Raw genomic sequence first — 57,671 nt, forward strand, 5'->3', positions numbered from 1 at the left:
ACTTGAATGTTTCTACGATCAGCTTTTTGATTTAGTCGAATAATTTATTCCACCACTAATGGAAAAATTATGAGGGATAAATCGCCTTCAAAAGGATTGTTCTATAATTTCGTCAAAAAATAAGAATTTCCTTCTTTTTTCGAGTGAATAGACGTAATTTTTAAAACTTTTAGTAAGCTATATATTATGTTTGTCGAATCTATAGAGTTTTGACATGAATTGTGAGAGTATTGTGGATTTTAGTGACTTTAGAGGATTAAAAAACAAACCTAAATTGATAAAAAAGTTTAGTATGTAAATTGGATTTCTAACTGTTTATTGAGAGTGCGTTGGAATAATGTCGCTATTATAGATTTACTGTCTCAATTACGAAAATACTGCCACTATTTGAAAAATACTGTCACTATTCCAGATTTACTGCCGCTACCAAAAAATGCACCCAGTCTGGATGCATTATAATTGGTTTACAAACATTTGTAAGTAGTTTTGCGATTAGACAGGAATCCTGTTTACTTCCCCTTCAACTGCTCAAACAACCTCCCCACATTCACAACTCCAACATTCTTATATTTTCCTAATATCACTAACTCTTTCGGAAGCTGCCCAACAGTTTGAATCCCGTCTTCATTTAATTGTTTAATGAGGCTTGGTATGCCTGTGAATTCTTCTTTGGTAAGTGGGATATTTTTAAGTGCATCTGTTAAGATGATGTAATCCGCTTTATAAAATAAGAAGAGTTCTCCTGGGCGTTCTAAGATTACTTTTCTACGAATCTTTTCTTCTTCAATAAAGATTTTCAGTTCGCCAAAAAATTGTTTGTCATTGTTTTCGTTAAACCGTTTCACATGCTTATGCAAGTCTTCGAGATTACTGGGTAATTCGCTCATGATTCGAGCTTGCTGCTCTGCGCCTAGTCTGATTAAAAAGGTCTCGGATTTATCAAATCTTTGTGGTAATAAAAAGGCATCCCGGAGAAAATACGGAACTTCAAGCGAGTCTCTTTTATATTCAATATTTCGAATTGTTGTGTAACCTGGTTCAGCCATTTTTGCAGGTACAGCAGATGTTGTAATGGCAACCTCATCTTTTGCTTCGTTACCTGAAGTCCCCTTTTTCATAGATGCAATTAATATATTCTCTAGTGATTTCAAACGGAGCTCCAATTCGGTAATATCATAACGTTCTTCCTTCGGAGTGGTTGGATCCTGATATTCCGGGACCTCAATTGATACTGAGGTATACACTTCAACAAACCATCTTACAATCTTGTAGATTGCTTCCCATGATAAAAGTGCTTCAGAATAACGAAATTTTCTTTTGTCATGTGAGGCCTGATTACCAAGTTGTCGAACTAAATGAAGTGCATCTCTTATTTCCGTTGTAAGAATCCCTTCACTCTCCAATATAGTTAGTCTTTCCTTTAATGTTATACGAGGCTCTTCTTTCATTTTTTCATATTCCATGACCTGTTGAAGAATATTTTCAACGAGTACCCTTGAATGAGTTAACATTGTACGTGGACTTGAAAAGATTGTATTCTCTAATTCACCCGCTAAAAACGCCAATTCTTTGGATACGGGTTCTAAAAATCTATAAAAATACTCAGATGAATTCATGTCTTGCTGTTCCTTTCTAGCATGCAAAATAGACCTGGATCCGTTTAGATAGACTCAGGCAGTCTGTAGATTATTTCATTTTAGGTGATAAGTAGAGTTCAATCAAGGGTTTTTGAATGGGATGAGTCATTTGGTTAAACATCTGTGGACAGTACATCCATCTCTCCCACTGAAGCATTTGTAAAAAATGGGACAAGGAACCTGTCCCTCTGACCCATTGGAAACATATACCTTTTCATTTTATCTTAATTGTGTTAATTTTATTATATAAGTTAATATTTCGTTTTTTCACTAGGGGAACCCTTGATAAGGGCTGAGAAAAAAGTAGTGTACTTTGAAACCCTCATTACCTGAACAGGCTTGTACCTGCGTAGGGATGTGGTTAAGGCAATTGCTTTTTTGTGTATAATACCCAACCACTTTCCTGCATTGGAGAGTGGTTTTTTGTTGTGCTTTAACCGCTCTATTCCCTTTTTACGCTACAAGTTGTTAGACGAAAAGGAGAAATCTGATGAAATTAATTGCTGTGACGGATGATCAACAAACTTTAGAAGCTGTCGCTGAAAAAATTATTGCTATCAAAGATGTAATTGATTTTGTACAAATTAGGGAAAAATCAAAGTCAGTCCGGGAGCTATTGACACTAATCGAATATTTACTCAATAACGGTGTGAAGAAAGAAAAGATTATGATTAATGACCGCTTAGACGTTGCGTTATGTATGGGCATCCCTACCGTTCACTTACCTGAGCATGGACTTCCTGTACAAATGGTGAAACAACGATACCCTCACCTAAGGGTTGGCTGCAGTGTTCATTCACTTAAAAGAGCACAAGAAGCCGAAGCAAATGGAGCAGATTATGTCATATATGGGCATTGCTTTCAAACGAATAGCAAACCAGGACTGCCTCCGAATGGGGTTGAACCGATTTTACATATAAAAAATGAACTTAACATACCTGTCTATGCAATTGGTGGCATTACGTTGAAAACAATACCGTCTATTCAAGCTGTTGATGCAGATGGAGTCGCGTTCATGTCCAGTATTTTTTCAGCTGCTGAGCCTTATTCGATAACAAAAAAATTCTTTGAGGCGATAAAATATGAAAAATAAATATGAAGTAATTGTTGTAGGTGGTGGAATTATTGGCTGCTCCATTGCTTTCTATTTAGCAAAGGCACAGATGGATGTTGCACTATTTGACAGAGGACTAATTGGAGAAAAAACAACGAAGGCCGCTGCTGGCATGCTGGGTGCCCATTCTGAAAGTGATGGAGATTTCTCTCTTCTCTTCCCATTTGCAAGATCAAGCCAACTTGAATACAACCTGCTGAAGGATGAACTGTATGAATTAAGTGGTGTTGACATTGGCTATAGGACGGGTGGAATTTTAAAGCTAGCATTCACAGAGAGAGATAAGCGCAACTTAGATTCACTCCTAAAACAACCAACCGTAAAATGGGTGAATCACGAAGAAGTTAAAATAATGGAACCTGAAATTAGCAATGATGTTTTAGGTGCAGCCTATATCGCAGACGATGTTAACGTGATTCCGACGAATACTTGTGAAGCCTTTGCAAATAGCGCACAGGTGCTAGGTGCATCGATTTTTGAAAACAGTAACGTCTATGGAATCGAGAAAAATGGAAACAGCTACATTGCGAAAACAGCAAATGGCGATATTCATACAAAACATATCGTTATTGCTACAGGGGTTTATAGTAATAGGCTTTTTCGGAATCTAGGAATCTCTGAAAAACTGTCACCTGTAAAGGGAGAAAGCATCATAGTTCAGCACGAGAAGCCGTTTCTACAACACACGTTGTTTCACGATAAATCCTACATCGTTCCAAGAAATAATGGCAAACTTGTAATTGGTGCATCGATGATTCAGGATGATTGGAGCGAATCAGTTAGCCTTCAAAGTGTTGAACAATTGATTAATATAGCAAAAGCTATGCTCCCTTCCTCTACCAATTGGAAAATTGACAGTTTTACATCAGGTTTAAGACCTACCACATTTGATGGGCTTCCATTTATCGGCAGACATCCAGAAGAGGAGCGGATTTTTATTGCTTGTGGCCATTTTCGGAATGGGATTCTCCTTGCACCTGCAACTGGGAAAATGATTCGTGATCTAATTCTGAATAACGAGGTAAATCAAGAATGGATTGATGCATTTCGTATCGATCGAAGGCAGACAGCCATGATTTAGGAGGTGAGAAAAATGAGAATTAGGCTTAACGGAGAGCAAGTAGAAATCCCTGAAGAAGTAAATTCAGTGGAAAAGCTTTTAGCTCATTATAAGTTGCAAAACCGGATTGCGATTGTAGAAATCAATGAGGATATTATTAAAAAAGACGACTATAAAACGATGAATCTTGCAAATGGTGATGTCATCGAAATCGTCCAATTTGTAGGAGGAGGATAATATGTTAACAATAGCAAATCGTACATTCAAATCTAGGCTTTTACTAGGAACAGGAAAATACCCGTCTTTTGAAATTCAAAAGCAAGCTGTAGAGGTATCGGATGCCGAAATTTTAACGTTTGCCGTAAGAAGAATGAATATTTTTGAAGAAAGTCAACCCAATTTTTTAGAGCAGTTAGACTTAACAAAATATACACTTCTACCAAATACAGCAGGAGCAAAAACGGCTGAAGAGGCTGTTCGAATTGCGAAACTGGCTAAGGCATCTGGCTTATGTGACATGATTAAAGTTGAGATCATTGGAGATGACAGATCCCTTTTACCAGACCCGATCGAAACGTTGAAGGCTTCGGAAATGCTTCTCGATGAAGGTTTCATTGTGTTACCGTACACCTCAGATGACGTGGTGCTTGCAAAGCGTTTAGAAGATCTGGGTGTTCATGCAATTATGCCAGGAGCAAGCCCGATTGGTTCGGGTAGAGGGATTATTAATCCATTAAACTTAAAATTTATAATCGAACAATCCCAGGTGCCTGTCATTATTGATGCAGGAATCGGTTCTCCAAAGGACGTCGCTTATGCGATGGAGCTTGGCGCAGATGGAGTACTATTAAATACGGCTGTGTCTGGTGCACAGGATCCTGTAAAAATGGCACGTGCTGTGAAACTTGCATTGGAAGCAGGCAGATTAGGATATGAAGCAGGACGGATTGAAGAAAAAGACTACGCGGTAGCGAGTAGCCCATTAACAGGTCTGGTAGGATCTTAAAATCCTAGGTAACACCTGGAGGTATTTACTTAAAAAATTCGAAGCCTAATTTTCTCGAAATTAGGCTTCTTAATTTTTGCAGTCTAGGTTCAATTACCGACTAGGGTATGAGTTGCATTTTCTCTTAGTAACCAGTCACAATTACTCCATCCATATTGTTCCCTGAAATCTCAAAGTATCGATCTTTTGGTAGGTCAATCGTCTTGATTTCAGGAATAGGGTAATATGTAATCGTGTATTTTTTATTATTCATTCTAACAGTAATGTGTTTTTCATCTTTCAAGAATGCTAAATATTCTTCTAAAACAAAATTCCTTTCCTTCATTATCGCACTATGTGGTAAACCGACATATCGAATATGCCACGGTTCAAATTGTATTCCAGTAATATCTACTTTATCCTCGGGATATCGTAAAACGAACCCGTATTTCCAAGCATTTTTTTCGATCCACTTTCCTTCAGGTGCCACAGCCATTTTATTTTGAGTGGAGCCAATATCTAGTGATAAACCTAGATTGTGTTCGCTATAACCGGCTGGCAAGGCATATGCAGAACCCTTCTCTTGATAAAGTGCACTTTGTTCAGCAAAATTCCGAAAACCACTAGTAATGATAAAATTACTCACACCTTCTTTTTCTGCAGCAGCAACCATCTTCGAAAATTTGCCTACTAAGTCTGTTGACAAATCTATGTCGCTATTTAATAATTCGTATCCATCTATTAACTCATTCTGTGTAAAAAGATTGATGACATCGGATGTAATACTCATTTGGTGTACCGGATAAACTTTGTTGACCAAAAGCAGATTTCCTTGATAAATATGGTCTTCTGTAATCTCTATAGTTTGAATCTTTTCAGAAGTCCCTCTTCCCCCTACTTTAATATCCTTATGTAGGTGTATTGCTACTTTGGGTTCAAAATACGATTCAATATTAATAAAAATTAAACCCAAGGACATTAATAAAACGAATAAAAAACCCCACTTCTTCATCCTTTAGCTTCCTCCTTATTCTCCATTACCCTTAAAGAATAGGGAAAACTGTTTAAAAAAAGAGTGGGGTAAATCTTAAATTTTTCTTAAATGTTTAAGTTTCACTTTCCATTGGTAATCGAACTTCAAAAACGGTCTGGATTAAACTACTTTTGGCTGTAATCAATCCACTATGTTGCTCAACGATATTCTTCGCAATAAACAAACCAAGACCTGTGCTATCTTCTCTATGAGTCCGAGCTTTATCTCCTGTGTAGAACATATCAAAAATATGCGGCAATTCATCAGGTGGAATACTATTTCCATAATTCACTACTTGAATAACCACATCATCTTCTTCTATAAAACCGTTAATATCAACGTACTGACCATCATAGCCATAACGAATTGCATTAGTTAAAAGATTTTCAAATACACGTGCTAGTAGATCCCCATCACCCATAATATATAAATGCGTCGCACAATTCATCCGAGACTTCAAATGATTTTTTTCAAAAACAGGATACAATTCTTCCATTAATTGATTAAGTAGGTCCGTTGCATTTATTCTCTTTTTGTCTACCGGAAGCATTCCATAGTTCATTCTAGTTATTTCGAATAACTCCTCAATTAACCTTTCTAAACGTTGAGACTTAGTAAAAGCAATCGTTAAAAAATGTCTAACTTGTTCTTGAGTCAAGCTCTCTTCCTTTAGGAGCAAATCCAAATATCCTAAAACAGAGGTAAGTGGAGTGCGCAAATCATGAGCTAAATTTACAACTAATTGATCTTTACTGCTTTCCGAAAAATCTCCTCGTTGAATCGCTTCTTGTAATTTTTCGCTTGCCAAGTTAATATCTCGTGCAATTTCTCCTAACTCATCTCTTGATTGTATACGTACCTGGTGGCTAAAATCGCCACGTGCGAGGTAGTGAATTCCGTTTGAAATCTCTTTAAAATAAGTAGAATAACGCTTAGTAAGGATAAAGAAAAATAGGAAAGAAAGCAAAATAAATATAATAAAAAAGAGAGTAAAGTCTCCAAACCTTCCTAGAGCATTACGAAACTGAGCCAAAGGGTCTCCGTATTGGGCATTCGTGTGATAATAGTATTGCAGACCTTTAAAGATTAGATAAGTTATAATGCCTGAGAGAAACATACTTAAACCAAATAACAACACCATTTTGGAACGAAAACTGGACATCATTTTAGCCATTGAATGTATACCCTACTCCCCATACTGTCTTAATCCATTTGTCCTTCCGTTTATCTTCTTCAAGTTTTTTCCTAAGTGTACGTATATGAACCATAACAGTATTACCAGCTTCATAGAATGCTTCACCCCATACTCTTTGAAAAATATGTTCTACACTAAAAACCTTCTTTGGATGACTCGCTAGTAAATACAAAATATCAAACTCTTTCGGAGTGAGATCGATGCTTTTTCCATATAGAGTAACTGTACGTTGATCAGGGGAAATAACTAATCCACTATATTCCACACTGGTTTTATTATATGTATCTACTTTTGGCTGATTTAGCTTCATGTAACGTCTTAGTTGGGCATTTACCCGAGCAACTAATTCGATCGGGGTGAATGGTTTGGTCATATAATCATCTGCTCCAATTACCAGACCCTGCACTTTATCAAAATCAGATGTTTTAGCACTCAAAAATATAATAGGCATATTATGCCGTTCGCGAATACGGGTTGTTACTTCATATCCATCCATTATCGGCATCATAATATCCAAAATAAGTAAATCTATCGATTGATTCTCAACAATCCGAACAGCCTCTTGTCCATCCGATACTTTAATAACATGGTATCCTTCTTTCTCTAAATGGATGGCGATTAATTCAGCAATTTCCTTCTCATCATCCGCAACTAATACCGAAATCTCTCTCATTTTCCCACTCCTATGTAAAATCAACATACATCAAAATTCCATTTTCTATTATTCTATTTAAATACGTATAAATCTGTAAAAAGTTCCTAAAAAAAACCATCAAATGATGGTCCCTTCTTTCATTTACGAATTAAGTATCCTTTAACCACTGTATCTATTCGTTCAAAAACCCTTACTCTATTTATCTTTGTGTTTTGCAAGCATTTCATTTAAGTATTCTTCGGATTTCCCTTTTGGAATGCTGAGACTCCTCCAATTACTATCCTTGACTTGCTTCCCAATATAAACAATTTGACCGACATGATAGGCGTAATGTGCCATTTGCCTTTCAATAGCCTCTAAAACCAAATGACTTTCTCCACGAATGTAAATATTTTTTAATAAATCTTGCTCACTTAAACTAGTTAATGTACTAAACAAGACATTCCATCCTTTTTCCCAAACGCTCATTAACTCTGATTTCGATGATATATCATCAAAAAATTCATCATCACGATTTCTATATTCTTTTTCCCCATCCGAAGTTAAAAAGTCAGTCCACCTTGAAATCATATTACCACTAACATGCTTTACGATGATTGCAACACTGTTGGACTCGTTATTATAAGACCAATGAATTTCTTCTTCCGAAAATTGTTCCATTGTCTTATCCCCAAGGTTTTTTACATTTTCAAATCTTTCTATGACAATTCTCAAATACTCGTTTCCAATATTCACAATCGTCCACTCCACAAGAAAAAATGTTTTCTTTTCATAAAATTTTACTATGTCTATAAAATGTCATTCCATTTTTTTCCTCTAAAAAACTTTTTCACTTCATTAAAAAGCCTAATTCCCTATTTGATAAAGAAAATTAGGCTTAAATTTATATTGACAGTATGAAACATGATTTTTTCTTTTCCTACTATAGAGAAAAAGAAAGCTTTCCCCCTACATCATCTGCTTTACTTTCACCAAGCTTTTTTCTTTCTCTAAAATTTGTCTGATCAATTGATCCACTTTTTCAAGCTCTGCGCTTGGATCTTTCCACCAGTTTCTACTCCAGATGCGATGGATGCTCCAGCCTTTGTTTTCGAGGAATTTTTGTCGATAGACATCTCTTTCTTTGGCGGATGGTGAGCTATGGTACATGGCACCATCACATTCAATTCCAAGTATATATCTAGACTCGTTGTCGGGATGAACAACAGCTAAGTCAATACGATAATTAGACATACCCACTTGAGTGTCTACTTTATAGCCCATTGCTATTAATTGTTCATATACTTGTGTTTCAAATGGTGAATCAAAATGAAGAGATTTTTCCTGGCGCTGTGTGTTCATCTCATCATTTAGCTCTAAAAGAACCGCTCCGATTCTCTCCTTCTGCAGATTCGAAACAGAATGGGCATACTCTAAATAGCTTTTGAAAAACTTTGGACCGACGTTTTTTGTTTTCGAAACGTCCAGTTCATTTGGTTCAATGCTAGAGACAACATAAATGGCTTCTTTTGATCGAGTTACTGCCACATTCAGGCGGTTTTCTCCACCCTGCTGCCCAAGGGGACCAAATCGGTTGTATACCCTGCCATTTTCTGCTTTTGCATACCCGACTGAAAAGATGATAATATCCCGCTCGTCACCTTGCACATTTTCAATATTTTTCACAAAGATTTGTTCGTCCAAATCTTTACCCATGACTTGATGATACAAGGTATTGAATTCTTCATCCTCTTCCGCCAACTTATCTATATAATCAAGAATTTTATCCTGTTGTTTCGCGTTAAATGTAATAATCCCAATCGATCTCGTCGCATCCTTTTGAAGAAGATCCTTCAATAATAGGACGACTTCTTTTGCTTCGACCTCATTACATTGATTTATCCACTTGCCATCGACTTTACGCCATTGGATGGCAGCTGGTTTCTTTAGATGTTCTACGTTTGGCGCGATTTGGATATTGCCATTATAATAGGCATGATTTGAAAAATTAATTAACTCCTCAGACTTGGAACGATAATGCCATTGCAGCATTTTACTAGGGAACACTCGTTTCGCTAAATTTAATAGACTCTCTGATACAACTAGATCGTCCTCATCGGTATCATCTTCATCGATTTGGATACTTCCCTTAAACAAATTACTTGGCGGTAATTGTTTTTCATCACCAGCAATAATCACTTTAGAAGCCCTGTAGACCGATGGGATTCCGTTTTCAACCGTTAACTGCGAGGCTTCATCAAAAATGACTAGGTCAAATAAATCCTTCCCTAATGGAAAAATCGCCGACGCCGTCTCAGGTGATACAAGCCAAACTGGTAACACGTCTAATAATCCTTCTCGGGCATATTTGTTAACAAGCTTACGAACCGGCCAAATTTGTCTTTTCTTTCCTGTTTGGTAAATGATGTCCTTAATGGCTTTTGAATGTTTCTCTTTTACTTCGCCTAACGCTTTTATTAAGCGATTTTGTAGGACTTTAGCTGAAAGCTCCTTCTTTGCTTCTAAAAGTTCCTTGAATCTTGTTCGCAATTGCTGAAAGCTTTCAGTTCCAATCTTTGTGAGTTCCGGATGCTTTCGTTCGATTTCATCAATCCAGTAAATATAGGTGGATTGTTTTGTATTCTCCACCCACTGTTTCGCTAAATCACGATGGATATGATCTTTACTTTTATCCTTTAATTCATCGATGAGTGACTTGATAAATGGCATGCTGTCATCATAGATTCTATCCATATTACGAAGGTCATCAAAATCTTGAATCACATATTCCTGCTGCTTTTGAAATTCAGATAGCGGAACATCCCCTTTTGAGATTTGGTCCTTATACTTCTGTAATTTCCCTTTCTTAAAATAAGGAAATAATTGTTTCATCTCGTTCGTCATTTCAGTTGAAACATGTGAAAGCCCATAGAGAATTCGTAAACTCTCCCTTAACTTAGGCCACTCAGTCGAAGACAAGCCTTTAAATTTGTCGCCTTCGATTAATTCTTCAACGATCGTTTTTCCTGTAAAAGAAGTCCACCACCAAAGTCTGAGCTTCTGCAGTGTTTTTTTCTCCTGGGGATTTAGATCCTCGTAGATTTTCTCGAGCTTTCCTCCGACCTCCCAGCTATACTCTGGCGTAATATCCTCCTGTTCAAAATGCTCAAGATATGTAATGCTTTTTTCAGCCTTCTCTATAACTTTCTTAAGAATTTCAACAATTGTCAACCTGTCCTTAATTTCAAGCTTCGCAAAGGATTTTCGGTCTTTTAGTGGATAATTATCCTGGCCGAACCGACTAAAATAATTCCCATATGAAAAAATCGTTGTTAACACATCATCTAAATTATTCTTGTTTAAATCATTAATAATAGCAGTTAAATTTAAAATCACTTCCTGTTGATTGACAGGTTTTCCAAGACCATAGAGGTCATAGGCCCGATATCCATGAGGCTGCGTTTCATACAAACCTTTGGCGATAGCGTTTAGTTCATCCTCGCATTTCTCGATTTTCTGGGATAATTGTTCGTATTCTATATCTAAATCTTGCGCATACTCATCTTTTACTAGACGGTTATGGAGCTTGCGATAAAGGCCAGTCCGGTCCGTTTTTTCATCATGTAAAAGACTTACACTTGCTGATAGTCCAAGGCTATCAATTCTTTGATAAACAACATCTAATGCTGCACGCTTTTGGCAGACTACTAAAACCTTCTTTTCAGCTGCAATTGCGTTTGCAATGATATTGACAATGACCTGTGACTTTCCGGTACCTGGAGGTCCATGGACGACTAAGCCTTCTGTATGTTCGATTGAATTGATGATTTCTTCTTGGGATGCATCTGTGTCGAGCACAAAGAACTTTTCTTTTTCCTTTTTAGGAGGAGCCTCAGAAGTCCTTTCACCTGTTCCGAGATTATCAGAAGTGAAGCTGGAATCCACTTCTCCAACATTCATTAATTCCCCAGCCAATCCAAATTCAAAATCGCCATCTTCCATTTGCTGAAGGAAGTCTTCATAGTCTTTTAAAATAGCAGAGTTCCCTTGAGGAAAATGCCCTAGAATCGCGTAATTGTCTAACTGAAATTCACCTTTTTTAAATTGCGGGATGAGATCAGCTGTTAGATTTTTAAATGTCTCTAACTCCGGAGACTTCGACCAATTGATGTTGATATTGTATTTTTTCAACCATGTTAACCATCCTAGGAAATCCATTTCAATAGATTGCCCTACAGCCTCATCATACATCTCATCTGGTACATAAAGATTGCTCATTTTTTGCATCGCTAAAAAAAGAGGACGATTTAACATCGGCTCGGAATCTTCCATTGGATGAAGCACCCACTTTGTTCCGAGTTCCTTTACTCTCTCTAATTTAACAGGATGTAGAAACAGAGGAGCTCGTATGTACGTTCCATCTAGCATGGCACCACTTATGAACGGATAACCGATATATAAATCATACAATCCGGTCTCGTCTTCGATTGACTTTAAATTACGGTATAAAGTTGTCAATCTCGCTGATAAATTCAGTGATTCATCGTCTCTCACATTCTGCTTCACTAGTTCAATTTTATTATTGTTTTTAATTATCGCATCCACGATATCCTGAGGGTTCTTATTGATTTTAGCTACTTCACCTAAGTCAAAATTCCATTTGTTATACACCTTTAGCATACGAATTGATCGATTTCGCCGACTAATGTCATTCAACCGATCCTTCAAGATCGTTAATTTTTCTTTCAATTTAAATCACCTTATTTTTCAGTCGTTCGAATACATAGTTTCATTATATACTTCTTTGTATATGAATATATCATAGGATGGGAAATTGTAGGTAATTGCAATAAAAAATGGGAACGCAAATAAAAATAAGGTCAACGCATAAAATTCTAAGCATTTTTTCTTTGAATTTTCTTGAGCACCAGTTCGTTTAAGAAGATATATTTGCTTCACGTGAAAAGTTTGCACATGCACATTTACCCTCTCTTTTAAATAACTCTAATAAAGCTTCATGGTCTGTATTTGGGTTCTCTATCCAATTTTGAAATGTACGAATTGGAGATTCTTTATCTGGAAAGTGGTGGATAATGACTTCCGCTTGCTCATGTAGTCGTGTTGTCCAAATTTGAGAGCGTACCATTACCATTGAATAGTATGTTCGGATGAGTTTACGAGCGAATCCTTGTGAAATTGTGATAAAGTCTTGATTAGAAGCTGTTTCTAACCTAATTAATGACCGAGTTAAAGCATCACAAATATCGCCATTGAACTGAATGGCGATCTCTGATGTTAGTTTATACGGACCAAATCGTTCTCCTATATCCTCTCCGTACACACAAACACATAGTTCTTTAAGAAAAGCATTTTCGTAGTAATTTAAAGGGTCAATCGTATAATCGTAATATGCAGTAGCAATACCAACATCACGAAAGAGGGAACGATACTTTTGAGACAATTCTACAGTAAGGTTCTTTAATTCAGTCGACTTAACTGAACCTTGTTTGCCTTTAAACAATGCAATAAGGTCTAAATCTGATTTAACAGCAACGGCTTCACCTCTAGCTACGCTGCCGTACACATATACACTGTGTAATTGTTGAGGAAATAAGTTTTTAAGACTCTCGATCGACTCACGAATACAAGGCACATAATCATTATCAATTTTATCAATACTAACGTCGCTTACTATAAATCCATTCGGATCAAGACCGTATCCTGCTATAAGACCTCCCATTTCTTTCTCCTCCCGCTTCTTCTTTATTTCTGCAAGTGATCATGTTTTTTAGATTTGTATTTGTTTAGACCATCGCAAATAATCGCAATTAATAAACCAACTGCGATTGGCAAGAGCGCGATCTCCGTATGTGAAGGTGTAAATTTAAATACAAGAATGTCAATATTAGCAATAAAGCCGATTAAATAAAGTAATACCATTGATCCAATTGATGCAATTAATGAAATTTTTTTCAATATTCCACCTCCCGTTAGGAATGCAGTAGTTTATTAATCCAGTATTTTGCGGCTTCCGAGTCTTTTTCTCTTACTGAGACCACATATTGTTTTTCATAATTATGGTTTATTCCGATACTGCCAATGTTTCCTCTAGTTGTACCTCGGCCTAACATTTTTCCCGAACTATTGATTACTTTATAACTATACTTAATTCCTTTGCTCTCTAATAGATCTCTAACCTTTGATAATTCTTCCATCCAATACCCAATATAAACATCCTCTTTATTTAAGAACAACAAGTCCATCCCCCTTTGAGTCTTATACCTACATCCGTTAGTGTAAGGATTCCTACATAATTCAGCAAGGCACTTGTTAATAGGTGATATTACACACGTTCACTTTTTTAAATTTTCCCAAAAACAATAAATACAATTATCCACCTCTTTTTACAGGATGAATTAACTTTTATTAATCGTCTTTCGTCGTTCAATTAGATTAGAAAAAGAGTAAGAAATAATTAAAACCACTCCTATTAGGAATGCGATAAAGAAACCAAGCATGCCTTGGGCACCAACCCATCCAATCGTAAATGTAAGAAAAATTAATACATAGCAAAAACCAACCAGTATGATAGCAATCGGTACGTTAAACGGAAATAAACGTTTCCAACCTATTTCTAAAAAAACGGAAATGATTAGTATCGCAATTGAGATGATAATATGCAGTGATCCCCATCGGAATCCAGCACGAGACTGCGCATCCTCACCAAAGGCAGGTGTATTGTTAAGGTCATATAGTGTGATGTATGCGGTAATCACCGCTATGAATACAACTAATATGAAAATAGTCCAGTTTATTGCTTTCAAGCTAGCTTTTTTGTTCATTTGATCCCTCCTATTTAACTTATTATTCATGCCAGTAAGATAGCGTTAATCTAAATTCTTTTTAGATAAGGTACTTAATAATACACTAATGGCAATCATTATAAGACCAAATCCAGAGGCATATTTATATTCAATACGAGTTGAAATACCTAATACATAAATCAATCCAAAGCAACACGTTATAATTCCAATGGATAATATCAAATTTTCCAATTTACGTAATAAGTTCATGCCTCTTCCCCCATTTAAGCTCTAAAACATTCCTTTAATTCACAATATTTAAAATATATAAGGAATAGTTCGACAATTGGTTTCATTTATTACTGAAGTGACCTGCCCTTCTATGTAAATAAAAGAATTGATTTTTATTAATCACATAATTAAAGCTGGAACCGGAAAGAAAAAGCTATATACTCCGATAAAAATTAGAAAAAAGATGATGACAGAAAAGATAACTAAAAAAGTTATGCCTGTTTTGTTTTCATTTCTTTTGAAAAATCTAAACAAGAAAAAAAATATCAAACCATAAACTAATAACGGCACAATTAGAGGTAAAGCTATTGGAATAAGACTTTGCAAGATTTCATCTCCTTATATACGAATAAGTATCTATTCAACAAAATGTTGTTATTTTCCTTTACTATCCATATCTTTTTCGTTTATTTATCAGCTTTTCTACTACTCTTGATATGCTAGTTCAATAGGTTATGTTAAAATTTACCTAAATACATTGGAGGGATAAACATGGATTTCCTTTCTGTCATATCTTTTTTAGGTGCAGCAATTGTTCTCACCATAATGCCAGGGCCAGATAATCTGTTTACTTTGGCGCAGAGTATTACTAAAGGAAAAAATGCAGGGATCTATACTACACTTGGGCTTTGCACAGGATTATTAGTACATATTACAGCTGCGACCATAGGAATTTCAGCAGTGATCTACAAGTCCGCTTTTGCTTTCACCGTCGTAAAATATATTGGAGCAGCATACTTGTTATTCTTAGCATTTAAGTCTTTCAGAGAAAAAGCTTCGAGTATTAACCTTAACACCGAGCGCACTTTAGACTACAAATTTTTATACAAAAAAGGGGTTATAATGAATCTATTAAACCCAAAAGTTTCTTTGTTTTTCCTCGCATTCTTTCCACAGTTTATAAACTATGAGAATGGACATGTTTCCATCCAAATGCTTGTCTTTGGAATCTTATTTTTAGTTCAAACGTTATTCATTTTTACTTTAATAAGTATCTTTGCCGGCAAAGTTGGATTTTACCTACAAAAAAATCCGACATTTTCAAAAAAAATCAATTATATTCAAGGGTCTCTGTTCACACTTATCGGATTAAAAATTGCCTTTAGCGAAAAATGATCGTTTATACCTTTAATGAGTAGCCTCGTACTACTCTTTCTTCTGTACAATTTCAAAATGGTTATAAGACAAAGCCTTTTAAAGTTACTACTTATTCAACTCTACTGATCATCGTAGTTGGATAGATTTTATCAACTCCTCACATATTAATTGGTGAGGGTGATTGATATGAAATTCGACTATTATATTTTAATTTTAATTTGGATAACTTTTCCGGTGGTACTTTGGAAAGTGATTCCTAGAGAGCGACTTCGCGAATCCATTGCTACTTTTTTGTTCTTTCAAATGTTAACCTGGCTATTTAGCATCGGTCTTACATATACAGGTTTACTAGAAGCACCTGTTAGATTATTTAAACATGCGACAAAAATTAATTTCACGATGGAATTCTTAATTTTTCCTACCATAGCAGTTTTGTTTCAATTGAACTTCCCGAAAAAGGCTTATTTTACGAAGCGATTGCTATATTACTTACTTTGGGTGGGGATTATTCTTTCTTTTATGCTTTTGTTAGGAACATTCACAAACATCATGGTTGTAAAATGGGATAATTTAATCAGAAGTTTCTTTAATTTCTTGATTGAGTTATGGTTATGTCGTAGGTATGTTATGTGGATGACCAAGCACCCAGAGGCTAAAGGGGTTATAACCTCATGAAGATGGAGCATATGATTTTATACATTTGCTATTCATGTACTATTATTTCGTTAGCATTTATTCCAAAGAATAAATTGAGGGAGGCTAGTATAGCCTTTTTGTTTCAACAATTTGTGTCTTGGTTTCTTGGATTGCTTGCTGTAGAACTTCATTTACTTGAATATCCCGTTAGAGAATTCCCTAACGTCAATGGCACTAGCTTTTTATTTGAATTCTTAGTATATCCCGTTATCAGTGTTTTCTTCTGTATCTATTACCCAAAAACGAGTACTAATTGGAAGAAGTTCATTTATATTAGCGCCTTTTGTACAGCAATGACCATTTCTGAAGTCATATACGAAAAGTACACTGATCTTATTAATTATGTACATTGGGATTGGTATGTTAGTTGGATATCGCTATATGCTACTTTATTATTATTATGGAAATTTTATAAATGGTATTTTAAATTGACCTAATTAGCATAATTCACAAAGTCCTGCCCTACTAGTGAAATGTGTTATTGCATATTACAGAAACGCATCCGATCGTATAAGTGAATATATTCACAATTTTATTTAATGATTACAATCTCTTATAATTTTGAGTTAATAAATAAATAACCCTATCCTAAAAATAGGACAGGGTTAGCTTTAAGATAACTCTCTACTGAACTTATGCTTAAAAGAAAATCGTTTAGAAACGAGGTTAGTTCTATTTCAGTCCTTAATTATTATGAGCAATTTGAATAAGGTTGCCACATGTATCGTCGAAAACAGCTATTGTGACTGCCCCTGCGTTTGTTGGCTCCATTTTAAACTTCACGCCAAGTTTCATTAATCGTTCATACTCTTTATGAACATCTGCAACCCCAAACATGGTTGCTGGTATGCCATCAGCAAATATCTTCTTTTGATACTCTTTGGCAGCCGGATGGTTATTTGGTTCAAGCAATAGCTCGGTACCTTCTTCTTCCTCTGGAGAAACAAGTGTTATCCATCTATATTCTCCCATCGGAACGTCATGTTTTTTTACAAAGCCTAGGGTTTTAGAATAAAACTCCAATGCCTTGTCTTGATTTTCTACGAATAAACTGGTAACAATGATTTTCATACTGTTTTGCCTCCTATGATATTTCCTCTGTATGGTGCGTTGTAATCTATCTAAAAGAAAACAACTCACATATTCGTAAGAAGTTCTGGTCCGGATTTATCATAACACTTTTATCAGTATTTCAAAATCAATCCTTCTTTAACCAGTTTTATTTATATAAATCTGTATAACTTTTTAATCATAAAGCCTTGCCCATAATAACATATGGAGAATCATTCTTATTTGGAATAAATGGCTCTTTTATTACCACCCAACCCAATCCTTGATACAAATTACGTGCAGATTTATTATTTACTTGAGTTGTTAATACAGCGGTTTTATTCGTTACTCCCTTTAGCAATTCATGAATAAGCTCTTTTCCGTAACCCTGTTTCCTATGATTTGGATGTACTGCTAATTCTACAAACTCAAAACAATCTTCAAGCCATTTTTCATACTTTATTGGACCAAGCTCTTTTGCAAGTAACTCATGATAATATTGACCTGATCTTGATGTATACCCATAAGAAAATCCTAGAATTTCCTCTCCATTTGACTTCATTATATATCCCCTAAAACCATCATAATTTAAGTGTTTTTTCAAACGTTCTTTAATTGATTGATTCCATACTTGTCTATAAAGACCATTAATGGTTTCTAGTAAGTTTTCATCCTTGTCTATTTTTTCCACCTTTACCACCCGATTCACCCCAATTATCTACCTTCTAAAAGTTTTTTAAATTTGTATTCTGTTATGTTAACTGTAGCAATCAGTTTGATTAATAAATATTAGAACAAATAATGTAGCCACTTTTTGTTCAGGTTGGCAGGTTAAATTGGTAGAATGGAATGATTTAGTTCAAGCCTCATTCTATAATGGTTCATAATTCTTAACTGTTCCTCAGTTAGCTTTTCTTTATCCAAGTACATATGCATTAAACTGTATTCAAATATTTCTTTTAATTTGATAAACAGTGGTAGTTTTTCTAACATTTCCGAGGAGAGTTCATTTTCCTCTTGGTATCCTTCGATGATTGCTTTGGTAATAGCTCTTCCATATTCAACTATGCTACCTCCACCTGCAAACGTATACTCCATCGCACTATATATTGGAACTGCTAAATCAAAAATATAAAAATGTTTCTCACAATCTTGAAAATCAACCATTGTCAAATTCGAATCATTATCAACCAATATATTTTCTAACCATAAATCGCCATGTAACAATCCATAATTTGAATTATTTTTTGGGATTTTTTTTATAGTTGTTAAAACCTCATTTGCAATCTCTCTAATAACACGTTCTTCCTTAGGAATATATTTGAGAAAGTCATATTCCTCGTTATCATGCCAATCATTGATATATCTAGTTGGATGCATCTCTTCATACTTTCTCGACAAACGATGTAATTTACCTGTTTGTCGACCCAATTCTTTTAATACATCTGCATTCCATTGATTTCTTGGGAGGTGTACTCCAGGAGCTGATTTATAAAGAACTGTTAAGATTTCATTGTTTTCAAGTGTTATCTTTTCTACTACCTTCCCATTTAAAGAAGGTATTGCTGGTGATACACCCAATCCTTCATTAAATAAAAAGTCCGTATAATTAACTTCTTCTAGCTGCTCATCGAAATTTTTATAGTTTGTAATTCTAGCAAAGTATTTACCATTTTCAGTAGTGCAACGAAACATCTGATTTGTAACTGATTCCACATTAATTATATTTACAGGATATATTTTGTTAAGTAGTTCAAGTATTGTTTGTACCAAAACTATTCATCCTTTCTATAATATTCACTATCTATCACTCTTTTTTATTTAATATGGATCTAGCAGGTAATCTTAATTTTGAACCAGTATCAAACAATTAGGCACGGAGCCCTCATAGAAAACTTCTAATTTCTCTAATGTTAGGTAATGCAAGCTTATAACAGTTTTGGGAATTAGTGAATCCTCTACGCTGTAGTCATCTTCCATTACTCGCCAAAGCTCAAGTTCCTTCCAAGTATTCGCATATTTCCCTATATAACCAGCAAGGTGCGAAACTGCTTTTTCTACACCCGTTACTCTATAAATAAACTTCTTTTCCGTTAAAAAACGAGCATAAGGATTCTTGAAGTCTTCCTCGATTTGCAACGGACTATTATGAAGTTCCTCTGGTAGTTTGATATAAAATACTTTAATATTACGGTCAATTTTACTTAAATTAATTCCACGAATTTGTATTTGTTCCGCAGTGAATCCCATTTTAAGTAATTCATTGTAAGATTTAATCTCTTCATCTGCCAATGCCTTCTCAAAAGATGATAGCTTCTGATTACAAGCGATAAATTCATAAACAGCCAATATTTTACCTCTTTCTGCAAATAATCTTTAAATCCCGTCGCTAGTTTAATATCTGAAACAAAGCTTGTACCCTACATTCTACTTTTCTGTACTATCACGATAAACAATTACGCTTTGTATACCACATGAGATTAACAATAGGAAGTAACCAAGTCATTAGACCAGGCACGAGACTACCAACATTAAGGAAACCAATCATTTCTAATCCTCCTTAGATCTTACCAATATAACATTAACATAATATTCCAAATGATTATATAAAAAATAAAAATCTTAAATTTGATGATCTTTTTTCATTCATGCACCCCTTAATTGCTTTTATTGAAAACACATCTAAATAATTTATAAAAAAAAAGTGAAGAATAAACTTGTCATGACACTATATTTTAAAAATAGCCTTGAAAGGCGGTTAAATATCATGGGTAAAAAAAAGGGTAAACTATGGACAAACCAATATGTAATTATTATTTTATTGTCTTTAGTAATGTTCGCTGCTTTTTATATGATTACAGCAGGTTTCCCAATTTTTGTATCAACTATTAGTGATAATCCTGCGATTGCAGGAATCATGACCACAACTTTAATGGTAGCATCACTAATTACACGCTTCTTTGCGAGTGTAATTATCCAAAAAGTTAATATGAAATTGCTTCTTATTATTTCCCTCCTTTATTTTTTGGGAACAATCGGTCTTACTTTTGTGAACGACTCTATCGGATTTTTAATATTCATTCGAGCACTACAAGGTATTGGATTTAGTATGCTTACGATTTTGGTCTTTACGATGTCAAGTAATATTGTTCCTAAATCTCGGTTAGGTGAGGGCATTGTTTTTTTTGCAATGTCTACTAGCGTTGGGACCACAATGGGGCCACTAATCGCCATTTCTTATCTTGCAAAGTATTCATTCAAGTCCATGATGATGTTAACTCTCGGTCTTATGGCTTTTTCATTTGTTTGCAGTTTTTTCACAAAAAATACAGTTATAGAAAAAAAGGAAAGTTCACAGGAGAAAAACAAAGAACCTTTCTATAAGTACATGTTCGATAAGCGAGTCCTTCTTCCATGTATTCTGGTAGCATTTAATTATATTACAATTGCAGGGACAGTTAACTTTATGGGGGCATTTGGAAAAGAAATTAATGTTGGCGGAAAGATTTCACAGTTTTTTATTGCACAAGGGATTGCTATGGTATTAGTTCGATCTTTCTCTGGGAAAATTTTCGATAAATTCGGCCACAAAATCCTTATTATTCCAGCTGCGATTTCAGGTGCTGGAGGTTTGATCTTATTAGGCTTTTCTACTAAAATGTGGATGATTTGGGTTTCAGGGGTATTATTTGGAATCGCATTTGCCATCATCCATCCAATTATCCAAGCTTGGGCATTAACTCTTGTTCCACCGGAGAAAAAAGCAACAGCTAATTCTATGCTCCTTATTTTTATAGATTCTGGTCTCGCTATTGGATCGGTAGGTCTTGGGTTCTTAGCTAAAAGTGTTGGGTACGGTATGACTTTTAGTTATTCTGCAGCTTTTATGATAATAATTTTGTTAGTGTATCTAATTGGGAGCAAGAAAACGGTGGCATTTGAAGCTAATTCGGAAAAAAAATCTTGAACGAACATACTAGCATATGATCGGAATAAACCATAAAAAACCGGGGCTGTACCAGTGTCAACATTGAATTTTGGGACAGCCTTTATTTGACTAAAACCCCGAAAGTTTAAGTGGAACCCTTCACATGCTTCATTTTAATCATTGATTTTAAATAGACCCAGAGTAGACTAATACTGTTTTTTCCCTTTTATTCATCGGTTTCCTCACTTGCAATTACCCCCTATATAAGGAAAAAATTATTGCAACGTTTTATCAATCGTATAAAGTTTAACTAAATAAATTGAGTTAATAACTGATTAAACTTGTCACGTTCTTCCCAGAAAGGACCATGGCCACTATATTCAAACGGGACTAGCTGAGAATTTCTTATTTTTTGGTTTACCTCGTGAGCTTGTGCAAATGGAATAACCTTGTCATGAATACCGTGAACGATTAAGGTAGGAACATTGATTTTCGGAAGATCCGCATGCAACTTCTCGTCTCTTAATGTCTTTATTATAGCAGCCGTCGACCAACTTGCTGCTTGCAACCCCATTTGAAAAAACCAGTCTGAGAAAGGCTTAGTTATATACTGAAAGAAAAAGCTATCTGTTATGTGCTGCATCATTTTAGGGCGGTCATTTAAGAGTTCTTTAAGAAAGGTATTCGCAGTTTCTGAGGTAAATCCGGTTGGAGCTGCCGCATCAACAAGAACAAGCTTTGATACCGCCATACCGTTGTAACGAGACATATAGCGTATGGCGATAGCCCCACCAGTGGAGTGGCCAACCAGAGTAAAATTGTTTAATTGAAGTGTACCAATCAGTGACCGAATATCATCTGCCAGTCTGTTAAAAGAATAACCACTCATTGGTTTATCTGACTTTCCGAACCCTCTCCAGTCAACTCCGATACAACGGTATCCCATTGCAGGAAGAACATTGAACTGATACTCAAACTGTTTATGACTTAACGGCCAACCATGTAAAAACAAAATGGTCTTACTTCCCCCAGGGTTAATATCTTCAACATATAAATTTACACCAGAATCTACCGTAATAAAATATCCCATGAATTTTCCTCCTTATTTAAAAAGGTTTCAACACTAAGATATTCATTTTTGAAAAATTAGGTGTATACCTATTTTTTTATCCTTCTAATGTGCCAAATAATGATATAGAAATTCAGCATATTATGTTATGGTGAGCGTGTGAAAAATAGCTTGTTCCTTTGGGATAATCGATTTTCGATTTCCTCGTGAGCTTTAAAATACTATTCAGTTGATTTGTAATCTAACCAGATACAAATTAAAGTTACCATGAAAAATAATAAAGCGAGAAAAACCTTTTAATGACAATTCCCTTTTTCATCTCCGTACCATTGCATTATCCTTCAATGTTTTTAACACGTAATTTTCACGTCTAATCCAACCATTCTGTTGTAGCTCTGCTATTAATTTATCGTTTTCTTCAATCGCTTCATCAAGCGTGATCCAAACAGGATTAAATTCCAAATCCAGCTCATATTCATCTAATACCTGATCTACCATCTTCGAAGTTCTAAGACTACATTCGAAGTAGTGAGATGTCATATGAAAAATAGCATTCGAATCAAATTCATCTAAACGACTTTCAACTACCAGCCCAATTTTCTCTCCAACTTTACAATCTACATATCCTGTTTCCTCAGCAATTTCTCTAACCAATGCTTCTATATGACTTTCATTCTTTTCCACTCCACCACCGGGAAACTTATAATCTCCTTTATTGTTCTGGATCAGTAATATTTTATCTTGTGAAATAATTACAGCCCGAACTGCTTCTCTATAATTTACTTTCTTTTGAGTTTGTATGTTGTACTCGTTCCCTATTACCTTGTGGAACATAAAAATTTCTCCCCCTATCAGTTACAATAATGGATCTAAACTATACTAGTTAAAGGTAGTTCCTTAAAATCCATTTCCTATCATACCTATAATAAAAATCAGAAAAGCTACAGGTAGAATGATCAAAATAGTCGCTGATGCCTTTCTCCAAAATCCGCTTGTACTATACCAAGAAGCGAATGCCGAAGCCAAATATCCAATAGCAATAATCAAGATCCATAATTGCCCAATGTCTTTCCCAACGATAGTTTGTAAAATTAAATAAGTCACAATTAAAATTAAGATTGATACAATCCCCAAGTATTTACGCAATCTTATCTCCCCCTTCACCAAGAAAATTTTACCATGAAATACAATTCCCTATAAAAGTTTTTTAATAAAGAGATGCAAAAAAGTCATCCTATATTTAAACAGGATGACTTACCCCATATAGATTAAATCTTTTTATGTGAAATCCTTTCACTTAGTCCTTGAACAGATGCATCCTTTAGTTGAAGAACATCACATAAATTACTTTCCCAGAATTCTTTTATAATCCTTCTCTAATTTGATTAAACTAAAGTCATTACTGTTTTTTAGCTTGCTCCAGCGTCTCAAATACTTGACGTAATTCAATCTCACCTTCCCCATGTCCTTGGGGGTCCGGCATCCTCATGGCCCACTCGATGGCTTCTTCTCTCGACTTCACATCAATCAAAATGAACCCGGCAATCAATTCTTTCGACTCCGTAAATGGGCCATCCGTAACCACTGGCTTTTCCCCTGGTTTCGGATACGAAATGCGAATCCCATTTGAACTTGGATGAAGTCCTTTAGCCGCAACCCGCACGCCTGCCTTAACTAATTCTTCATTGTACTTCGTCATGGCTTCCATGAGCTCAGTGCTCGGGAGTTTTCCGGCTTCCGAATTCTTCGAGGCTTTGACAATCAGCATAAACAGCATAAAAATTTCCTCCTTCTTTTTTAGGGGCAAAACCCCTAATTGACCTATTAATAAATACAACGAACCGGTATCGTGAACCTCTCCAGCTAATTTCCAACGCAATTTGATGGAGCATCCCTTATCTTAAATACAGTACAAAAACAAGCGATCAAGCCACCTTCGGTGTCTCTAGTGCCTGAATAAGACTAATGAATGAAGACAAGGTTTGAAATGCTCTTTTTGCCAACACAGGAACTTTTGCCTGCAAGGACAACCATGAATTTTCAGACATGGATTTTTGGTAGGCTCGAATAAAGTAGCGAGCTGCAATGTTATAACTAGCCGATAGGTCAGCATGATACACCTTGCTCGTCGCAAATGTGGCAAGGTCTTTTTTATTGTTTCTTTCTACTGCGCCGGAACCATCATATGCTAACGCACTGGTGTTACGCGCATTTACCCTAGAAATACGTATACCTACATAGTGAGCCATTTCCGTTACTTTATTTTGTATTGCCGTTTTTCGCCAGTAGCGCAATTTGAAACGAAGTTTCTTAGCGCCCCAAAAACCTTTCGGTATTTTCATTTTATCGAGATACTCAAACACAATTACATCACAATAATGTTCTTTTGCGAATTTCACAATCTCATGTGTTGTATGGTTTATAATGTGTTTTTGCAACCCATTTATTTGTCGCCAATAGTTCGGTGCTGATACCCAACCTGATACACGCTGCACTTTACGAAGTTTATTTGTTAATCGATACAACCGGTCTTTTTCTTTGGCTTGATTAATGAAATTCCGAGCCAAGACAGTTCCTTTTGCATCAACTATTGAACAAACCGCAGAGTTCGTGATCCCCAGGTCTACTGCACATACTTTTTGGTCCTTTAATTCTGTCATGCTCAACTCTACCTTGTTTGTATAGCAAAAATTTAAAAAGTATTTCTTCCCAACTTTAACAAGCTTCGGATTATGTTCTTTCCAATCCCAAACGTCACGCTTGTATAGATCCTGCTCTTTATATTCGATATCTACCCATACCCAGTCATTGTTGTGAAACACTTTGATTTGGGCAGTAGTATCCGATGTTCTTACGAACATGTTCCCGCGGTAGAATACCGGGAACTCCTTAAGAATCACCTGTAAACTAGGTGAATTCTTTTTGATTTTCTTACCCTCTGAAAGAGCTGTATCCCTTTCTTTTTCCCAATTCCGATAGCTAGAACGATAACTTTTTACTTTACCAAAAGCGGTAACAATAGCGCTTCTCCTGAAATAAGAGGGGAATTTATAAAAACAAGAGTTAAATTCTGTGTATTTTGGACTGGGGTTTGATTTAGTTGTATGTATTAGTTTTTCTACTGCCGGAACAATAGTTTTTGCAGAAAAAACAGTAAGATTATCAAACTCTTTATCTATAACCTCTATAATAAAAGTCAATGCCTCATTATAAACAGTTAACGTATCATCAAAGATATTTGAATGATTCACTATTTTGTGTCGTAGTGTTTTAGCAACCTTCATTATTATCAAACCCCCCTTACCGAAACATATGTTCTATGTTGTAGTATACTATGAAGTGATTTAGTTGTAAACGAAGAAAGGATGAAATTATAGCTGATTATAATAAAAATAGACACGCTTACTATAAGTTGACTTATCATTTAGTTGTTGTTACAAAATACAGACACAAATGTATATCGGAAGATATTATGACTAGGTTGATTGAAATAACAAAACAACTATTTGAACGTTGAAATTTCACGCTAATTGAAATGAACGGAGAAAAAGATCATATCCATATTTTATTTGATGCGCCGCCACAAATTAACTTGGCCAACATAATTAACAACTAAAAAACATTTACATCTCGATATATAAGAAAAGAGTTCCCGGAGAAACTCTCGAAGTATTATTGGCAACCTTATTTTTGGATCCGTAGCTATATGATATTATCGACGGGTGGAGCAACAATTGATGTAATTAAAAAGTATATAGAAAATCAGGGAGAATAAGACCTTAGCACCTAACCCCCACTAAATCAAAAGATTTTGAAGGGGAATGCGGCGCTAATTTTTGTTCAAAAGATATCCTTTTAAATATTCTATAAAATCAAAAGATATTCCTTCCAATACCCTTCTTATATATGCCTCCCTTTACTTGAATAAGAAAAAATGCGATACTCCCCTCTTGAAGCAACGCACACGTTCGTAAATAAGAAAATTAATTTTATTGATTAGGATTTATAACCAAATTTAACTATATAACTCTAACAAAGTTGAATTAGGAAAAAATAACTTGTAAACTTTAAACAGCCAATGCAATGTACCATCCCTGACAAAGTTTTTACCACTGAATGACAGGTTGTTTTCCACTTCAAACCTTCTAGTGATAAAGGAAAGAAAACATAGTTTTGAGAAACAAAAATGTTATAGTTGTTATCCAAATTTTTATTGATTTTCAATAAGATTAGTCTTCCTCAATCAGGCCAGATTGTTGAAGACCATTTGTTTAAGTTTTCGCTATTTACTTAAAAAAGGATTAACTGGGGGTCACAGCTTTTTAGAGTAAAGTGTACATCAATTAAAAAACATACGCGAAAAACCCCTGGAAATCTGTCTGTCAAGGTGGAGAAGATATCAGGGGTTTAGTATATATTATTAGGTAGAATCAGTAACCGTGTGACCGACCGCAATCTGTTCTTGAAATGACTTTCACATAATGCCAATGGGCAGGACTCTGAGGAGATCTCGTTTTTATTGATTGAAGCAACAATCAAGTCATTTAATTCCCATGGTGCTACCCCTTAGAAGGGCGTAACTACAGTGTTTACCTTTACCTTAAGGTCTACTCTTTTATAAAACAGGACGTTTAAAAAACGCTACTAGACGCCCCTCATAAGGAACAACTGTTGTTAGTTCCCAATTATTACGTCCCCAAAGAGAAAGAGCATGGTCTAGCATCCCCTCGCTCATTTCGGGGTTATCTATTTCAAGATAATCTCCCAATCCGACCTCAACACTGTATTCCCAACCGTGATCCTTTCGTTCGCCGTTGTCGATTTTTTCTGTTAAAAATGTACCAGTAAATTCGTTAAATTTCGTAATGCGGCTGGATGCACGTGAAAGTGCTTCGACAATCTCGCTTCTTTCCGTTTTTTCAAGTGCTATGATATCTGGTGATCGGGGTATACGAAACTGAGTATGATCGTGAAACACACGGGTGACCAGGCTTCCCATCAGAGTACCATCCGCTTTTTTGCAAATATGCCACATGCACCGTTCCCGTTCTTCCGGTGGCCCCCAATACTCTACGGAAGAAGCCAAATGGTCAGACTCCAGGACAAATCCTTCACTCTCAAGTTCTTTGATCAATGGTCCGAATAACTTACGTCCGAAGATACCGTAAGCAAATTCCCCTGACTTATCAAATGCATCCTTAAACTCCGATTGATGTTTTTGCAAAACGGATTTCCAATTTTTCCTAGTATATTGCTTCATGTAATATGCAAGCGTATGAATGGTAATTTCTTTTTCCTGCGTAAGAACTTCTTTTAGTGAATTCATGTTAACACCTCTTTCGAATATTTTTCCCACTCATATAAGACATTTCTGTGCCTATTACTATTAATTTATTTGCTTGCGTTGAACTGTAATTGTTTTTTGATATAATATGATAAATAAGAATCTTATCTCGCCTAACAAATATCTTATCTCGTGAGATAAAATAATTATATGTGGAGGTTTACTACAATGTCAACAAAAAATCTTTCGAGGGAACAATTATTAGAATTGTTCAATGAGGAATTGCGAAACTTCAGCACGGAAACCATCATGTTCCATCAAAACGTGGCTGAAAAACTAGGCTTGAATTCCACAGATCACAAATGCCTGGACATTATCTTAAGGAACTATCCGATGACTGCCGGCAAGCTAGCCGAAATGACCGGATTTACGACAGGGACCGTTACAGGTGTGATTGACAGGCTTGAAAAAGCTGGTTATGTATACAGAGATAAAGATTCAAACGACCGCAGACGTGTCATCATTAATGCCAATCTTGAAAAAGCGGAGAAAGAAATTCTCCCTCTCTTCGCTTCTTTTAGTCAATCCATGAGAGAACTATTCGAAAAATATAATGATCAGGAGATTAAATTTCTTTTTGACTTTGTAGTCCGCAGCCGAGCTATACTTTGCGAAGAGTCAAAGAAATTAAGCTAACATGAAATCATTCAAGACAACCTTACAGATGAAGTTAGAGAAGATTTGTCAAGCATTTGAAAAGACATTTGGGTAATCCTAAATAGCCCAAAACGATATTCCACAGCCGGGAGCGATTGTGGAAGACGTTTAGTCTAATTCCTCGGAAAAAAGTAGAGGAATTAGACTTTTTTTATCTCTTAAAAATCCTTAGCATTGTAAATCCATTTTTCTTGACATTACCCCATCGGCAAACTTGTTGGCAATAAGTGGTAAATCAAGTGCGATTGCTGGTAAAAAACATGGCAGAAGTCGTACTTTCTTATGGCCGTAATCATACTTCCCGGTATAATTGAAATTCCAAACAACATACATCCCATTATTTGTTTTTTTACCTTCCCTTCCATCTCTTATCTCCCTTTTATTAAAGTTTTTTCAATAAGGAATCCAACAAAAAAGGTGGTTAATCCTTCTAAGATTAACGCACCACGTTTAAGCAAGAAACTCTTATATAATTAGTACTTACCAATGTAATTGCATAAGGAAAGAGAGTATATCTTTATTAATAAATTTCTGGTCACTTCCTAATGTCATCAAATGTGTAGAATTAGGATAGCTGTGAATTGATTTGTCATTTGTACTTACTCTATCATGAATATAAATTGCACTTTCTTTATACAAAGACTCGTCTAACTCCCCATACATAATCCTTATGGGTTGATTAATTCTTTCTATACCTTCCATGGTCGTATCAATGTGATTTTTAAAATTGATTAAACATGGAGACTTTTCTAATTGGTCCAATTCAATGGATATTTCTTTTTCGTCTTTTCCTTCAAATTGCTTAAAGGCTCTTGCATATTTTAATAGTCGACCTTTTAATGAACTAATTTCTCTTTTGTATGGTACAGACATGGTTACGATGCCATTAACTTTGAATGTTTGTCCTATGTTTAATGCAAAAATCCCGCCCAAAGAAATACCGATAACCGCTATTTGCGCATAACCTTCTTTAATCAAGAAATGGTATCCTTCTTCTACACTCCTCCACCATTCCTTTGGATTGGTGGAAACTAATTGTTCAGGAGATAAACCATGACCTTCATAAACAGGGGCATAACATGAAAAACCATTCATGTGTAAGAATTTCCCTAGTTCTTTTACATCACGAGTATTGCTTGTAAAAGAATGTAATAATAGTACCGCTTTATCTCCTCCTTTTAGAAAGAAAGGCTTGGGTTTAACTAGCTTCATCATTGTCTTTTCACATCCAAAATTTCGTGTTTATATTCTTTGATACTACCAATTATCAAGAATATCTTTGTTAACAGTCCCGTATTAATACTATATACTTAATATATCTTAATCTTATTAATAAATGGAGGTCGATTCTTATGCCATTATCAAATTCAACAATTAATCCAAGTGTTAGATTAGCTACTTCTCCACCACCAACGTTTCTGCTCAAAACTAAGCTTATATTAAAAACAGATTAAGAATCTGCGAAATATAAAAGCTGTTTCGCAGATTCGAAGGAGTAGAAAATGAAATCTAGCATACAGTTTATATTTTCAATGGTGATTTTTGGAACAATTGGTTTAGTTGTCAGATACATTGACTTAACTTCGAGTGAAACAGCATTATTGAGTAGTACCATCGGTTGTATTTTTTTAACCGTTGTATATAGTAGTCAAAGAAAAAACTTCTCTTGGCAAAAGATTAAACAATACGCATTAATTCTTTTTGTTTCGGGGATAGCTTTAGGAGGTAACTGGATTTTCCTTTATGCATCCTATGACTATACGACAATTACAAACGCTACATTGGGGTATTACTTTGCTCCTGTCTTTGTCATGTTGCTTTCTCCTGTCGTTTTAAAGGAAAAGCTAACAGTGAAAAAAGTTGTTTGTATTCTTACTGCCGTCGTTGGTATGGTATTCATTGTAGGAAATGGATTAAGCGCAACTGGAACGAGTGATTTTCTTGGTATTTCTTTTGGGATTATTGCAGCTGCTTTTTATACAGCATTAATGTTATTAAACAAATTCATCAAAGACTTGAATCGACTAGAAGTGACCATTATCCAGTTAGGGGTAACAGCCTTAATTCTATTACCATATGTTTTCCTAACTGAAGGATTAAACCTATTAAGTGTATCTTCATCTTCAATACCATTTATTATCTTTTTAGGGATAGTAAACACCGGTATTGGATTTTGGCTCTTTTTCTCTGGTATGGAACATCTCAAAGGTCAAAGCATAGCCATGTTAAGCTATGTTGACCCCTTTGTAGCTATTCTAATATCAGGATTAATCTTGCAAGAACAATTCACACTTTTACAAGTTATAGGTGGGTTGTTATTATTAGGAGCTACATTTTTTAGTGAAGTATAATATCGTAAAGCTAAAGAATAAAAACTTAGGTACAAAGGGACAGTGTTTTCACTGTCCCTTTTCACTCTACTAAACTGCTGCAATAGTACAATAACCAACAAAAATAAATACCATTAGGATTTTCAAAATAACTCACCAATAAGTGAGAAACCGAGTTTTCGACATGAAACTGATAAACCGAGCCCATCATTATTAATAGCATCTGAAATGGACTTAGATGCTATTATAATACTAATACTAAAAATCACTACTGAAAAAAAATAGTATTAATCCTTTTTTATTACTTAATTTTATCTCCTCTTTTCATCAAAGAATCCTAAACCATCTTCCTCTAAACTGCTTCTTTTGCTTAATAAAGAAGGTGTTAATCCTTTTTGAACCTAACCACAGTTAGTGGTGGAATGGGGATCATCTACATTAGATAACTTCGAGCCACTTAATTATTACTTCTCTAAGTTTTTCTGCTTTAGCTTTAACCTCACTCTTATCAGTAAATTTCATAATAGCTCTGTCATTTGCTTTCCATTCTATTATGCCATTAGTATCTACAATTAGAGGTTCATTTGTCTTTCGGTCCTTTACCTTAGCACCACAATGAAATACGAGTTGAATAAGTCCTTTTCCATGAAGATTAAATGTAATACGGTCTTCACCTTCAAAACAAAAGCTAGGTGAGTTCCATTTTATATGTTCAGTAATTTTAGCATCAGTGCTTAGAATAATTTTTCGAATCTCTTCTATTTCTTCTTTAAGTGAGTGTTCAAGGTTGTTCATAAATTCTGCTACTTGTTCAGGATCAGACAACTTCTTACTTTTACTTCATTTTTATTTGTTGTCATTATAACTTAATCACTCCTTAAATCTTCATTGTTCTCATTCTAGATTTTCCTAAACTCCAGCAAAATATGGTAATTCTGTTCAACTCCCGAAAATTTTAATAAAGATGTAATTCTCCTCTTTGTATTAATGCAGCAGACCAATTAGGCTTTCATTCACTTCTTTCAATTTCGAAATCATTTATAATTATCATTATTATATTATAGGATTCTTCCGCTATTTCTTTGTTAGACTCCTTACAATAATCATAAGTTATTAAAGCCTTCCATAAAGCCCAACCCCTTGCTCGATTCCAAGTTTCTTCGTCCATATTTAATGCTTTCTTAAATACATTTCTACTTTGATAATCAAAGAAAGTCCATGCCATTGCAGCATCACATGAAGGATCTCCTACACCCAATATTCCAAAATCAATAACTGCACAAAGTTCCCCATTTTTAACAAGAATATTTCCGGGTGCTATATCACCATGAACCCAAACTGGTTCTCTATCCCATTTCGAAGCTAACGCAAGTTCCCAAATTTTTTTTAATACGTGAACATTAAAAATATCTGTATTGTTGTTCATTGCATTCCTACACTCTTCGTCGTATATAACAATATCTCCGCCTCTATAAAAATTGTGTTTCCCTGCCAATGGTCCTCCACTTGCATCAACTGTTTGTAATTCAACCAAAAATCCACCTAAATCATTTGCAAATTGATTTAAATCATTTATATTTTCTAGGCTCAACGTCTCTCCATCCAACCACTTGTTTATAGACCAAGGGTAAGGGTATATCTCATTCGGTTTTCCTTTTGCTACTGGCATAGAAATAGGCAAGGAAAGATGCTCAGCTAATATTGGTAGCCATTTCTGTTCTTTTTCAACTTGTGGTGCATATGCTATATCGCTGGGTAATCTAACACTCATATGATTGCCTAAGTGATAAGTTCGGTTATCATTTCCGCTCTTTTTCACGGGTTTGATATTCAAGCTAGACCACTCAGGAAATTGTTCTTTTATTAATTTCGAAACCAGATCCACGTCTATTTTTATCAATTAATTTCACCTTTCAAACCATATTTCTTTTACTTACATTATGTTTGGTAGATGGATTGTTGATATATAAAACTATCTTATTTAAAGTGAGCACCCTCTTTTTTATAAAGAAATTAATTTGATAAAATCTTCAACATCTTTGACACATAATTTTATTCCCTTTTCCCAAAAATCCACTGAAGTTATATCTTCTCCTAAATGCTTCATAACTAAATCTTCTACGGACATGCTACCAGAGTCACGAAGCAATTCCATGTAATCTCTTTCAATTCCTTTCCCTTTTTCTTTTGATTTTGCATATAGAGTAAGGGATAATAAGTACCCGAAAGTATATTGAAAGTTATAAAATGGCGATTTTGTAAGGTAATAATGTGGTGTCCAAACCCACGAATATAAAGAAGCATTATCAAGCGATCCGTCATAAGCTACATCTATGGCTTCTTGCATAAGATCGTTTAAACGTGTTGACGAAACCATTCCCATTTTACGCTCTTCATAAAATTTCTTTTCAAACAGAAACCTAGAGTGAATATTCATGAAATTCATGACGCTACGTTTTAATTTTTCATCAAGTAAAAACAATTTTTCTTCAGTAGATTCCGCTGCTTTTATAGCTGCATCTAATACGATTAGTTCAGAAAATGTTGAAGCAGTTTCTGCAATACTCAATGGATATTGTCTATTCAAACCATCAACGGGCTTCATCGCATAATTATGAAAAGCATGACCTAATTCGTGTGCTAAGGTTAACAGACTTGTAATTCTATCTCCATATGTCATAAAAATCCTTGATTCTCCAGCAAGAGGAAAACTTGCACAAAATGCTACAGCTGATTTATTTGAGCGGTCTTCAGCCTCGATCCAACCATTATCAAATGCCTGTCGGGCAAAGCTTTCCATCTCATTTCCAAAATGACTAAAATGCTTCAAAATAAAGTCTACAGCACATTCATATTCTATCTTTTGATTACTTGTTCCTATAGGTGCCCAAAAGTTATACGACTGCATTTTTTTATCGCCATACATTTTTGCTTTTTCATTTAGATATGTAATAAAAGGTTTTTTAAATTTACTTACCGCTGTCCACATTGCATTTAATGTTTCCTCATTCAAACGGTTCTCCATTAAAGGTTCTTCTAAGACATTATCAATGCCTCTTTTTTTGTAAACTTGTAATCGAAAACCTGCAATATGATTTAATATTTGTGCAAACAGTTCCTCTTTTTCTTCCCAGATAGCTTCTAGAGCATCATGAGCTGTTTTTCGAATGTCCTTGTTTGGGTGAGAACGCAAATTAATGGTTTGACCAACTGATAATTCTTTGGGTTCTTCTTCAATCTGGATCGTAACCTTTATACTAGCTAAAAGTGATTGATAAAACTGCCCCCAAGCATGGTAACCATCTACCATCAAATCTGAGATTAACCTTTCTTCATCCTCAGAAAGAAACATTTCTGCTTCTTTACGCCATTCATTTAGTATAAATTTATAGTTATTTAAAGTATTAGTTTCTAAGATTTCTTCCCACTTGTTTTGACTTATGTTCAATGAATCATTTTGCAATTTTTTAATAACTGACTCAAAGCGAGCATTTATTGAAGATGTAACCCCGCTTACGTTCATAGCTTTTTGATCTTTCGGGTTTTGTGCAAGAAGACAAGTAACATAAGAATTGACCTCAGATAGGTTTGTCCGAATGACTGCTATTTGCTTGATTATTGATTCGACTCTATGTAATGCATTTATATCCAATAGGTGATTAAAAGAATGTAATGTTTCTTCTAATTCACCTACCATAATTCCAAGTTGTTTTATATGATTATTAAGTTGGGTTGAATTTCTGCCATGTTGGAATAATTTATCTAGATTCCAGACTTTTGAATATTTTGTTTTATTCATTTTTTACCCCCTTTTGTATTAATTATCAGCATTACCGAACGTACATTCCTATCGTAACACATTATGAAAAGTTAGGAGGATTATTTTCTAGGAATCGATAAAAACTATTAAATAAGTTGCACGTTATACACACTAATTTGAGCTTTAACTAAACTGTAACGTTAGCGGAACTAGAAAAAGGAACCGCATCCGCATCTACAACTCCTTGTTTCGCTCAAGCACCTATTAGCTGAATAAACTTTTTGTTCAGCCTGTAATCTTCTCTAATAAATCATCGAGTGTTCCATAACATTTTTCTATGACGGGTAAATGATAAAACGTACTTGTTGTTTCAATTTTGTCTATTGCACCATCTGGTGAATAAAGATAAATTTTTTTCCCTTGACCTATTGCAATACCTAATTCAATATGAGTACCTTTTCCTCCTGGTAATAAGATAACTACCAAATCCGATTCCATTACTGCATTTTTTTCTTTTTGACCTATCTCAATTAAATCCTCAAATGTAGAAGTCTGCTCTTCTCTTGCCTTTGCATTTTTTGTCCAATCATAAGTGTGAACGTATCCTTTGGTTAGTAATTGGTTAGTAACGTAATGAACTGCGTCAATATTTCTAAAACTCGATGCCACATAAAATTTCTTCAAAATTGTCCTAATCCCCTTTTCTTAAATTAAACTGCAACGTTCAATAGCTTTAACTATGCGAACTTAACACTTACTAAAAGCAAAACCCTTTTTTTCTGTCTAAACAATATCTAGTGATTATGCCTTCTAAAGGGGGCGAACAAAAGAATTATCCTATCTACTTTTTCAATTATTTCATGGGATATTTATTCCTTAATTCTCGATAGCTGATAGTTCTAAAGTTCGAGTTTCCATATACCCATTGTTCATTTCGTCATCTTCATAAACGTGTACTTCATATGTTAGTAGATTACCTTCTATTGAAAAACCAGCTACTTCTTCCTTATCAGGAAGTTCCAGAATTGGAGTGAGCTCAAGTGTTGTTAAATTTAGGTGATAGAGATCACCTCCACGCGTTACCGTACCATGAACAAGCCCAATCGTCGTAAAAACTGAATCATTGTCATACCATGCAATTTCCTTAGCTGTCCATTGAAGACCATGATTAAAATCAATATTCTCGATCGTATTACTGGTTAGCTCTTTCAATACAATTGTTCCATTCGCTTCAAAATCTCCAAGCCCTTCAATCATCACTTGTTTTTCACCATTCGGCGACAGAATCCATGCATTGGGATCATCAGGTTCCTTTTCACGTTGAACTCGCTTAAATTCATACGGAACTTCAATTACAGCAATAAAATTTGCTTCTTTAGTTGGCCATTTGGCCTTGATATTGTAAACATAGCGCCCCATTTCATATGGGATTGAGAAACTGTTTAATTTTAGTGGTACATTCTTATCCCAAAGATAAACCGAGACGCTCGGATCATTGGCAATATGAATAGTAGCTGTTTCGTTTGGGCTTGTTACAATAGAAGGTTGTTGATCAGCATATTCTAACAAAGGTATTCCTTCATATCCTTCTTCATTCAATATCAGTTCATTTTCAGTTTTGCCGATTGTGATTGTCCCTTCATCAATTGTAATTGCCTCTACTTCTTCAATCGATGCTTCTGTTTCTCCCTTTTCCATTCCAAGACAACCCGAAAGTATAAAAGTCATGAGTAGCAAAAACATAATTTTTCTCAACTTTTCACAACCTTAAACATATTTATTTAAAAACAAATTCATCCTTCAACCTGCTTCATTTGTATTAGTCCAACCCTTTTATTTTCTTTAGCACAACTGAACTTCTATCTCGCATACCACATCTCCTTAACATCCTTAATACCATAATTATTCATTCACCATTTACTTAATAGTTAATTAATTTAAGCGCTTCGGCTTCCTTTATACTTTCAATTAACCAAATTGGAGTTTTAGGATGATTAACTATTTCATCTGATGTCATCCAATATACAGCATCTACTTCATCAGAGCTGTTTACAAAAGGATCACCTTCTGCAAACTCACATAGAAATACAATATCAACCACTTCACTTCCATCATCTAAAGTGAATGAGGTATTTCTTACGTAATAAACCTTTTCTTTTACCTTTACTCCAACTTCTTCAAACAGTTCTCTCCGTAATGTTCTTTCTAAAATATTTATTGAATTACCCTCATTTTCAACAGTCCCTCCTATAAGCGAGAGAAGACCACCAGCGTGTCCTTCTTTTGAACTCCGACAGATAATTAACCATTTATCTTTTTTATAAACTGCTCCTTCAACATTAATATAAAACATATTGAAGCCTCCATTAGTTGTTTCCTTCCATAAGTAATAGGAATATCCTTCATCAACAATTCTGCTTACGTTAGTTTAAAACTTCAACAATAAGGTGCGTAATCCTTCTAGGAACAACGCACTTTTTTGTTTAAACTGATTTAATAAGTTATCCCTTTATTAGAGAACACATCTATTTCATATTTTGTTAAATCCTCTTTAGATAAGTTATCTTCTAAGTATTTCTATCCAAATTTGCTGGAAGTTCCCTACTTGTACTTCGATTCCCTAATTATGTATTTATTTAGGAATTACTGGAACCCAAAGTTCGTTTCTAGGTTTATGCTTTGGTGGATAATAACACTCAATACAAGGTATATCAGCAAGTTCATATCCAGAAGTTGGCACCCATTCAGTGTATAATCGCTTCCAAGAATTCACTATTCCAGGAAAAACAGCCCAGGTACTGTGAGTAATAGAGAGCGTTTCCATATCACTTGGGACTTCTCCATTATATCTGACGCCCATAAAGTATGTAAATTCTTCATCCATTATCGCGGCCACTTTTCCACAAACGCCCAAAAGACTTTCAAGTGTGCATTTTGGTTCCTCCCAGGACATATCAATCAATTGTTGCATAAATCCATCTTTTTTGGCACTACTCCAAAGCGTAGGAATTGTTTTAAAGGCTCTACTTGTTTTGACTACCTTACCTTTTCCTATAACTTTTAAATCAAAATCAAGATTCTCAATCCGATATTCCATTCCGGTATCCCCTTTTATCGAAATTTGAAAAGAAATTCTTGGAAAGGCTTTAGTGTACCCCTTGATTACGAGCTTCCGTAGGATTAAAATACTCTTGCTAAAAGCCGTATAGACACACATTTCTTCAACACTTTTACACCTTAATAACTTCAACAAAAATAAGCGTAAATCCTTCTTGGACTATCGCACCAGGTGAGTTAGCATAACTTTCCTTAAATCCACTCTTTTCTATGTTCGCGAATGAATTTAATATCGTTTTGATAATGTTCTAGGTGTCCCTCATCTATCATTTTTTGAAAAGCACTATCACCTTCACTTGCCTTTCTTTGCATGTATTTACATAATCCTTCTAATCGCAGCAATACCATCTCTAAATCTACTTCCATTCCCTTACCATAGGATTCAAAAAACAATTTAACCCTTTGTTTTATACATTCGGCATGTTGTAGTGGATCATAATACAGTGCCTCTCCCGTTTCAGTATGATACACCCTACTTAAGGGGACGCAAGTGTAAAGAGTATAAGCTATGTCCCAAAGTCTTGGACCAGGTGCAGCTACATCAAAATCAATAATACCTATTGGCTTTTCTTGATTAAAAATAATGTTATATATTGCAAAATCATTGTGGCATACAACCTCAATTTTATTTGGAGTATTATCCATTGGTTTCCATTCGTCTGTTAACGGAAAATCACTCACTGCATCATGGTACAGACGAAGCATTTTCGCTATTTCTATTAAGACATCATTAGACCACATATATTCTTTTAAAGGATAATTACCGGCTTCCCCTTTAAAAAAGGATAATATTTCTCTTCCTTTCTCATCAATACCTAAAAAATTTGGAGCATAACTGAAACCTTTGTTCTCCAAATGCTTTAATAGCTTATGAATTTTGAAACTTTCAGGCTTTAATTCCCGTCGAACAGTATCTCCCGAACGAAAAACGTTAGAGACATTCCCTCCTGTTAGCATTTCTTCGTTTTCATGGCTTAACATCTAGATATTCCCCCCTCCCTAATATGACTTTCTATAAACCATACAACAATTCCTATTTAAATTCTGCTTCCTTAGTGCAGAAGGAATCCACTTTTTGCAACTAGTGATCTTAAACTCTAGTACCTGTAATTTCATTTGTTGTCCTTCAAAAAATCCTTCAAAAGCGCTTCTTACTTCATTTTCCCCTTCTCTTTTGCCTTATATATCGGCCATCGGAGTCTCCATTTGCAATAACTGTCTAGTTAAACTATTTTGCTCAGTTAATACAATTACTTCTATAAAAAAGGGCATTAATCCTCCTTGGATCAACGCCAGCATTACCTCAATATAAAAGGTTAAGGATAGTTGATTTATTATGACTTCTTTCATATGTTGAAATCCATTCTTTTTATAAAAATTAACCGCTGGAGTAATGTGGTCAGGTCGCACCCGTTAGCTTCTCTAAAATGGCTTAACGACCATAAGCACCAATATGGCAATCATTAGCAGCTGTGCCGCCGTCTCGATTGGCACGATTTTTTTCATCAATAGTCCGATCTCGGTGGGTATTTCATTATCCTGTTCTTGACCTTCAGATACAATTGTTTTGATCTTTTTCATACGCGGTTCAATCAATCCGTCAATCATGACGACCATGAGCAGCGATAAAAGGATGGATACATTCAGCCACATTTGGGATAACCCCATCTTGGTTATGATCATAAGGCAAACCCCGGTAATAATTAGTACGGCTCCGCCAATTTTAGGTATTATGGTAAGCTTGGTCATTATACCAATTGCAAAGCGTAGCTGACCGACGGTTCTAGAGGATTTTCGAATGATGGGCATCACGAAAGCGGGACCAATTATGGCGATTGAAGCAAATATATGCATGACGAGCAGTAATCCAAACAAACCGATTATCTCCCTTCTCCTAAGTCCACCAGAATATCGCTTTGATAAGCTAGACCAACCCTTTTTCTTTTAAACGCTCCTCCGAGCTCCATATGGTCCAGCATACATTTCGCGACATCATCATAAGCAACAACTAGCTCTTGAAGTCGGCTGAACAAGTGACGAGCTATATCTGCCTCGGAATATTCCTTGATCATCTCCGGAATCGGAATGGGCAAGGTTTCCGTTGTTACATGCAGATGAACCGGATTTGAATGCTCTATCGAATTAATCATTGTTCCCGGACACATAATGGACCAATCGAGTTGAGTCTGTTGTAGCCGTTCGAAATTCCGGTTGTGATTTTTATACTCAGGCGGGAAGCCAGGTAAATTGTTGCCGATAAGATTGGTATATGGAATACCCAGCAGTCCGGCTCCTCCCATTATCCATACTCGCCCAGAGAAACTAGGTTGAAATTCACATTGGCTTATAATGTTATCGACGATACGAACAAACTCTTCTCCCTGGCCCGCATGGCCGGCTGCAATTAAAGCGGCGTCTTGATGCGCGAGAGCCTTACCGACGCTGAGCGGGTCCATAATATCGGCAACGATCACCTTCACGTGCTGTGCGGAATGCTCACCTAGTTGATCATAAAGTTTCTCAGAATTTCGCACAAATGCGGTCATTTCATGCCCCATTTTTATCCCTTGCGCCAACACTCTTTTTCCTGTATTCCCCGTCGCTCCAAAAACAATAATTTTCATTGTTCTTTCCTCCTCTAAAATAGCTCCTAATATTTTGTTAACCAAAGCTTAGCATCGTTTCAATATTATGTTAAGAACCCACTTTAAAGTAAGGTACTTACTTTAAAGTAAGCATGACAGAAGGATGACTTAATTGTTCAGGCGGAGGTCGGGAGGACAGGAAATTTCTAAAGACAGATTGGCGACAAGCCTACACTATCAGGAGTTTTATTACACAAACCTGAAAATTAATTCATAACAGGAGTGTCGACTGTCGGTAAACAAAAGCTGCCCCGGAATGAATCCCGTGGCAGCTTTTGTTTTTGAGTTGATTGAATTAGTGTACAAGTTCATTGAACCAGCATTATGAGGCTGATTCTTCATATTTCCGCTTATTATGTTCTTCTCCCCAAACACACATGACTTCTACTATAGAAATCAAAGTTTTGCCGTATTCACTAAGGGAATATTCTACTTTTGGAGGGATGGTAGGGTAGATCGTTCTATCGACTATGCCTTCTCGTTCCAAATCTCGGAGATGTTGTGAAAGCATTTTTTGTGAAACATCAGGTATAAGCTTTTCCAGATCGTTGAATCGCTTTTTAGATTCAATCAAATGCCATAAAATCATTGGCTTCCATTTGCCACCTAAAACATGAATGAGTGTCTCAACCGGACATTCACGCTGATGAATCATTGATAAATCATCCCCTTACTTTTAAGTAAGTGCATTATCTAAGTTAACACTTAACAAAATTTTACAAAAGATATACAAACAAGTCAATCATATGAAACTTAAAAGGATAAAATAGGATTGTAGAAGTGGCTTTAGGAACAAATATAGATCTGGATTTTTACGATTGCAGAAATTAGTTGCATGGTAGAAAATCGATGGATGCCCATCTTTTTTTGCTCAGTCAGTACAAGGACATTAATCCTTGTTGGATCAACGCCACGGTTTCTTCACTAAGTAATTTATTATTGCTTTTCAAAAAAGGTTAAGGATAGTTGTTGATTTACTACGACTTCTTTCATAATTTGAAACCCATTCTTTTTATAAAAACGAACTGCTGGAGTATTGTTAGAACCTGTTGCTACTTTTATTGTATCAACCTGGAACTTAGTTTCTATGTAATTTAAAAGTAACTGTGCAATTCCTTTTCTAAAATGGTTTGGGTGTACGATTAACCTATGTATATCAACCACATCATCGTCTACTTTTATAGATATTACTCCGCATAATTCTTCATTTTCATAATATCCAAAGAAAGTTTCTCCGCAATGTTGCAAAGTAGAAACTGTATCCTTTAATGGAGGTATTTCATACGAACCAATTATTTCTGCCTCTACCTTATATGATGGTATTTGAATGTTCAAAACATCTTCAGCGTTTTTTCTATTACGAATGTCAATTATGTTAATCAAGGGAACACCCCCATTAATTATAGCCACCATTTTTCCTGTGGTATTAACATAGTTTTTAGACCAATATTACTTTCAAACCAATCTTTTATTAATGTCTTTTTTCAAGATATTCCGAAGCTGAATGTGACACGTCAATAAGCGACATTGTTGTGTCCTTTGCCTAGTTCAACCTCTTATCATATTTCATTTTTAAATATTCATTATCAACATGACAATGAATTTCACCTGTAATCACATTAGTTTACATTATTACTTTTCATTGTTTTCTTGGAGTATTTTAATCAGTTCTTCAAAATTCTTATTAAATCTGTCTAATTCATAAGTATAAGCCCCATTATCTGTATTGTTTCTTGTTGAATCTCTTATTGCACTCGATATTGTAAATGAAGCAAATAGTATGCATATACTTAAAATAACTATTGCTCCAGTTAAAGTTAATCTCATTTTCTTCTCGTTCAACTTAATTCCTCCTAATTATCAGATAAAATTACTCTTAGTGCATCATTGCACCCCACACACTTCTATTGATTAATTGTACAATCCCTTATCTATAAGATTACTAGTATAGCTAATGAAAAATTTCACCGCTATATAGGATAACAACTGGATACCTTGCACTATCCTCTTCATATTTAAATAAAGTTTTTTAAAGGTTCCGAAGCATGTTTACCTTGCTCTTCTGATGATTTATTTAACCTTTGTTGCTAGTATCACTGAGGCGGTTGGTGTTAAGTAAATTTCTGTTGCTTGCAATCCATTATGATTTAACCAGTATTCTCTAACTTTATCGGGTTTCCCTTTCCATTCTTCTGGAAAGTGCTCTTCAGGAGTAAAATCGTCCATAAATAACATTCCACCGACATTTAATGTCTTGAGTAAGAGCTCTCCTTCAATCGTTTTTGCAGCTGCTGCATCAGCAAAAATAAATTGAAAAGGACCTTTTGTAATCACATCTTTCCAATCGCCACAAATGAATTCCGCTTGGTTATGTTTAATACATTTGGAAACTGCATCAACTTTTTCTTTAGAATGATCCACCGAAATAAATTTTACTGTTGGAGCAATTGATGAAAGTATCCACGAACTCCCAACACCAAAACCAGTTCCAACCTCGAGAATTTTACCTTGTGTGATTTGTCCTACAAGTACTGATAATAACCTTCCGGCTTCATCTGAGCAGGAATATTCAAAACTATTTCTTTTAGCTAATATCTTACTAGCCTGAACTAATTCTGGAATATATGTATTCGACCGATATTCAGTAGACATTCGATTAAACACCTCAATTATGAAATGATCTATATCTAAATTCGTAATCTATTCTTTAAAAACTTCAAACTTAAACCCGGACTGCTAACAATGTCTTCTAAAAAAAAGGAGCTTTTCCTTCTTTAAGGTAAGCACCCAATAGTTTCTATTGCCGTATGTTCGAATCATTCTCACTTTTTATTTTTTCAGATTGCTCCTCTAACCATTTCGCTCTGGCTAACAATCCCCAAAGTCCGAATCCTATCATAACAATTGTAAAAACAAGGTATATCCAATTCATTTTAGAACTCCTTTCTTAGTTATTCTTATCATTTATAACAATTGCTTATAGTAAAACAAGTTTTTGTCTCCATAACTGTTATTCCTCTTCGACAACTATTTCACTCAGCTTTGAATATCATCATTTACCTATATATTCCATAAATAATATAAAATTCCTTCATAAAGATGATATCTCCAATTCTTATTATCTTTAAGATATTGAGTGAGATAGTCTAGGCATATTCATTCACATGCTTAGTCGTATTTTCATTATGAATAGCTATTGCTCAATAAAATGGTTTAAGGATAAAAAATGAGCGCTAACCCTTTTTCAAGGATAGCGCCCATTCACAGAAGGTTATGATTATTATAGTTGCCTTTAGCTCGTTAAACTGACGGCATCATGAGAGTTTAAGAACGATATTTCATGAATTCAATCCACTAAATACTTATAAAACTTTTTATCTACTTGCATCACCGGAAAGTTCTCAGGTAAGTATTTCATACTTATACTTGTAAATCCATTTTTTTCGTAAAATCTATGTGCAGCTAAAAATTGTGGAGTAGTTCCAAGGTACACTTCTTTGATTGCCTTTTCACTCGCCCATTTAATTGCATTATTTAGTAACAGTTTTGCAGTTTTGAATTTCGCTCCTCTGAATTCTTTATCTACAAACAACTTTCTTAATGCAACTTGATAATTTTCTATGTCTAATAGACTAATTGTACCAACTACTTTATCATCGTAAATAGCTACCCAAAAGTTTCCATTACCAGTTTGATAAAATTCTTCAATGTTATACAAATCTGGCTGGTCCTCCTTGGTAATCTGAATATTGTATTCTTCTTGTTGAATATGAAGAATTAAATCTACGACTTGTTCATGGTACTCATTAGAGTATTCTTTAACAATGGGACTGTTGCTCATAAAACTACACCGCCTATATAATAAGTTCGCTTTACTATTTCAGTATAATACAAATTTTTGAATAATCCTCGTTCTTTCACTAAACGATCCGTTCCTTTAGTGAAAGAAGCTTATTGTCTTAAATTGTTTATTAATTGCTCTGTTGTAAGTATTGTGGCAAATTCTTCGTGCAATGTAGCAAGGGAAATATTATGAATAGTTGCTGCATCATAGTATGTATCATCTTGGTCCTTCATACCAAAGGCTGCTGTTGCATCTGAAATCAGGTATGTATCAAAACCTAAATTACCACTCATCCTTGTCGTTGTTGATACACAATGAGGTGTTGTTAAACCAGTAATTACAACTGTTGATACTTTATTTATTTTTAGAACCTCTTCTAAATTTGTACCTATAAAACTACTGTTTACTTTCTTTTTTATTATTACTTCTCTATCAATAGGTTCAACGACTTCTTTTATTGCGAACCCTTCATTTTGGGGATGGAATATTGAATTAGGATTATCGGAAGTATGCTGTATATGTATTACGATCCATCCTTTATTTCTCCAAAGTTGTAGGATCTTACTAATGTTTTCTTCTGCATTAAGGTTATTTCGTTTTCCCCATTTTTTATCATCGAAAGCTTTTTGTACATCGATTATTATTAACGCTTTATTCTTGTCTTCCATAAGATTTCTCCCTAGCTTTTATTTCCTATTACTACATTTTAAGTCCAATTTTTACTTTTGTACAATTCTAGATTCCATAGCGGTAATGCTTCTTCAACTTAAAATGCATCTTTAGTTGAATAGCTTCAACAAAAAAAGTGCATTAAACCTTCTTGGATCAATGCACATGTTCAAGAATACCCATCGTTTTTAAAAAATGGCTGTGTTAAATAACTATGTTGAAATTTTTTTCTTATCTAACTGATTCCGTTTGACATTTACTACTTAGATCCGTTGTAGTACAAACCTATTGCTTAAACACGTTCAAGCTTTTTATATGGTTTGTTAGGCAATTCCACACGGATGGTGTCACCTGGTTTTACTTCTCCACTCTGTAATATAACTCCCATTATTCCAGCTTTTCTTATTAGATTTCCATCTGAATCCTTATCCAGAACCTGTTTTAATAGACCCGGTTTAAAATGTTCAATTTGAGCACAAGGATTTCGTAACCCTGTTACTTTAATAATTGCAGACTCACCAATAAATAGTATCGTATCAGCTGGTAAGTCTAGAAGATTTATTCCGACAGTTGTAATATTTTCACCCAATTGTCCTGGTTTTATATTAAAACGGTCTGCTAACTCTTCGAATAACTCTTTTTGAATTAAATGCACTTGTCTTAGGTTCGGTTGGTTTGGATTTTGTGCCACTCTCGATCGATGTTTAACCGTTGAACCAAAGTGTGCATCGCCTTCGACCCCTAATCCCTTCACTAATTTAATAAAATCTTGATTTTCTTTACTAAACTTATGCTTCTCACTTAAACTAACCGCTATGACTTTTCCTAAAATTGAACTTTCTTTTTTTTCATCAAACATTCAATCATCACAGCCTTCCATTTTTAAACTACCTGTTTGTTCATATTCAATAAAGGTTCAATTATTCCTTCGAACAAGAAAAAAGCTGCCCCGATGGCAGCTATGATCATAAACTTTTGTAACCTTATTGCTTAAAATAAGAATGGAATTTTTATCATATACGAGCTTTTCTACTTACTTTACAAACCATTCGCATCAACATATTGTGTGCTGACGGGAATATTGTAAAGATGACATCCATTGTTTTACGCATCGGCATTGGACAGATTACAGGTTTATTTTTATGAACTCCTTCTAAAGTGATTTTGGCAAGTTGTTGTGGGGAAATCATCTTTTGTTTTTTCAATTGTTGTGTAATGATAGATTTATTGATATTAATTGCTTTCGCTACATCAAAAATAGGTGTGTCAACAAAAGTTGGACAAAGTGTACTTACTTTAATGCTAAATTCCTCAGCTTCATAATGAAGAGATGTGGTTAAGCCAACAACAGCATGTTTCGTTGCCGAGTAGGCTGAAGATACGGGAGAAGGTCCAAGCCCTGCTGCTGAAGCTGTATTTATTAAATGCCCGAATCCCTGTTCTTTCATTATTTTATATCCAATTTGTGTCCCATTAATGACTCCCCACAAATTAATGTTCACAATTTCTTCCCAGTCTTCTATCGACATATCATATAATTCTCCGTACATGGCAATACCAGCATTGTTAAACAGATAATCTAACCGACCAAATTCTTTATATATATCTGTGATTACAATTTCAACACTTTTGAATTCAATTACATTTAAATAGACGAATTTAGAATTTATTCCTCTTTTATTAAGTTCAGCTTCAACAATCTTACCCTCATTCTCATTAATATCTGCAATAACTACAAAAACATTGTTACATACTAATTCATTGCAAATTGCTCGACCTATCCCTGATGCACCACCCGTTACAATAGCAACCTTCCTATCCTCTTCCACTAATAATTCCCCCCAATGAATGAAATAAATATGAAGCTATTAATTTCTACTGTATAGCATCATTTTTATCGAATAATAGTTGAGTTATCATCGATGCATATTCATCCGCCACAATCTCAGCTCCTGTACTATTTAAATGAATGCCATCTAATGTGAAATAAAGTCCTCGCTTTTTTGATAGCTGATCAATTCGATTTGGATTCTTATAAAACAAGACATCAACCATAACTCTCATCACTTTTGTGCTAATGTAATCCGAACTAGTTACAGTGGCAAGATTTTTTTCAAATACAGATTGCAAATCTAGAAAGCTAACATTTGGATATTTACTAGAAATTGAGTGAATGATTGTAGATAATTCTTTAAGTTCTTTATTTGATACATTTGTTATTTTTTCACCCACTAATGCTGGAGAAACTGTAACAACATGTTTGGATGAAGCTAGAACAATTTCTAGAACTTTTTGGTAATAATCTCTAAACTCTTTATGGTCTTTTGAAACAGGCTGCGCTTGAACATTTAGCAATTTGGAATATACATCATTTACTCCAATCCAAAGGAAAGTAACGTCATAATTTGTGTCAATTTGTGATTTAGTTAATCGTGTATATAAACTCTTTACTGATTCACCTGGTTTTCCAAGATTATCGAATGGGACGGTTGTAATCTTTTCTTGTAGGATTTTCACGAAAGATACACCTGGTCGTCCTTCAGTTAAACTGTCACCAATTAATCCGATTTTCAAATTAATTTCCCCCTTTTTTTATTGACCCTAAAAAAATTGTAATTGCTTGTTTAAAAAGAGGCTCAAGTGCACTCAAATCTTGAGTGTTCGTGAGCTGGCATAAGCCACCAAGCCACGTTCCTAGTAATACCGTCCATTCGTCCACATCCCCAGCTTCAAATTCCCCCATATCTACCCCTTCCTGTAAAATAGCACGGTAAGAACTCATTGGAATAACAGCTAAATTGTATAATTCTTTTACTGATTCTGGGCTTGATTTAGGACTGGCTGCCAATTCCTGACCTGATTTTAATAGAGGAGTTTGGTAATTGTAGAGAACATGTATTGCCATTCCATACAATTTTTCCGTTGCGGATGCGTAAGTAGATTCTTTCTTCAGCCACTTTTCATGCCATTCTTGCATTGTTTTTTTAGCCAAAATGACAAAAAGCATTTCTTTGTTTTGAAAATGATAATAAATATGCCCTTTACTGAAACCAGAAGCTTTCGATATATCTCCAACTGATGTTTGATTATAGCCCTTCTGTGAAAATAACAATAATGCCTTTTCCATGATTTCCTTTTTCACATACTCGCTGTCATAACGTCTTTTATTCAAATAATTACACCTTCTTAAAATTGAACAATCGTTCTAATTATTATATAGAATTATCAAAAAGAATTGAACGACTGTTCTAATTTAATATTAAATTATTCACACTTATTTGTAAATTGACACAATTGAACATTTTGTGAAACATTTTTTAAAAAATAACCATGATGCAAAACCAAGTTAGTCCCCAAGACTTGTTGGAACGTGCGAACTGAATGAGGTAAAAGATAACCCAAATTTCAAACGAAGCCCCAATTGCAAACCAACTCTAGAAACCTACTCCACCTTCGCTCAACCCTGCTCCGAATAAGGCTCAGAGATCAAATGACAATTTTTAGTATTTTTTTCACAACTCTGCCTCGTCAATATATTCAACAAAAATACGCGATAATCCATTATGGGTACGCTCTTCTGAATACGTTCATCCTTGGTCAAGTAGTTGTATTCGTTCGGAGCGACGGATTCGTCTAGTGAGCATGAGAGTCAATGAAAAAAGGAGATGCGTATTAGTAAACTAATTGCATCTCCAAAAATGTTGCTATTTATCTTTTTCTCACTCTCAAACGAACCCATTTCTCTTAAGTTCAATGGGTTCTCTTTGATACTTTTTACTTAAATAAATCACCTTGGACATCCGAAACTACAATATCACCTGATTTAATTTTTTCATATACCTCTTTAACCTTAGTAATTGTATCATCACTTAGGTTAGGGTTTTCCTCAGGGATACCAACACCATCGTTTTCAACGCTGTATGTGAGAGTTTCCCCGCCAGGGAATTCTCCATCTAGCTCTTGTTTAATTAAATCTTTAGTTGCGTTAGCTAAATTCTTCATAGCTGATGTCAGAATTACAGACTTACCATCTTCATATTCACCGTCTGCATATTGATCGACATCAACACCAACGATCCAAACATCTTCACCCTTTGAAACTCGTGTTTTGGCTTCGTTGATCGCACCAACACCAACACCACCAGCTGCAGCGAAAATTACATTAATTCCCTTATTATACATTTGAGCAGCAATTTGCTGTCCAGCAGCAACGTCATCAAACGAACCTTGATAAATAACATTCTCCGCTTTAATAGTTATATTTGTACCTAAATTTTCATTAGCGTACTTAAGACCTTGTTGGAATCCCCAATTAAACTTCTGAACAGCAGGGATTTCCATTCCACCGATAAATCCAGCTTCACCTTCTTTTAATTCTAAGGCTGCAGCAATACCAGCCAGGTATCCAGATTCATGTTCCGCAAAGAAAATAGAAACAGTGTTATCGGCTACTACTGGAGCGAAGTCACCCTTATGTGGATTACCATCTAAAATAACAAATTTAGCATCTTCATATTTTGATTGCGCTTGGAATATTGCTGTTTCGAATTTGAAACCAGGTGTAACAATGAACTTGTAACCTGCATCATATAGGTTTCCAATTTCTTTTAGGTACTCTGCCTCAACTTCACCGGTTGGCTTTAGATATTTTTCTTGAATACCAAGCTCCTCTTTCGCTGCTAGAATACCTTCCCAAGTACCTTGATTGAACGATTTATCATCAATTGTACCCGCGTCCGTAACCATACCAACCTTCAAATCAGACTTTTCAGCATTTCCTCCACTTTTTTCTTTTTCATCTGTACCGCATGCAGCAAGTAAAGTACTCGCAGCAAGTAAAGATGCAAGACCCAAAGCAAATTTCTTTTTTAACATTTCTATACCCCCTAATTTTTAAGTTAACTAGTTGTGTACTTCAAATCTACCTTTTTGGATAACCACCCCCTTTTATTATTTGGCACCCAAGGCTATACTCAACAGTCTGCCACCGATACACGCTTTATTTCTCCTTCTTCAACTGATTTGCTTTGTTGAATAAAGAATTAAAGTTTTATATTAAAAAAACATAACCAAACTGTAAGCGTATAATAAATTCGACAAAAAAAACAAAAATCCTTCTTAAATCTACATATTTTAAAAGTTGTTTTTTATGTGATTTGTTTTTTGGATAAAATGATTTTATGCAAAAAAACAAGCGGAATCATGACTATCCTCCTAGGAACTTTACAGTCTAATATAAACATATTATCCCAAAATATGCCCAAAAAATAAAGACCATCTTTGATGATCTTTGCGAAAAACGAAGTCAATGGGTGATTCTACTCGATTCTACTCTCTATATTTAAAGCAAACTCTAAAAGTGTGATTTGGATTTCCCATTATAAACTTCAAAACTTCTATAAGTATTCATTTTGATAACCCAATACTCACATTACAATATTGTCTTGAGTTTTTGTTTGTTCAATCTTTACTGCTTTGTCCCATGATCTATGTAAATATATTGTTGCGATGGCTGTTACTATTCCTACCACAAGTAAAATCCAGAACGGTATGATATATTGACCTGTAATTTCACGAACAAAGCCAAATATTTCTGGGCCAATTAGGATTCCCGTATTTTCACCGATAATCACAATGGACATTGCGATTCCGATCGTTTCTTTTCTTGTGGCTAACAGTGGAGCTGAAGCAAATACGATTGTGGGAAGAAATCCCCCAACCAGCCCCAAAATTACTGCATTAATATAGTACCACTCTATTGAATTTAGTAGAAACATTGGCCATAAAAGGGCCATTAAAAGCGGAGGTAAGAAAAACAAAATGAGATGATGGTTAAACTTCTTTAACAAAAAGCCAGCATACAAATTACTCGCCACCATAATGATAGCGATTATACTTGGAATGATAGCTGCATCAATTAGTGACATGGATGAGGTTTCTACTAAATAAGTCGAAATCCAAGTATTAAAAGAAAATAACATAAACGTAAATCCTGCAAATGCTGTCGCCGCAGTCCAAACATGACGATTTTTCAATTCTTCCTTTATCGCCTCCTTTGGAAGTCTGGGAACTTCTTCTTTGCTTGTTAGCATTCTTTCTATACGCAAGCCCGGAATGAACTTTCCATATAGAAAAAGACTTAAAAAAAGGATTACAAGTATACTAATCCAATAAACATGTATCGGAAAGCTAGTGACGATTACTGGTGCTAACAAAAACATGATAAAGCTCCCGAGCGGTATCCATGTAGACCAAATTCCCATCGCAATACTCATCATTTTTGGTGTGATAAATTGTCCAATCGCTGACGGAGCAGCAACTGAGACTAGCCCAAACCCCAGCCCTTGAAGAAGACGTGAGAACAATATAAACGCAAAAGAATCCGCAAACAATATACAGACAACCCCACCAAACAAAATTCCAAGGCCCAAAAGACCAATTATGCGCACTCCAAATCGCTGCACAATAAACCCACCAAATACAGCCGACAGCAAAGTCATCAGTGCAAACAACGACATTAACGATGCACTGCCTGTATATGAAACATTATAAGTAGATTGTATCAATGGCAGGACAGGCGGAATCGAAAATTGAACGAAAGTTGCCACAACGCCGGCAATAAAAGCAACCCACAGTATGCCCCAATTAGATTTTTGCATCATTTCCTCCTCAACAGCCATACTTCTGGCTACTGCCTTGAGTTTTCGATTCGTTTTTTTACTGATTCTCCCGCTATCCCCCAATGTTCAGGAGGCATTTCATTTATCATAATGCGGACATTTTCGACTGGAGACTCTAATACTTCAGCTACTAACATAGACACTTCTCGAATTAATCGTTCCTTTTTCTCAGGGGATCGCCCTTCGAGAATATTTATCTGTACAAATGGCATAATTGAAACTCCTTTCTTCAATTTAAGGTAGCAAAAATTAGACAGATGCCCAATATCAAAAAAGGGCATCCGATATGAAAATAAATATTAGTTTATTGTTTCTTTAGTAGACTGTAGTGATTGATATTGACCTTTAAAGAATAGGAGGGGATCATGTTCATCCAAATGTATATCTGTCACTTTTCCGATAATAAGGGAGTGATCTCCTTCTACATGGATATTTGCAACATCACAAGTTATCTGGGTAAGTGCTCCCTCTATTACAGGTAAACCATTTAACCTATTAAAGGTTACTTCCCTTTTTTCTTTTATCTGACCAGCAAAAATCATCGATAACTCCTGTTGCTCAGTAGATAAAATATTTACCGCATATTTATTACTTTTTTTAATTTTTTCGAGCATCTGTGCCTTCTCGCCAATTGACACTACGATCAGTTTAGGATTAAGAGAAACTGACATAATCGCATTGGCTGTCATACCGTGAACAATACCATCTACTTCAGTCGTAATAATGGTTACCCCTGTTGCAAAATTCCCCATTGCATTTCGAAATGTACGATCATCCATGGCAGTACTCACCCCTTTTTTGTAAGGTTTGCTATATTACCAATTTAATAATGACACACATTTTTCCTATGGAAATTACCTCTCTTATTCTAGTCGATGAAATGACACTGTCTTCATCACAGCTTGCACATTGTGCATCTTCTTGACCTTCTTAGTAATAAAGAAAAATCTTCACTTCACTTTAACTGTTGGTCTATCTGGAGTCCCGTAAAGGAAATATTCTTGTGGGAGTGGAGAACCATACCAAATGATACCCTTATCCAATTCTTCCTCTTTCCACGTAACCGTTTTCCAATCTGGATCCAATATTAAGTAACCGGAATCTCCAAATAACTCAACACGGTTTCCACCAGGCTCAAAAACATACATAAAGTAAGCCTGACTTATCCCATGCTTTCCAGGGCCAGCCTCAATTTTGATATCATTTTCAACTAGCAAATCTGCTAGATCCATTAAATGTTGAGGGTATCCATACCAATAAGCAACATGATGGAACCTTCCTTTTTCACCACTTTGGTCTCCCATGAGCGCAATTTCATGCACGAGTGGACTAACACTCATCCATGCACCAAGCTCGGCCCCATCATTCATAATAATATTTTCACGAAGCTTAAAGCCTAATTCATCTGCCATGAAATGTTTATTTTGCGTAACATTGCTACACATTAAATTAATATGATCTAAGCGTCTTGCTGGAACCCCGATATTTGGCCTCTTTTGTGGGCGACTCTTAAGCATGGTCTTTTGATCATCTGGAGCTTGATAATACTCAACATTCCAAAGAATCTCCATATTATGACCATCCGGTGTTTGGAATTGATATGCGGCACCATGGCCGAGGTCTCCTTCAATCCAGCCCTTCCCATATCCACTTTTTTCAAGGGATTGAACCCTTTGATATAATGCGGCTTCAGAACTAGCCCTCCAGGCAGCATGTGCCATACCTGCTTCCTTTGCTTCCGTAATTTTTAGAGTATGATGATAAAAATCTTCATATGCCCTTAGATATACAGACTGCCCTTCTCTCGCACTAATCTGCAATCCAAGATAATCTGTAAAAAACTTAAGCGTTTCTTCTGGCTTTGGAGAATATAGTTCTATATGTGCTAATTGTGCAACATCAAAATTTGACATTGTAAACCCCCCTGATTAGAAATATTTTTTATAAAATCCAATTAAACGAATGCTCTATAAGTTAATAGAACTATAAAGATTTAAAACTATCACTTTTAAAATAACTTACATCGTCAGGATTAATCCAAGTTGAGTTCGTCCAACCATCTAGATCGTAATCATCCATACATTGTTGGGCAAATGCTTCAAGTTCATCTGCTTTTCCAGTTCCTTTTGCAGCGAACAATGTTTCTAACCTAATCCCTTCATGATTTCCAGCATAGTTTCTTTCATATAATTCATGTCTTCCACCATACTCAGTACCAATTGCATCCCATAATAGCTTGATGATTTTTATTTTTTCAAGCGCCTCCATTCCATAAGATCCTCTATAAAATTTATCAATAATCGGTCTTAATTCTGGATTTTTGAAGTCAAGGGCACTAGATGGTTGGACAATTAGGTTACCGCCAACAATTTGTTCAATGAGCCCTTTTATCCTTGGCCAAGCTTCAGTCATAAATACCCGATAAGCCATCCCACCTTCCAATCGTGGCAGGACACTATTACTTGGTCCAGGGTCAGGGTTAAGAGCCATAGAATCTGTTATGCTCCAAAATAAATTTCGCCATGCGATAATCTCCCCGGCACTTGCCTGAACACCTCTAAAAGTGTCGGTTCCAGCAGTTCTTAGCGCTTTAAGTAAAATTCCAGAAATAAAATCAAGCTTTACAGAAAGTCTTGTTGCACCATGGAATGTAAATCGGTTCGCGAAACCACTCATAGTGAGAAAGTTATTTACTTTATCTATGTTTTTATAGATTAGAATATTTTCCCAAGGGATTAATGCACTTTCGAAGACAAGAACGGCATCATTTTCATCAAATCGACTACTTAGAGGATAATCAAAAGGGCTACCCATAACAGCTGTAGTCATTTCGTAAGAGCTTCGACTAATTAGTTTTACTCCAGGGGTGTCCATAGGAGCAATAAAGACAACGGCAAATTCCTCACTATTGATTGGAACTCCATAATGCCCTACAAAATTATAATGTGTTAAAGCGGAGCCTGTAGCTACCATTTTTGAACCGCTTATGATGAGACCTTTATCAGTCTCTTCTTCCACTCTAATAAAAACATCACTAGCTTCACTTACTGGTTTGTTTCTATCAATTGGCGGATTAACAATAGCATGGTTGAAAAACCAATTTCTCTCTTGGGCTTCCTGATACCAAAACTTTGCGTTATTTTCGTATGGTGCATAAAATTCTGTATGTGTGCCTAATGTTGCTAAAAACGAAGCCTTATAATCTGGTGTTCTTCCCATTTGTCCGTACGTTAATTTTGCCCATTCTGCAATAGCGTCCCGATCCTCAAGTAAATCTTGTGGGCTTCTAGGTGCACGGAAAAATTTATGTGTGTAAGAACCAGATCCCGTATCGGTTATAGTTGTTAACACCGATTTAGTCTTTTCATCATGTAGTGCATCATACAACCTTGCAATTGAACGGGCAGCATTTCGAAACGCTGGATGAGTCGTAACGTCTTTGACCCTTTCACCATGAATCCAAATTTCTCGTCCATCCCTTATGCTCTCTAAATACTCCTCTCCTGTCAGTGGCTTCCTTACCTTCTGTTCAACTGTCAAAAAAAGCCCTCCTTTAAAATAAGATAAGTATTAAAACGCTTACATTTCATTGAAGTTCCAATCTAAAACTATCTTATATAATCTATGGAATATATATAATTATAAAAATAGATGGAGATTTCTAATTTTACTTTCAAATTTTAAAGTACCAAGAAAAGTTTGCAAAAAAAACGTGTATTAACCCGCTGCTCATATGTTTCAAATTTAGTTGTTAGAATTTCCTTCAATAACTATCAAACTGTAATAAATTTGAATAGCCAATTGACAATGAAAACAACCGATTCCTGATTTTAAATCCTCATCACATAATGTCTGTATTTTTTCCAACCTGTAGCGTAACCCAGGGATTGACAAATTTAGTTCTTTAGCTGTTTGGTTTACATTACTATTATTATCAAGATAAACCTTTAACGTCTGTATCAAATTTGATTCGTTAGTTTCGTCGCAATCGATTAATCTTCCAAGTATTTTTTTGCTAAAGGATAACAGTTCATTCGGATGCATTGCATTTAAAAATAACATGATATGGTCAAGCTCATCATATAAAGCTATTTTATTCCTACCCGGAAAGGATAGATTTAAGAAATCACAGATTCGAAAAGCGTCTTGATAGCTTTTTCCTATTTCAATTAATGAATTAGATGTCCTTCCCACACCAATATAGAATTTTATCATAGGGGAACTCTGTTCAATTAGATTTTGAAGGCTAACTAAAAAATCCCTTAGTTGTTCTTTATTTTCGAAATCCTGATGTAGAATCATCACGAGGAATCCCTTATTCATGAATGTATCAATTGTAGGAAAAGTAGAATTTAGTAAAATACGAATATCTTCATTTTTTTCTTCTGAGACACTCTTGATCACCACTATTCGGTTATTCATTTTGATGTCAAATTCAAAGATATGGCTTGCTTTTTGAAGGAGCGATTCTGAATCGAATTTTTCTTTTATTACCTCTTCAAAAAAGTCTACTTTTTTCTTCCATAAAGATTGAGCAATCATACGGTCAATGTGCATTTGAATAGAGATTACAGATAAAGAGCTTTCGATTATCATTTCATCTACTTTTTTAATTGGATCATTGGCTATTACAACCATTCTACCTAGGGGAATTTTGTTTACAGTTATAGGATAGACTTTTATATTTGGTTCAGGCTGGTGAATATTCCGTTTTTTCCATACTTGATAACGATCTATATCGGTTTGGTTACAAAATTTCGTTTCAAGATCCTTGTTCATACTACCTTTTTCAATAACGACACTTCTCTCAAGTAATCCACTAATATATTCAATTAATGTGGAGAGATTATTTCCTTCTAATAATAGATTTGTAAGGTGTTTTTGGACTTGATCGGACCGAAGCATGGCACTATTTAATCTACTGATTTCACTATACATTTTATCTAATTCAGTTATAAGTGATTCTTCTTTGAAATAACGTAAAATTTCACGATGTTCAGATTCACAGTGCTCAACTGTTTGGATTACAAAATAACATGATTGATCTCTTTTTCCAACACAGTTCTTTTCATATATACTGACTTCCTTACCATAGGTTTTTTCTATATAACCTTTCGCATAGCCAAGTAGCATCCAACATACCGATTCTTTGCTATATCCAAAATGACGGATGTGCTCCTCAGCTTCAAATGAATTTCTCCAGTAGCCAGTCATATAAAATTGATCACTATTAATTTCCAAAATGTCTGGCTCTACCGTAACTACTCCTTCTAAAGTATGTAATGCTGGGCCAGCAAGAATCAGCTCCTCTTTGGATTCCCAATTGAACATTTTCTCGATACTTTCCGCATCATTGTATCCACATGCCCATCCATAGCGAAGTAAAAAACCCTTTGCACGTTCCATGCTTAAGGTAGAGACCAAATCTCTGCGTAATAAACCTAATGCCTCAACAGACATCAACGCCATCCTTTTATCATTAAGCTTGATTGTCCCCATTCTTGGGTTAATATCGATTGAATTTTGGAATAATAAATGATGTGCTTTCATAATATCCACACTCCCTAAGTTCGAAAATAAACATAAACTTTTGATTACACTGTTATTTTCCAAGGTGAGGTGTCATTGAATTTTAAAACTGTTTCATACCGAAATAATGAAAAGTCCCTCCTTTTTACAATTATCTTCACTAAAAATTAGTAAGCGCTTACAATAATGTATTCCACTATATGGACAATGTTTATGATATATTGGAAATAATTATACCAAACCTTTTAGAAATAACAATAAGAAATTCTAGTGGCATTTTTTTATATTCAGAATATCGAAATAGATTATAAGTAAAAATAGCTCAGTAATGACCAAGCTATTTCTTTTGATTATTAATCCCTTTTTAAACTATAGCCTCGTCACTTGTTTTCTCATCGTCGCTGGCCGTAGCGTTATAATCATGCATCCATTGAACAAGATTGATCATTTGCTCCGTTTTATAAATGCTGCAATCAAGTGCGTACACGGTTAATTCTGCAGTA

At 35.2% G+C, this 57,671-nt stretch carries 60 protein-coding genes, 3 pseudogenes and 1 riboswitch (1 of these 64 running past the window's edge); of the genes and pseudogenes, 11 read left to right on the plus strand and 52 right to left on the minus strand.

All coding sequences use genetic code 11. The annotated features are described in order from the left end of the window. Positions 1–509: 509 nt before the first annotated feature. Positions 510–1,616: a DUF4145 domain-containing protein gene (locus V7097_RS15725; RefSeq protein WP_335704583.1), complete on the minus strand. Its 1,107-nt coding sequence runs from the start codon at positions 1,614–1,616 to the stop codon at positions 510–512. A gap of 283 nt (positions 1,617–1,899) precedes the next feature. After that, positions 1,900–2,010: riboswitch (TPP riboswitch) on the plus strand. Between the two features lie 117 nt (positions 2,011–2,127). On the opposite strand from V7097_RS15725, the gene V7097_RS15730 reads away from it, so the two are divergent. Genes V7097_RS15730 through V7097_RS15745 form a run of 4 tightly spaced genes read left to right on the plus strand, consistent with a single transcriptional unit; the run spans position 2,128 to position 4,817 of the window. Then, positions 2,128–2,730 (plus strand): thiamine phosphate synthase, encoded by a 603-nt coding sequence (locus V7097_RS15730; protein WP_335704584.1) that lies wholly within the window; start codon positions 2,128–2,130, stop codon positions 2,728–2,730. Continuing rightward, entirely contained in the window at positions 2,720–3,832 is a 1,113-nt protein-coding gene (gene thiO / locus V7097_RS15735; RefSeq protein ID WP_335704585.1) for a glycine oxidase ThiO, read from the plus strand. The genes V7097_RS15730 and thiO overlap by 11 nt, the downstream gene beginning before the upstream one ends. Before the next feature lie 12 nt (positions 3,833–3,844). Next, positions 3,845–4,048 carry a sulfur carrier protein ThiS gene (thiS, locus tag V7097_RS15740; RefSeq protein ID WP_335704586.1) on the plus strand — a complete coding sequence of 68 codons (204 nt, stop codon included), beginning with the start codon at positions 3,845–3,847 and terminating at the stop codon, positions 4,046–4,048. Position 4,049: 1 nt separating this feature from the next. Further along, entirely contained in the window at positions 4,050–4,817 is a 768-nt protein-coding gene (locus tag V7097_RS15745; protein ID WP_335704587.1) for a thiazole synthase, read from the plus strand. A gap of 124 nt (positions 4,818–4,941) precedes the next feature. Here the strand turns inward: V7097_RS15745 and vanY are convergent, their stop codons facing one another. The 10 genes from vanY to V7097_RS15795 form a co-directional block, all read right to left on the minus strand. Further along, on the minus strand, positions 4,942–5,808 hold the full coding sequence (gene vanY, locus V7097_RS15750) for a VanY-A/VanY-F/VanY-M family D-Ala-D-Ala carboxypeptidase (protein ID WP_335704588.1): 867 nt from the start codon (positions 5,806–5,808) through the stop codon (positions 4,942–4,944). 94 nt (positions 5,809–5,902) lie between these two features. Further along, positions 5,903–7,003 (minus strand): sensor histidine kinase, encoded by a 1,101-nt coding sequence (locus V7097_RS15755; protein ID WP_335704589.1) that lies wholly within the window; start codon positions 7,001–7,003, stop codon positions 5,903–5,905. After that, on the minus strand, positions 6,996–7,697 hold the full coding sequence (gene vanR, locus V7097_RS15760) for a vancomycin resistance response regulator transcription factor, VanR-F/VanR-M family (protein ID WP_335704590.1): 702 nt from the start codon (positions 7,695–7,697) through the stop codon (positions 6,996–6,998). The genes V7097_RS15755 and vanR overlap by 8 nt, the downstream gene beginning before the upstream one ends. Before the next feature lie 177 nt (positions 7,698–7,874). Next, positions 7,875–8,414 (minus strand): DUF1572 domain-containing protein, encoded by a 540-nt coding sequence (locus tag V7097_RS15765; RefSeq protein ID WP_335704591.1) that lies wholly within the window; start codon positions 8,412–8,414, stop codon positions 7,875–7,877. Positions 8,415–8,627: 213 nt separating this feature from the next. Further along, positions 8,628–12,407 carry an AAA domain-containing protein gene (locus V7097_RS15770; protein ID WP_335704592.1) on the minus strand — a complete coding sequence of 1,260 codons (3,780 nt, stop codon included), beginning with the start codon at positions 12,405–12,407 and terminating at the stop codon, positions 8,628–8,630. A gap of 187 nt (positions 12,408–12,594) precedes the next feature. Then, the gene (locus V7097_RS15775; RefSeq protein ID WP_335704593.1) at positions 12,595–13,398 is read right to left on the minus strand and encodes a nucleotidyltransferase domain-containing protein; all 804 of its coding nucleotides are present in this window, start codon (positions 13,396–13,398) and stop codon (positions 12,595–12,597) included. 23 nt (positions 13,399–13,421) lie between these two features. Continuing rightward, a complete protein-coding gene (locus tag V7097_RS15780; protein ID WP_335704594.1) occupies positions 13,422–13,634 on the minus strand; it encodes an ATPase in 213 nt (70 codons plus the stop codon). 14 nt (positions 13,635–13,648) lie between these two features. Next, positions 13,649–13,915, minus strand: coding sequence for a hypothetical protein (locus V7097_RS15785; protein WP_335704595.1), 267 nt, complete (start codon positions 13,913–13,915; stop codon positions 13,649–13,651). A 159-nt stretch (positions 13,916–14,074) separates the two neighbouring features. Then, a complete protein-coding gene (locus tag V7097_RS15790) occupies positions 14,075–14,500 on the minus strand; it encodes an RND transporter (RefSeq protein WP_335704596.1) in 426 nt (141 codons plus the stop codon). A 45-nt stretch (positions 14,501–14,545) separates the two neighbouring features. Next, positions 14,546–14,731, minus strand: a complete 186-nt coding sequence (locus V7097_RS15795) for a hypothetical protein (protein WP_335704597.1) — start codon at positions 14,729–14,731, stop codon at positions 14,546–14,548. Positions 14,732–15,244: 513 nt separating this feature from the next. Here V7097_RS15795 and V7097_RS15800 point away from each other — a divergent pair. The 3 genes from V7097_RS15800 to V7097_RS15810 all read left to right on the plus strand — a co-directional run bounded on the left by V7097_RS15800 (position 15,245) and on the right by V7097_RS15810 (position 16,983). After that, positions 15,245–15,868, plus strand: a complete 624-nt coding sequence (locus V7097_RS15800) for a LysE family translocator (RefSeq protein WP_335704598.1) — start codon at positions 15,245–15,247, stop codon at positions 15,866–15,868. Positions 15,869–16,036: 168 nt separating this feature from the next. Next, the gene (locus V7097_RS15805; protein ID WP_335704599.1) at positions 16,037–16,525 is read left to right on the plus strand and encodes a CBO0543 family protein; all 489 of its coding nucleotides are present in this window, start codon (positions 16,037–16,039) and stop codon (positions 16,523–16,525) included. 11 nt (positions 16,526–16,536) lie between these two features. Beyond that, positions 16,537–16,983: a CBO0543 family protein gene (locus tag V7097_RS15810; RefSeq protein WP_335704781.1), complete on the plus strand. Its 447-nt coding sequence runs from the start codon at positions 16,537–16,539 to the stop codon at positions 16,981–16,983. Positions 16,984–17,230: 247 nt separating this feature from the next. On the opposite strand, the gene V7097_RS15815 is transcribed toward V7097_RS15810, so the two are convergent. From V7097_RS15815 to V7097_RS15830, 4 genes are all read right to left on the minus strand, one after another. Then, complete coding sequence (locus V7097_RS15815) at positions 17,231–17,617, minus strand: VOC family protein (RefSeq protein ID WP_335704600.1); 387 nt, start codon at positions 17,615–17,617, stop codon at positions 17,231–17,233. A 178-nt stretch (positions 17,618–17,795) separates the two neighbouring features. Further along, on the minus strand, positions 17,796–18,287 hold the full coding sequence (locus tag V7097_RS15820) for a GNAT family N-acetyltransferase (protein WP_335704601.1): 492 nt from the start codon (positions 18,285–18,287) through the stop codon (positions 17,796–17,798). A 140-nt stretch (positions 18,288–18,427) separates the two neighbouring features. Further along, on the minus strand, positions 18,428–19,369 hold the full coding sequence (locus V7097_RS15825) for a phosphotransferase enzyme family protein (RefSeq protein ID WP_438824245.1): 942 nt from the start codon (positions 19,367–19,369) through the stop codon (positions 18,428–18,430). A 72-nt stretch (positions 19,370–19,441) separates the two neighbouring features. Beyond that, complete coding sequence (locus tag V7097_RS15830; RefSeq protein ID WP_335704602.1) at positions 19,442–19,945, minus strand: hypothetical protein; 504 nt, start codon at positions 19,943–19,945, stop codon at positions 19,442–19,444. Between the two features lie 418 nt (positions 19,946–20,363). Here V7097_RS15830 and V7097_RS15835 point away from each other — a divergent pair, with 418 nt between their 5' ends. Then, positions 20,364–21,563, plus strand: a complete 1,200-nt coding sequence (locus V7097_RS15835; protein WP_335704603.1) for an MFS transporter — start codon at positions 20,364–20,366, stop codon at positions 21,561–21,563. 271 nt (positions 21,564–21,834) lie between these two features. Here V7097_RS15835 and V7097_RS15840 read toward each other — a convergent pair whose 3' ends face one another. The 5 genes from V7097_RS15840 to V7097_RS15860 form a co-directional block, all read right to left on the minus strand. Then, a complete protein-coding gene (locus tag V7097_RS15840; protein ID WP_335704604.1) occupies positions 21,835–22,614 on the minus strand; it encodes an alpha/beta fold hydrolase in 780 nt (259 codons plus the stop codon). Positions 22,615–22,908: 294 nt separating this feature from the next. Continuing rightward, positions 22,909–23,427: an NUDIX hydrolase gene (locus V7097_RS15845; RefSeq protein WP_335704605.1), complete on the minus strand. Its 519-nt coding sequence runs from the start codon at positions 23,425–23,427 to the stop codon at positions 22,909–22,911. Positions 23,428–23,490: 63 nt separating this feature from the next. Beyond that, the gene (locus V7097_RS15850) at positions 23,491–23,739 is read right to left on the minus strand and encodes a hypothetical protein (protein WP_335704606.1); all 249 of its coding nucleotides are present in this window, start codon (positions 23,737–23,739) and stop codon (positions 23,491–23,493) included. Positions 23,740–23,992: 253 nt separating this feature from the next. After that, a complete protein-coding gene (locus V7097_RS15855) occupies positions 23,993–24,370 on the minus strand; it encodes a YciI family protein (RefSeq protein WP_335704783.1) in 378 nt (125 codons plus the stop codon). A 148-nt stretch (positions 24,371–24,518) separates the two neighbouring features. After that, complete coding sequence (locus V7097_RS15860; protein WP_335704607.1) at positions 24,519–25,877, minus strand: transposase; 1,359 nt, start codon at positions 25,875–25,877, stop codon at positions 24,519–24,521. Positions 25,878–26,005: 128 nt separating this feature from the next. Here V7097_RS15860 and tnpA point away from each other — a divergent pair. Further along, positions 26,006–26,368: pseudogene (gene tnpA, locus V7097_RS15865) on the plus strand (IS200/IS605 family transposase). An 840-nt stretch (positions 26,369–27,208) separates the two neighbouring features. Here the strand turns inward: tnpA and V7097_RS15870 are convergent. Next, positions 27,209–27,919, minus strand: a complete 711-nt coding sequence (locus tag V7097_RS15870; protein WP_335704608.1) for a DUF6022 family protein — start codon at positions 27,917–27,919, stop codon at positions 27,209–27,211. A gap of 186 nt (positions 27,920–28,105) precedes the next feature. Here V7097_RS15870 and V7097_RS15875 point away from each other — a divergent pair, with 186 nt between their 5' ends. Next, positions 28,106–28,573 (plus strand): MarR family transcriptional regulator, encoded by a 468-nt coding sequence (locus V7097_RS15875; RefSeq protein WP_335704609.1) that lies wholly within the window; start codon positions 28,106–28,108, stop codon positions 28,571–28,573. A 501-nt stretch (positions 28,574–29,074) separates the two neighbouring features. On the opposite strand, the gene V7097_RS15880 is transcribed toward V7097_RS15875, so the two are convergent. Continuing rightward, complete coding sequence (locus V7097_RS15880) at positions 29,075–29,809, minus strand: alpha/beta hydrolase (RefSeq protein WP_335704610.1); 735 nt, start codon at positions 29,807–29,809, stop codon at positions 29,075–29,077. Between the two features lie 287 nt (positions 29,810–30,096). Here V7097_RS15880 and V7097_RS15885 point away from each other — a divergent pair, with 287 nt between their 5' ends. Further along, positions 30,097–30,945: a DMT family transporter gene (locus V7097_RS15885; RefSeq protein WP_335704611.1), complete on the plus strand. Its 849-nt coding sequence runs from the start codon at positions 30,097–30,099 to the stop codon at positions 30,943–30,945. A gap of 417 nt (positions 30,946–31,362) precedes the next feature. Here the strand turns inward: V7097_RS15885 and V7097_RS15890 are convergent, their stop codons facing one another. The 30 genes and pseudogenes from V7097_RS15890 to V7097_RS16035 all read right to left on the minus strand — a co-directional run. Continuing rightward, positions 31,363–31,749 carry a DUF1801 domain-containing protein gene (locus tag V7097_RS15890; RefSeq protein ID WP_335704612.1) on the minus strand — a complete coding sequence of 129 codons (387 nt, stop codon included), beginning with the start codon at positions 31,747–31,749 and terminating at the stop codon, positions 31,363–31,365. Between the two features lie 184 nt (positions 31,750–31,933). Next, positions 31,934–32,824, minus strand: coding sequence for an aminoglycoside phosphotransferase family protein (locus V7097_RS15895; protein ID WP_335704613.1), 891 nt, complete (start codon positions 32,822–32,824; stop codon positions 31,934–31,936). 102 nt (positions 32,825–32,926) lie between these two features. Next, complete coding sequence (locus V7097_RS15900) at positions 32,927–34,723, minus strand: M3 family oligoendopeptidase (RefSeq protein WP_335704614.1); 1,797 nt, start codon at positions 34,721–34,723, stop codon at positions 32,927–32,929. A 246-nt stretch (positions 34,724–34,969) separates the two neighbouring features. After that, complete coding sequence (locus tag V7097_RS15905; RefSeq protein ID WP_335704615.1) at positions 34,970–35,368, minus strand: nucleoside 2-deoxyribosyltransferase; 399 nt, start codon at positions 35,366–35,368, stop codon at positions 34,970–34,972. Positions 35,369–35,560: 192 nt separating this feature from the next. Next, a complete protein-coding gene (locus V7097_RS15910; RefSeq protein ID WP_335704616.1) occupies positions 35,561–36,382 on the minus strand; it encodes a DUF4652 domain-containing protein in 822 nt (273 codons plus the stop codon). Between the two features lie 223 nt (positions 36,383–36,605). Then, a complete protein-coding gene (locus V7097_RS15915; protein WP_335704617.1) occupies positions 36,606–37,037 on the minus strand; it encodes an NUDIX hydrolase in 432 nt (143 codons plus the stop codon). 279 nt (positions 37,038–37,316) lie between these two features. Further along, a pseudogene (locus V7097_RS15920) lies at positions 37,317–37,863 on the minus strand (GyrI-like domain-containing protein); the annotation flags it as partial. Positions 37,864–37,993: 130 nt separating this feature from the next. Next, positions 37,994–38,782, minus strand: a complete 789-nt coding sequence (locus V7097_RS15925; protein ID WP_335704618.1) for a phosphotransferase — start codon at positions 38,780–38,782, stop codon at positions 37,994–37,996. Positions 38,783–39,223: 441 nt separating this feature from the next. Next, the gene (locus tag V7097_RS15930; RefSeq protein ID WP_335704784.1) at positions 39,224–39,682 is read right to left on the minus strand and encodes a DUF2269 family protein; all 459 of its coding nucleotides are present in this window, start codon (positions 39,680–39,682) and stop codon (positions 39,224–39,226) included. After that, complete coding sequence (locus tag V7097_RS15935; protein WP_335704619.1) at positions 39,682–40,425, minus strand: NAD(P)-dependent oxidoreductase; 744 nt, start codon at positions 40,423–40,425, stop codon at positions 39,682–39,684. Before V7097_RS15935 ends, V7097_RS15930 begins: the two co-directional genes overlap by 1 nt. 343 nt (positions 40,426–40,768) lie before the next feature. Next, a complete protein-coding gene (locus tag V7097_RS15940) occupies positions 40,769–41,101 on the minus strand; it encodes a winged helix-turn-helix transcriptional regulator (protein ID WP_335704620.1) in 333 nt (110 codons plus the stop codon). 281 nt (positions 41,102–41,382) lie between these two features. Then, positions 41,383–41,829, minus strand: a complete 447-nt coding sequence (locus tag V7097_RS15945; protein ID WP_335704621.1) for a GNAT family N-acetyltransferase — start codon at positions 41,827–41,829, stop codon at positions 41,383–41,385. 17 nt (positions 41,830–41,846) lie between these two features. Continuing rightward, a pseudogene (locus V7097_RS15950) lies at positions 41,847–42,061 on the minus strand (Nif3-like dinuclear metal center hexameric protein); the annotation flags it as partial. Between the two features lie 17 nt (positions 42,062–42,078). Then, positions 42,079–42,288 carry a hypothetical protein gene (locus V7097_RS15955; protein ID WP_335704622.1) on the minus strand — a complete coding sequence of 70 codons (210 nt, stop codon included), beginning with the start codon at positions 42,286–42,288 and terminating at the stop codon, positions 42,079–42,081. A gap of 228 nt (positions 42,289–42,516) precedes the next feature. After that, on the minus strand, positions 42,517–43,098 hold the full coding sequence (locus V7097_RS15960) for an O-methyltransferase (RefSeq protein ID WP_335704623.1): 582 nt from the start codon (positions 43,096–43,098) through the stop codon (positions 42,517–42,519). 145 nt (positions 43,099–43,243) lie between these two features. Further along, positions 43,244–43,378, minus strand: coding sequence for a hypothetical protein (locus V7097_RS15965; RefSeq protein WP_335704624.1), 135 nt, complete (start codon positions 43,376–43,378; stop codon positions 43,244–43,246). 414 nt (positions 43,379–43,792) lie between these two features. After that, positions 43,793–44,287: a GNAT family N-acetyltransferase gene (locus V7097_RS15970; RefSeq protein WP_335704625.1), complete on the minus strand. Its 495-nt coding sequence runs from the start codon at positions 44,285–44,287 to the stop codon at positions 43,793–43,795. A 110-nt stretch (positions 44,288–44,397) separates the two neighbouring features. Then, positions 44,398–44,958 (minus strand): cysteine hydrolase family protein, encoded by a 561-nt coding sequence (locus V7097_RS15975; RefSeq protein WP_335704626.1) that lies wholly within the window; start codon positions 44,956–44,958, stop codon positions 44,398–44,400. 293 nt (positions 44,959–45,251) lie between these two features. Continuing rightward, the gene (locus tag V7097_RS15980; protein WP_335704627.1) at positions 45,252–45,818 is read right to left on the minus strand and encodes an MOSC domain-containing protein; all 567 of its coding nucleotides are present in this window, start codon (positions 45,816–45,818) and stop codon (positions 45,252–45,254) included. A gap of 154 nt (positions 45,819–45,972) precedes the next feature. Next, positions 45,973–46,788, minus strand: coding sequence for an SDR family NAD(P)-dependent oxidoreductase (locus tag V7097_RS15985; RefSeq protein ID WP_335704628.1), 816 nt, complete (start codon positions 46,786–46,788; stop codon positions 45,973–45,975). 46 nt (positions 46,789–46,834) lie between these two features. After that, the gene (locus V7097_RS15990; RefSeq protein ID WP_335704629.1) at positions 46,835–47,533 is read right to left on the minus strand and encodes an SGNH/GDSL hydrolase family protein; all 699 of its coding nucleotides are present in this window, start codon (positions 47,531–47,533) and stop codon (positions 46,835–46,837) included. A gap of 1 nt (position 47,534) precedes the next feature. Then, positions 47,535–48,131 carry a TetR/AcrR family transcriptional regulator gene (locus tag V7097_RS15995; protein ID WP_335704630.1) on the minus strand — a complete coding sequence of 199 codons (597 nt, stop codon included), beginning with the start codon at positions 48,129–48,131 and terminating at the stop codon, positions 47,535–47,537. Between the two features lie 602 nt (positions 48,132–48,733). Continuing rightward, positions 48,734–49,834, minus strand: coding sequence for a BMP family lipoprotein (locus V7097_RS16000; RefSeq protein ID WP_335704631.1), 1,101 nt, complete (start codon positions 49,832–49,834; stop codon positions 48,734–48,736). A gap of 551 nt (positions 49,835–50,385) precedes the next feature. Continuing rightward, positions 50,386–51,618 carry an MFS transporter gene (locus V7097_RS16005; RefSeq protein ID WP_335704632.1) on the minus strand — a complete coding sequence of 411 codons (1,233 nt, stop codon included), beginning with the start codon at positions 51,616–51,618 and terminating at the stop codon, positions 50,386–50,388. 29 nt (positions 51,619–51,647) lie between these two features. Next, positions 51,648–51,851 (minus strand): 2-hydroxymuconate tautomerase, encoded by a 204-nt coding sequence (locus V7097_RS16010; protein ID WP_335704633.1) that lies wholly within the window; start codon positions 51,849–51,851, stop codon positions 51,648–51,650. Positions 51,852–51,938: 87 nt separating this feature from the next. Continuing rightward, on the minus strand, positions 51,939–52,418 hold the full coding sequence (locus V7097_RS16015; protein ID WP_335704634.1) for a flavin reductase family protein: 480 nt from the start codon (positions 52,416–52,418) through the stop codon (positions 51,939–51,941). 171 nt (positions 52,419–52,589) lie between these two features. After that, on the minus strand, positions 52,590–53,552 hold the full coding sequence (locus tag V7097_RS16020) for a catechol 2,3-dioxygenase (RefSeq protein WP_335704635.1): 963 nt from the start codon (positions 53,550–53,552) through the stop codon (positions 52,590–52,592). A 70-nt stretch (positions 53,553–53,622) separates the two neighbouring features. Continuing rightward, complete coding sequence (locus tag V7097_RS16025; protein WP_335704636.1) at positions 53,623–55,179, minus strand: 4-hydroxyphenylacetate 3-hydroxylase N-terminal domain-containing protein; 1,557 nt, start codon at positions 55,177–55,179, stop codon at positions 53,623–53,625. Positions 55,180–55,383: 204 nt separating this feature from the next. Then, a complete protein-coding gene (locus V7097_RS16030; protein ID WP_335704637.1) occupies positions 55,384–57,189 on the minus strand; it encodes a XylR N-terminal domain-containing protein in 1,806 nt (601 codons plus the stop codon). Between the two features lie 343 nt (positions 57,190–57,532). Then, positions 57,533–57,671: the 3' portion of a hypothetical protein gene (locus V7097_RS16035; RefSeq protein WP_335704638.1), read on the minus strand. Its footprint extends 41 nt past the window's final position; 139 of the gene's 180 nt are visible here — the last part of the coding sequence; its start codon lies beyond the right edge, outside the window; its stop codon occupies positions 57,533–57,535.

Source organism: Bacillus sp. JJ1562, from assembly GCF_036962705.1.
GTDB lineage: Bacteria > Bacillota > Bacilli > Bacillales > Bacillaceae_L > Ferdinandcohnia.

Excerpts from the sequence above, each read along its gene's own strand:
- V7097_RS15910 (WP_335704616.1), bottom strand. The coding sequence starts at position 36,382 with ATGGAAAAGGGAGAAACAGAAGCATCGATTGAAGAAGTAGAGGCAATT.
- thiS (WP_335704586.1), top strand. The coding sequence starts at position 3,845 with ATGAGAATTAGGCTTAACGGAGAGCAAGTAGAAATCCCTGAAGAAGTA.
- V7097_RS15880 (WP_335704610.1), bottom strand. The coding sequence starts at position 29,809 with ATGATGAAGCTAGTTAAACCCAAGCCTTTCTTTCTAAAAGGAGGAGAT.
- V7097_RS15775 (WP_335704593.1), bottom strand. The coding sequence starts at position 13,398 with ATGGGAGGTCTTATAGCAGGATACGGTCTTGATCCGAATGGATTTATA.
- V7097_RS16005 (WP_335704632.1), bottom strand. The coding sequence starts at position 51,618 with ATGCAAAAATCTAATTGGGGCATACTGTGGGTTGCTTTTATTGCCGGC.
- V7097_RS15915 (WP_335704617.1), bottom strand. The coding sequence starts at position 37,037 with ATGTTTTATATTAATGTTGAAGGAGCAGTTTATAAAAAAGATAAATGG.
- V7097_RS16015 (WP_335704634.1), bottom strand. The coding sequence starts at position 52,418 with ATGGATGATCGTACATTTCGAAATGCAATGGGGAATTTTGCAACAGGG.
- V7097_RS15725 (WP_335704583.1), bottom strand. The coding sequence starts at position 1,616 with ATGAATTCATCTGAGTATTTTTATAGATTTTTAGAACCCGTATCCAAA.
- V7097_RS15870 (WP_335704608.1), bottom strand. The coding sequence starts at position 27,919 with ATGAATTCACTAAAAGAAGTTCTTACGCAGGAAAAAGAAATTACCATT.
- V7097_RS15800 (WP_335704598.1), top strand. The coding sequence starts at position 15,245 with ATGGATTTCCTTTCTGTCATATCTTTTTTAGGTGCAGCAATTGTTCTC.
- V7097_RS16020 (WP_335704635.1), bottom strand. The coding sequence starts at position 53,552 with ATGTCAAATTTTGATGTTGCACAATTAGCACATATAGAACTATATTCT.
- V7097_RS15730 (WP_335704584.1), top strand. The coding sequence starts at position 2,128 with ATGAAATTAATTGCTGTGACGGATGATCAACAAACTTTAGAAGCTGTC.
- V7097_RS15790 (WP_335704596.1), bottom strand. The coding sequence starts at position 14,500 with ATGAACAAAAAAGCTAGCTTGAAAGCAATAAACTGGACTATTTTCATA.
- V7097_RS15855 (WP_335704783.1), bottom strand. The coding sequence starts at position 24,370 with ATGCTGTTTATGCTGATTGTCAAAGCCTCGAAGAATTCGGAAGCCGGA.
- V7097_RS16030 (WP_335704637.1), bottom strand. The coding sequence starts at position 57,189 with ATGAAAGCACATCATTTATTATTCCAAAATTCAATCGATATTAACCCA.
- V7097_RS15860 (WP_335704607.1), bottom strand. The coding sequence starts at position 25,877 with ATGAAGGTTGCTAAAACACTACGACACAAAATAGTGAATCATTCAAAT.
- V7097_RS16010 (WP_335704633.1), bottom strand. The coding sequence starts at position 51,851 with ATGCCATTTGTACAGATAAATATTCTCGAAGGGCGATCCCCTGAGAAA.
- V7097_RS15925 (WP_335704618.1), bottom strand. The coding sequence starts at position 38,782 with ATGTTAAGCCATGAAAACGAAGAAATGCTAACAGGAGGGAATGTCTCT.
- V7097_RS15815 (WP_335704600.1), bottom strand. The coding sequence starts at position 17,617 with ATGAAAATCATTGTTACCAGTTTATTCGTAGAAAATCAAGACAAGGCA.
- V7097_RS15970 (WP_335704625.1), bottom strand. The coding sequence starts at position 44,287 with ATGAGCAACAGTCCCATTGTTAAAGAATACTCTAATGAGTACCATGAA.
- V7097_RS15795 (WP_335704597.1), bottom strand. The coding sequence starts at position 14,731 with ATGAACTTATTACGTAAATTGGAAAATTTGATATTATCCATTGGAATT.
- V7097_RS15900 (WP_335704614.1), bottom strand. The coding sequence starts at position 34,723 with ATGAATAAAACAAAATATTCAAAAGTCTGGAATCTAGATAAATTATTC.
- V7097_RS15980 (WP_335704627.1), bottom strand. The coding sequence starts at position 45,818 with ATGTTTGATGAAAAAAAAGAAAGTTCAATTTTAGGAAAAGTCATAGCG.
- V7097_RS15935 (WP_335704619.1), bottom strand. The coding sequence starts at position 40,425 with ATGAAAATTATTGTTTTTGGAGCGACGGGGAATACAGGAAAAAGAGTG.
- thiO (WP_335704585.1), top strand. The coding sequence starts at position 2,720 with ATGAAAAATAAATATGAAGTAATTGTTGTAGGTGGTGGAATTATTGGC.
- vanR (WP_335704590.1), bottom strand. The coding sequence starts at position 7,697 with ATGAGAGAGATTTCGGTATTAGTTGCGGATGATGAGAAGGAAATTGCT.
- V7097_RS15835 (WP_335704603.1), top strand. The coding sequence starts at position 20,364 with ATGGGTAAAAAAAAGGGTAAACTATGGACAAACCAATATGTAATTATT.
- V7097_RS15875 (WP_335704609.1), top strand. The coding sequence starts at position 28,106 with ATGTCAACAAAAAATCTTTCGAGGGAACAATTATTAGAATTGTTCAAT.
- V7097_RS15810 (WP_335704781.1), top strand. The coding sequence starts at position 16,537 with ATGATTTTATACATTTGCTATTCATGTACTATTATTTCGTTAGCATTT.
- V7097_RS15885 (WP_335704611.1), top strand. The coding sequence starts at position 30,097 with ATGAAATCTAGCATACAGTTTATATTTTCAATGGTGATTTTTGGAACA.
- V7097_RS15840 (WP_335704604.1), bottom strand. The coding sequence starts at position 22,614 with ATGGGATATTTTATTACGGTAGATTCTGGTGTAAATTTATATGTTGAA.
- V7097_RS15755 (WP_335704589.1), bottom strand. The coding sequence starts at position 7,003 with ATGGCTAAAATGATGTCCAGTTTTCGTTCCAAAATGGTGTTGTTATTT.
- V7097_RS16000 (WP_335704631.1), bottom strand. The coding sequence starts at position 49,834 with ATGTTAAAAAAGAAATTTGCTTTGGGTCTTGCATCTTTACTTGCTGCG.
- V7097_RS15975 (WP_335704626.1), bottom strand. The coding sequence starts at position 44,958 with ATGGAAGACAAGAATAAAGCGTTAATAATAATCGATGTACAAAAAGCT.
- V7097_RS15965 (WP_335704624.1), bottom strand. The coding sequence starts at position 43,378 with ATGAATTGGATATACCTTGTTTTTACAATTGTTATGATAGGATTCGGA.
- V7097_RS15940 (WP_335704620.1), bottom strand. The coding sequence starts at position 41,101 with ATGATTCATCAGCGTGAATGTCCGGTTGAGACACTCATTCATGTTTTA.
- V7097_RS15805 (WP_335704599.1), top strand. The coding sequence starts at position 16,037 with ATGAAATTCGACTATTATATTTTAATTTTAATTTGGATAACTTTTCCG.
- V7097_RS15845 (WP_335704605.1), bottom strand. The coding sequence starts at position 23,427 with ATGTTCCACAAGGTAATAGGGAACGAGTACAACATACAAACTCAAAAG.
- V7097_RS15745 (WP_335704587.1), top strand. The coding sequence starts at position 4,050 with ATGTTAACAATAGCAAATCGTACATTCAAATCTAGGCTTTTACTAGGA.
- vanY (WP_335704588.1), bottom strand. The coding sequence starts at position 5,808 with ATGAAGAAGTGGGGTTTTTTATTCGTTTTATTAATGTCCTTGGGTTTA.
- V7097_RS15960 (WP_335704623.1), bottom strand. The coding sequence starts at position 43,098 with ATGTCTACTGAATATCGGTCGAATACATATATTCCAGAATTAGTTCAG.